Here is a 56,793-nt window from a genome sequence, read left to right on the forward strand (position 1 = left end):
ACCTCGACGCCGGTCTGCTCGGTCCGCCCGATCTCGGCCTGGACGCCCGTACGGAACATCCGGTGGTCGTCGACGAGGACCACGCGCACCCGGCGCCCGGGGTTCTCCGTGCCTTCCGCCGGGCCGTTCGCCTCGGTCGCGTCGCTCATGACGTCTTCTCCGCCCTCTCCATCTCCAGCTCGACCTCTGTGCCGCCGCCCGGTACGGACCGCAGCCGTGCCGTGCCGCCGTGCCGCTCCATGCGGCCGATGATCGATTCTCTGACGCCCATGCGGTCGGCGGGTATCGAGTCGAGGTCGAAGCCGGGACCGCGGTCGCGGACGGACACGAAGACCGTCTTCCCCTCGACCTCGGCGTAGACCTGGACGGCGCCGCCCTCGCCACCGTACTTGGCGGCGTTGACCATCGCCTCGCGCGCGGCCTGCATCTGCGCGGCCGTCCGCTCGTCGAGCGGGCAGTCCCCGACCACCACGACCTCGATGGGGACGCCGTGCTTGTCCTCCACCTCCGCCGCGCTGCGCCGGACCGCGTCGGCGAGGGTGGCGGGCTCGTCGGCCTCGTCCTTGCCGGTGCCCTCGGGTTTGTAGAGCCAGGTGCGCAGATCGCGCTCCTGGGCACGGGCCAGGCGGCGCACCTCGTTCGCGTTCTCCGCGTTGCGCTGGATCAGGGTGAGGGTGTGCAGCACGGAGTCGTGGACATGGGCGGCGACCTCGGCGCGCTCCTGGGCGCGGATGCGCATCAGCCGCTCCTCGGAGAGGTCCTGGGTCATCCGCACCAGGTACGGACCGGCGAGCAGCGTGATGCCGACGACCACGGCGAGGGCGGCCTGCAGGACCGCTCCGATGTGGGCGGCGGAGCCCTGCATGACGAAGACGCCGGAGACGCCCGCGGTGACCAGCAGCACGCCGAAGCCCGCGCGCAGCAGCGAGAGCGTGCGGCGCCTGCTGCCGACCTCGACCCAGCGGGCCCGGCGGGCGTTGTCCGCCTGGCGCCAGACGAGGGCGACACCGGCGGCGACCAGCACCAGGGGCAGGAGATAGGCCTTGGCACCGCTGGTCAGGTTGACGCTGCCCACGAACACCATGGACACGACGACCATGAGGAGCAGCGCGACGATCTGTCCCTTGTCCGGTTTGCGCGCGACCAGTCGGCGCCGGCCGTCCGCCGAGGTCTCGGTGGCGACCAGGGAGGGCGGCTTCTGGCCGCCGACCCCGCCGACGCCGAGCGGCACGAAGAACCAGAACGCGGCGTACAGCAGCGCGCCGAGGCCGTTGGCCATGAACAGGCCGACGAAGGCGAGCCGGACCCAGACCACGGGCAGGCCGAGATGCCCGGCGAGGCCCCGCGCCACTCCGCCGAGCCAGCGGCCGTCGCTGCTGCGGTAGAGCTTGCGCGGCGGCCGCGGGTCGTCGAGAGGCACTGCTGCGGCTTCCGGCATGCCATCGATGTTCACACGCACGAGGTCCCGAGGCATCAGGGTCGGCCCCGGAGACTCCCCTGATCTTCGGATTTCCCCGCGCCAAGCTCCTCGGTTTCCCTCGGGAGACCCCCGCGACCGGCCCCCGGGGCGCCGTTCGAACGCTTCCCGGCGGGGCCTCGGGGCCGATTTCAGGGTTGGGCCAGGGTCATCCCGACTGCCGCCGGGGCGGCCCGGCCGTCACCATGGACTCATGACTGATCACGAGCACGCCGCGACGGGTCCGGGACCCGGCCTCGGCCCGCGGCCCGCACCGGGCACCGGGCCGTCGGATGCCGCGCCCGCCGCGGCGGGGGCCGACGCCACCGGCGTGGACGCGGCCGCGGTCGACGAGGCGTCCCCGCGCTTCCGGCGCGATCGCCGGCACAAGATGATCGCGGGCGTGTGCGCGGGACTCGGACGCCACACCGACCTGGACCCCGTGATCTTCCGCATCACCCTGGCCGTGCTGGCCGCGACCGGCGGCATCGGCCTCCTCTTCTACGGCTTCGCCTGGCTCTTCGTGCCGTACGAGGACGAGGAGGAGAACGAGGTCCGCAAGCTGCTGACCGGCCGGGTCGACGGCCAGGCCCTGGCGGCCGTGCTGTTCGCGCTGGTCGGCTGCGGAGTGCTGCTGACGATGATCAGGAACGGCCAGGTGCTGGCGTTCGCGGTCGTCCTCTCCCTGCTGCTGGCGGGCGCCGGGTACTGGTCGCGGCGGCGCGGTGCCCCCGGCCCCGACCCGCTGGCCGCCCAGGCCGTCGCCGACGCCCCGCCCGAGGCGCAGGCACCGCCGGTCGCGGTCTCGTTCCCCTCCTGGTGGCGGGACCCGATCGTCAAGGACGGCACGCATGTCGGGGGCACCGGTTATCTCTGGGGCCCCGCCGAGGCCCGCGGCCGGACCGCCCCCGGATTCGACTTCCGGCTGAGCACTCCCTGGGTCCACGGCCAGGACGTCCGCGCCCGGAGCAGCGCGCCGCCCAAGCCGCGCGGACCACGCTGGATCGGCGGCTGGATCTTCCTGTTCGCGCTGCTGGCGGGCGGCCTGGGCACCGGCCTGACCTGGGACACGCACCCGCTGGGCACCAGTCTCCAGACGGGTCTGGCCTGCGCGCTGATCGTGTTCGGGCTGGGGACGGCGGTCAGCTCGTTCCTGGGACGCACCGGCGCCGGCTCGCTGTTCCTGGCGCTCGTCACGGCGGCGCTGCTGGCGGGAGCGACGGCGATGCCGTCCGACATCAGCACCCACTGGACGCGCGCGGACTGGACCCCGGCCACGGCGGCGGAGGTGGCTCCGGCGTACGACCTCGGGACGGGCGTGGCAACACTGGACCTGACGCACATACGCCTCGCCCACGGGCAGACGGTGTCGACGTCGGCCGAGGTGGGCGCCGGCCAGCTGAAGATCGTGGTGCCGGCGGACGTGACCGTGCGGATGAGCATCGACGTGGGGGTGGGCGACATCCAGTTGCCCGGTGACGACAAGAAGGACGTGGACGTGCAGCCGGGCAGGCACAAGGACGTGACGCTGTCGCCGACGAGCGGCACGAAGAACGCGGGGACGCTCGACCTGGACCTCCAGGTCGGCGCGGGACAGGTGGAGGTGACCCGTGCTGCGGCATGAGTTCCAGCCCGGACGGCTGATCGTCGGCGTCTTCCTGACGGCGGCGGGCATCGCCTACGCCGGCGACGCGGGCGGCTGGTGGGACACCGAGTGGTTCGCGGTCATCCCGCTGATGGTGGCCGGTCTCTTCCTGGCAGGGATGACCGCGGCCCTGACCCGGGCGATACGCAGGCGCCGCCGCGTACCGGAGAACCAGGGCCGGGGCCAGGAGGGCTAGGGCGGGCTCAGAGGCCCAGCGCGGCCCGTGCGGAGCGGTGTCGGCGCCTGGCGCGGAGCATCGCGTCCAGGGAGAGATAGGGGGCACCCGCGAGGACCAGGGGCAGCCAGGCCATCAGGTAGGCGAGGTCGTTGCCGTAGTAGTAGGGGGAGTTGGCCCAGCTGATGGTCAGCCAGAGGCTGAGCGAGATCAGCGCGCCGCCGAGCGCGGCCAGGCGGGCCAGCAGGCCGAAGAGGGTGCCGAGGCCGACGGCGAGTTCACCGATGGCGATCGCGGTGCCGAAGCCGACGGGGTTCTTCAGGGCCAGGTCGATCATGGCCGGGATCGCGGCGGAGTCACGGACGGCGCGCATGGTGTCGCCGATGGACCCGGAGCCGCCGGACTTCAGGAAGGTGCTGCTGGTCAGTTTGTCCAGACCGGCGTAGATGAAGGTGACGCCCAGGAAGATCCGCAAAGGAAGGAGGGCGTATCGGGTGGCGGTGTCCCGCAGGCCGCGGTCGCCGTCGAGATACGGGGTGTGCGTGTCCGAACGAATGCCGTGAGTCATCGCCAGTAGCCGCCTCTCGCCGCTGTGCCCAGGGCCCCTCAACAGACCATACGTACGACAACGGCGACCCGCTCAACCCTCCTCCGGAAGTTTTTCCGATTTTCTGCCGGTCTTCGTCCCCCGGAACGGCGGAGGCGGGAGGGGGAGCAGCGGCAGGAGGGGCGCCGGCCGACAGCGGTCCGGGAGACCCGAAGAGGTGAGGCCGGACAGGGGCGGTCCTTCACCCTCCCGAGGGTGACCTCACTCCGTGACCTCGACCACGCACCGGTTGGTCGCCACCCCGGCCGCCGTCACCACCTGGACCTCGACCCAGCCGGGTTCCACGTCGGCCGGGACGGGGACCTTGAGGACGGTTTCGGTGGGGTTGCTGAAGCCGCCGCTGACGGGGACCAGGGGGACGTGGACGTTGACGGCGCCGATGCGGACGACCATGCGGGAGAGGCGGTCGGCGGCCTGGGCGCCGGGCGGGACGAAGCCGGTGCCGCGGATCTCGATGTCGTCGCCGGTCCGGATGGGGGCGTCCAGGTCGCCGGCCTCCCGGGCGCGGACGACGGAGAGGATCACCGGGCGGCCGCCGTCGGCGTACTTGCCGGCGAGATAGGTCGCGGCGGAGATCAGGACCACCGTCGCGAGGCCCCAGGGCAGGTCGGGGAGCTGGTCGGGGCGGCGAGCGAGCCGTACCGCGGCGAAGACGAGGGCGACGGCGCCGATGACGACGTACTGGATGTCGGCGAAGGTGCCGCGGCCGGCGTCGTCGGTGAGCAGGTCGGCGGCGCGGGGGCGGTGGGCGCGCACCTTCTGCAGGCGCTGGCCGAGGATGCGCAGGCCGACCACCCGGCGGACCAGGACGGCGATACCGCTGACCACGGCGAGGACGGTCACCACCCCGGCGCCGCGGGCGAGGTCGAGGCCGGAGATGAGGGCGTCGCGTTCGGCGGGAGAGGAGGCGGCGGCCAGACGGCCGGCCAGGACGAGGACGGCGTAGGCGACGAGGAGAACCCAGGAGGCGGCCACGGTGCGGGAGGTGGACATGCGGTTGTCCTCGCCGATGACGGGAGCGAGTACCCCGCCGCGCGAGCGGTGGAACCAGGAGGCGGCGGTGAGCGCGAGGGCCATGATCAGGGCGGCGATCAGGCCGGCGGTGCGGGCGCTGGTCCAGCCGGTGCCGATCGCGGTGAGGGCCTGGGTGAGAAGCATGATCACGACGGCTGCCCACACGGTGCACACGGTGCGCAGCCAGAGGCGGGCGAGCCAGGCGTCACCCTCGGCGCGGCCGCGTTCGGCGACGACCTCTGCGGACTGGGTCAGTTCCTCGGAGACCCACTGGCGGGAGGCGGAGACGGAGTGGGCCACCGCCGCGGGCAGCCCTTGTCCGGCCGCGAACTCGTCCCGTTTGAGGAGGAATTCGGCGACCGCCCGCCGGTGTCCCTCGCGTGCCCCGTGCGGGCAGTCCCCGCACGCGCAGCCGCCGCCGTGGACACCCGAACCGGCGCCCTGCCTCGCCTCCTGCACCGCCACGCCCGACGCCTGCCTTCCCCACGCCCGGGGCACGACGCGCGGGGCCCTCCCCGGGGCCGGACGACGTCATGCAACTCCCTTGTGTCGACAGCGAATTGTGCCCTACGCCACGCCCTTCGCGTTCAGTGGGTTGGTCACGACGGGTGAAGGTACGGCCGACATGTTGACCCGGCTGCGAGAATTTCCCCATGGCCGAGATCATCCAGCGGGACGGGACCTGGGCCTTCGACGGCAGCACGGTCCGGATCACGCCGGGACGCCACCGCTCCGTTCCGCTGTTCCGGCAGACCTACGGGGAGATCGCCGTACCGCTGGAGGCGGTGGCGGGGGTGGTGTACGAGCCGGAGCGCAGGCGGGGGCGGCTGAGGATGCGGCTGCGCGAGGGGGCGGACCCGTTGCTGCAGGCGACGGGCGGGCGGTTGCCGGAGGCGGCGGATCCGTACCGGCTGGCGGTGGACGAGGACCGGTCCGGGGTGGCCGAGTACGTCGCGGAGGAGATCCGGCACGCGCTGCTGCTGGACCAGATCCCCGCCGAGCCGACGAAGGCGTATCTGCTGCCGGGGCCGCCGGTGCCGGTGTCGGTGCGGTCCTCGGACGGCACGGTGTCCTTCGACGGTACGCGGGTGCGGATCGACTGGGCGGACACCTCGGACCGGGTGAAGCGGGCGACCGGGCCGCGGATCATCGGCGTCGGCGAGCTGGTGCAGGTGGAGTGGCTGCCCAACTCCGGCTACGAGGACGGTTTCCTGAGGTTCGCGACCCGGGAGACGGTGTTCTCGAAGCTGCCGGCCGAGCGCGACCCGTACGCCCTCGACCTGTGGGGCAGTGTCCGCCGCGACCTGCTGACGGCGCTGGTCGCGGCGGCGGTCACGGCCCGGCTGCCGCATCCGTCGTCCCGGGCGGAGCCGGAGTACGCCGACCGGGAGCGGCCGCCGGCGTCCGTGCCGCGCCAGCCGGCCGACCACCACGACGTGCTGCTGCGCAGGCTGCGGGAGTTGGGCGAGCTGCACCGGGACGGGGTGCTCACGGACGAGGAGTTCGCACAGACAAAGGCAGCCGTACTGCGCACCTTCTGAACCGGGGCCGGCAGCAGCGCCCCCAAGGGGCGCTGGGGGTACCCCCAGCCGAAGGCTGGAGGAGGAACCGCGCGACCAGCCACGACGGCGCGGCAGACGCCGGACAGCAGATCGCGGCACTTCCAGCGGAGCGCCTAGCTCAGCAGGTCCGGTTCGCTGCGGCTGATGTCCTGCCACAGGGGCTGGTAGTTGATCCAGGCCACCAGGTCGCCGCCGAGCTGCTCTCGGGTGGCGACGGCCAGTTTGTGGTCGATCAGCAGCGGGCGGCCGGCGGCCCTGGCGGTGAGCTGGACCTGCGCGGACTTCTCCATCGACAGGAACCACCAGGCGGCCGCGTCCACCGAGTCGCCGACGGTCAGCAGCCCGTGGTTGCGCAGTACCAGCGCCTTGCGGGAGCCGAGGGCGTTCGCGATGCGGCGGCCCTCCTCGGCGTCGACGGCGACGCCGGTGTAGGCGTCGTAGAGGGCGTGGTCCTCGTAGAAGGCGCAGCTCTCCTGGCTGATCGGGTCGAGCAGGTCACCGAGGGCGGAGAGGGCGCGGCCGTGCACGGAGTGGCAGTGGGCCACGGCGACGACGTCCGGGCGGGCCGCGTGCACCTGGGCGTGCACGGTGAAGGCGGCCTGGTTGACGTGGTAGCGGCCCTCGATCACCTGGCCGTCCTGGTTGGCCAGGACGAGGTCGCTGACGGTGACGTGCTTGAAGGGCATGCCGAAGGGGTTGACCCAGAAGCAGTTCGAGTACTCGGGGTCGCGGGCGGTGATGTGGCCGGACACCCCGTCCTCGAGTCCGGACCGGCCGAAGATCCGCAGCGCGCCCGCGAGCCGCTCCTTGCGATGCCGGCGCTCGTCGTCGAGCGAGTCGTACATCGGCGGCATCGCGAACTGGAGCTGATCGGTGGGCAGCGGCAGGGGCGGAGTCGGCCCGTGCATAGGTCCTCCAGCACTGGGTGTGTGTTACGGGCGGAAGTTACCGCCGGTCAGTGCAGGAAAACAGAGCTGCTCTGTAAAGATGACGCGCGCGAGCAAATCACGACAGAAGATGTCGGGTATCGGCACCAGACTGGCCTGTATGACACGCACAACCCGTACGACCGGAACAGCCGGCGCCGGCTGGGCGGCCTTCGCCGCCGCCGCGCCCGACCTCGCGAAAACCGTGGAGGAGCGCTTCGCCGCCCACCGCCACCATGTCCTGGCCACCCTCCGCAAGGACGGCTCCCCCCGCACCTCCGGCCTGGAGGTGCGCATCGTGCACGGCGAACTCTGGCTCGGCATGATGCCGGACTCGCTGAAGGCGCGGGACCTGCTGCGCGACGCGCGGTTCGCGCTCCAGGCGAATCCCGGGGACGGCACCGGGATGGGCGGCAGCGGGGACGTACGGATCGCCGGACGGGCGCATGAGGTGACGGACCCGGCGGTGCACGGGGCGTACCGGGAAGAGGTGGAGGCACCCGAGGGGCCGTTCCACCTCTTCCGGACCGAGCTGACGGAGGTCGTGAGGACCTACGTCGAGGACGACACGTACCTGGTCGTCGAGGCCTGGCGGCCGGGCGAGCCGGTGCGCTCGGTCAAGCGCACCTGAGCCCGAGAACCCCGGGAAGGGGGCCTACTCCCACTCGATGGTGCCCGGCGGCTTCGAGGTGACGTCGAGGACGACGCGGTTGACGTCGCGGACCTCGTTGGTGATCCGGGTGGAGATCTTCGCGAGGACCTCGTACGGCAGCCGGGACCAGTCGGCCGTCATGGCGTCCTCGGAGGAGACCGGGCGCAGCACGATCGGGTGGCCGTAGGTGCGGCCGTCGCCCTGGACGCCGACGCTGCGGACGTCCGCGAGCAGGACCACCGGGCACTGCCAGATGTCGCGGTCGAGACCGGCCGCGGTCAGCTCCTCGCGGGCGATGGCGTCGGCGTCGCGGAGCAGGTCGAGGCGCTCCTTCGTGACCTCGCCGACGATGCGGATACCGAGGCCGGGACCCGGGAACGGCTGGCGCTGGACGATCTCCTCCGGCAGGCCGAGCTCCTGGCCGACCATCCGGACCTCGTCCTTGAAGAGCTTGCGGAGCGGCTCGATGAGCTTGAACTCCAGGTCCTCGGGGAGGCCGCCGACGTTGTGGTGCGACTTGATGTTCGCGGTGCCGGTGCCGCCGCCGGACTCGACGACGTCCGGGTAGAGGGTGCCCTGGACCAGGAACTCCACGGCCGGGCCCGCGTCCGCGATGATCTCGGCCTGGGCCTGCTCGAAGACCCGGATGAACTCGCGGCCGATGATCTTCCGCTTCTGCTCGGGGTCCGAGACACCGGCCAGCGCGTCGAGGAAGCGGGCCTCCGCGTCGACGACGACCAGCTTGACGCCGGTCGCGGCCACGAAGTCCTTCTCGACCTGCTCGGTCTCGCCCTTGCGCATCAGACCGTGGTCGACGTAGACGCAGGTCAGCTGGGAGCCGATGGCCCGAGCGACGAGGGCCGCGGCCACCGCGGAGTCGACGCCGCCGGACAGGCCGCAGATGGCGCGCCGGTCGCCGACCTGCTCGCGGATCGCGGCGACCTGCTCGTCGATGACGTTGCCGGTGGTCCAGGTCGGCTTGAGGCCCGCGCCCCGGTACAGGAAGTGCTCCAGGACCTGCTGGCCGTGCGTGGAGTGCATGACCTCGGGGTGGTACTGGACGCCGTAGAGCTTCTTCTCGTCGTTCTCGAAGGCGGCGACCGGGACGACGTCCGTGGACGCGCTGACGGTGAAGCCCTCGGGGGCGGCGGAGCAGGCGTCGCCGTGCGACATCCACACGTGCTGCTCGGCGGGGGTGCCCTCGAAGAGGGTGGAGGACGCCTTGGAGACGTGCAGGTCGGTACGGCCGTACTCGCGGGCGCCGGTGTTGTCGACGGTGCCGCCGAGGACCTGCGCCATCAGCTGGAAGCCGTAGCACATGCCGAAGACGGGGACGCCGGCCTCGAAGAGCGCGCGGTCCAGGCGGGGGGCGCCCGCCTCGTACACGGACGAGGGGCCGCCGGAGAGGATGATCGCCGCCGGGTTCTTGGCGAGCATCTCGGCGACCGGCATGGTGCTGGGCACGATCTCGCTGTAGACCCTGGCCTCGCGGACGCGGCGGGCGATGAGCTGGGCGTACTGCGCGCCGAAGTCGACGACCAGGACGGTGTCGGGAGCGGCGGCAGCGGGAGTCGCTGATGACACGGGGTGCCTTCCGGCGGTCTGGGCGGGGGTCTGTGCCACCGATTCTAACGGGGTGGGCGCGGGGCACCTCCGTGACGGGGTGTGGCATACTCGCCCCCATGCTCACGCAGACGACCTTCCTGTTTACCTATGGCGACCGGCCCACCGGCTGCCATGGTCGTGCTGCTTGAGCTACTGACAAGCGACTTCCCCAGGCGCCCCGGGCCGACAAGGTCCGGGGCGCCTGGTGTTTCTCCGGATCCTGCCGCTCCGGGGCACCTCCCTTCAGCTGAGGAGCCCCGACATGACCGCCCTCGATGTGACCGGTGCCCGTACCGCAGAGGCCGCCGATGTGATCTCCGGTGCGCGGGAGCGCATCGACGCGCTCGACGACCGGATCATCGGTCTGATCCAGGAACGGATGGCCGTCTCCGCCGTCGTCCAGGAGGCCCGGATCGCCTCCGGCGGCCGGCGCGTGAACCTCTCCCGGGAGATGGAGATCCTCGGCCACTACAGCGACGCCCTCGGCAAGCCCGGCACCGCCCTCGCCATGACGCTCCTGGAGCTGTGCCGGGGTCGCATCTGAGTCGGGCGGACCTGAGTTCGGTACGGCTCTCACCCGTACGGCGCGTGACCGGCACGCGAACCGCTTCGTTGGTGGGGTGTCCGTGCCAGCCAGGGGCGGGCCCGAAGAACCACGCGTGGCTCGCTGGGGCGATGAGGCGTACGGAACGTGCCGTGCGTCGTGGGACCTCGCTCCAGTCAAGTGACCGGACGGCAGGGGACAGCAGCCCGGTCACCCAAGAGACGGCCGGCTCCGGGGACGCCCGGGGCCGACCGGCGGAAAATTGCAAAAATGCACAAGGGCTGGGTCAAACGGTTGCGGAGGCCGCGGACATCCAGCACGATGCGTAGAAGGCCCGCAAAGCCTTCAGAGCTCCCAAGTCCCAGTTCAGGCAACGGTATTGCCGTGTACCGACCGTCCGCCAAAGGTCGAGACCAGCGGTACGCCCCGAGCGCGCCGGGGCGCCGACCCGGGGTACGGACGGCGGTACAGGGCACAGAGACCAGCGGCGCAACCCCCCGGCGCCGCTTCCAGGCACCGGCGCTGCCCTGACGTCGGTGCTGACGGAAGAAGGGCCCCGCGGCTCCGTCCCGCGGGGCCCTTCGCCTGTCCCGGCGCGGCCCCCACCATCCCCCTGCTGCTAGGTGCGGCTCACCGTGCCGCAGCCCTGCGGCCCCTTGCGGAGGTCGCGGCTGCGGTCGTACGGGTCGATCGCGGGGCCGGTCGGGGAGGCGCTGCTCGTCGCGGCCTCGGACGCGGCTTCGGACGCGAACTCGGGGTGGAAGTAGCCGTCGTTGATGTCGCAGGCGGAGTTGCCGGCGTCCTCGTCGTAGCTCACGAGGGTCAGCCTGCCGGGGGTGACCTGGTAGTGGGCGGGGTCGGGGAGTTCGGTGTCGATGACCCGGCGCACGATGGTGCGGGCGACCTCGGTGGAGCCGTCGTTGCGGACGAGCGGGTAGACGAAGGTGTAGTCCGCGTGCACGGCCACGCCCTCGAACTTGCCCTTCGCGAAGGTGATCCGGCCGCGGAGCTTGATGACCTTGCCCGCCAGCTTCACGTCCTCGGGGTCGAACCGGCTGAAGAGGGACAGCGGATCGTGGGTCTTGCTCGGCTTGCGCAGCCCGGTGTTGAGCTCGTCGAGCAGGCCGGGCTGCTTCGGGTCGAGCACCGCGAGCGCGGCGTCCGGGTGGGCGCCGACCACGACCTCGGGGTCCAGGTTGGCCTCGACCAGCAGCTTCTTGGTCTGCTGGAGGGCCAGCTCCACCCGGTCCTTCGGGATGGCGCCGAGCGCGGTGGCCTTGGGCAGCACGATGCCGGCCGCACCGCCGGCCCAGCGCAGCGCCGGGGAGCCGGCGAACGGGTGGGCCAGGGTGGGGATGTCGGCGGCGACCGCGGAGGGCGGTGCGGTCGGGGCGGCGGTCTCGTCGGGCAGCGGCGAGGTGGCGGCGTCCGTCCGGGAGGACGAGCCGAACGGATCGCCGGGGATCAGCGAGGGCCGCATCGCCACGACGGCCACGGCGACCGCCAGCGGCAGCCCGACCACCGCCCACACCTTGCGGCGCCGGGCCGCCCGCCCCTCCTGCTCCCCCAGGGAGGGCCCGGCCCGCCACCCCGCGGGCTCCCCCTGCTGCCGCTTGAGCCGTTCGGTCACCTCACGGGCCCGGGCGGAGGGCTCCTTGGGGGCGGACTTGCGGATGTCGCGCTCGCTGTCGCGGAGAAACTGCTCCCATACCTCGTCGGATATGGAGGACGACGGGTCGTCCCCCGACGACTGCTCGGACCCTCTGTCAGACATGACACTCTCTCGTTCGGCCGTTCGACGGGCCGAGAATAGCCATGACCATGCCTACTCAGGCAATCCACATAAGCGCCACAGCGCCCTCGAATTCGAGTGACCCACGTCACATGGGAATTCTGTGAATGCGGAGGCAACCATTCACCGGATTCACCGGTCACATCAGCGGAACCAGCGGTTACATCCATTCACCGCGCCTGAGTCACGGGGGTCCTGATGAAGCTTCGTCGCGCCATGGCCGCGGCAGCCGCCACGGCTGTCATCGCGCCACTCGCCCTGCTGTCCGCGCCGGCCGCGTTCGCGGAGGACACGGCGTCGCCGTCCGCGTCCGACAGCGCGCAGAGCGAGATCCCGAGCGACACGGCCTCGGCCTCCCCGTCGGACTCCGCGTCGGCCTCCGACTCCGCCTCGCCCAGCGACAGCAGCTCGGCGTCCGCGTCGGCCTCCGACTCCGCCTCCCCCAGCGACAGCGCGAGCGCGTCCGCCTCGGCGGAGCCGTCCGACTCGGCCGAGCCCAGCGAGGACCCGTCCGACCCGGACGTGCCGTACTGCGAGGACCTCGACGAGGACTTCGGCAACGCCAGGGTGTCCGCCGACATCAAGGGCCTGCCCGGCAAGATCGTCGCGGGCGACGGCTTCCACCGGTTCGAGCTGGTCGTGACGAACGACTCGAAGACCACCGTCGACGGCGTCGCCTTCTACGCCGAGATCGAGAACTACGAACTCGACGAGTCGAAGTACCTCAGCCCGTACGTCGACCTGGAGTTCAAGAACCCCGACACCGGCTCCTGGGACCGGATCGGCAGCGACGACTGGGCCGGCGACTACTTCTTCTACGTGGAGAAGCTGAAGTCCGGCGCGAGCCGCTCCGTCGACCTGCGGGTCTCCCTCGACGCCAAGGCACCCGCCGGGGACGCCTACTCCTTCGGCTCCGGCGCCTACCTCGACAAGGTCGACGGCCAGGACTGCATCGCCGAGGGCTGGGCCCAGTACGACTTCACGGTTCTCAAGGCCGGTTCGTCCAACCCCGACCCGGGCGAGGCCACGCCCAGCGACGACGGCGGCAAGGACTCCGTGAAGAAGCCGCAGGGCGATGTCTCCGACCTGCCGACCGGCAACCTCGCCGACACCGGCTCCAGCTCGGCGCTCCCGGTCATCGGGCTCGTCGGCGGGGTCGCGGTCGTGGCGGGCGCCGGCGCGGTGTTCGTCGTACGCCGCCGGAAGGCGGGCGCGGACTCCTAGACAAGGTCGCGCGGACCGCCGGGACACGGCGGCCGCGCACCGGATGAAGAGGGACCTGGGCTCGGAGGGGGGCTCAGGTCCCTCTTCGATGTGCGGCTACTTCTTGGGCGGTACGGCCGGGATGCCCAGGAACGGCAGCCGCAGCGCGCCGAAGGCGTCCGCCGGGACCGCCGGGCTGTGCGGCTCGACCGGCTCGATCCGCGCGTACGCCTCGCCCTGCCGCGGGCGCGGGTCCGCCTCGCCCTTGTTCGGCCAGTACGACATCGCGCGCTCGGCCTGTGCCGTGATGGTGAGGGACGGGTTCACGCCGAGGTTCGCGGAGACGGCGGCGCCGTCGACCACCGAGATGCCCGGGTGGCCGTAGACCCGGTGGTACGGGTCGATGACCCCGGTCTCGCGGGAGTCGCCGATCGGGCAGCCGCCGAGGAAGTGGGCGGTGAGCGGGGTGCCCATCAGCTCGCCGACGTTGCTGCCGGCGAAGCCGTTGATCTCGGCGGCGAGCACGGTGGCGGCCTCCGAGGCGGCCTTGATCTGCTTGGGGTTGGGGGCGCCGTGCCCCTGCCGGGCGGTGAGCAGGCCCTTGCCGACGCCGTCCGGTTTCAGGTACGTCGTCAGGGAGTTGTCCAGCGACTGCATCACCAGGCCGATGATGGTCCGCTCCGACCAGCGCCGGTTGGAGAGCGAGCGCAGGACCAGGAGGGGGTGGCGGGCGGCGTTCGCCAGCCAGCCGAGGACCCGGGAGGAGCCCTCCGTGTACGGCACCTGGAGGATCGACAGGCCGCCCATCGCGTTGGAGCCCTTGCCGTAGCGGACCGGCTCGATGTGCGTGTTCGCGTCCGGGTGGATGGACGAGGTGATCGCGACGCCCTGGGTGAAGTCGGCCTTCGGGGTGCCGTGCGCCTTGCGGTAGCGCCGGTCGTCGGTCTGGGCGCCGACCAGGGCCTCGGAGTTGGTACGGGTGAGGTCGCCGAGCCGGTCGGAGAGGTACGGCAGCTGGCCGCCCGCCTTCATCCGGTGCAGCAGGGTCTGGGTGCCGTACGTGCCGGCCGCGACGACGACCCGGCGGGCCGTGAAGATCCGGCCCTCCGCCTTCCTCTTGTCGTCCGTGGGGAGGGTCGCGATCGCGTAGCCGCCCCGGGAGTCGTCGGTGACGGAGACGACGGTGGTCATGGGGTGCACCTCCGCGCCCGCCTTCTCGGCGAGGTGGAGGTAGTTCTCGTTGAGGGTGTTCTTCGCGCCGTGCCGGCAGCCGGTCATGCACTCGCCGCACTCGGTGCAGGCGTTGCGGGCGGGGCCCGCGCCGCCGAAGTAGGGGTCCGCCACCGGGTCCCCGGGCGCCGCCTTCGACTCGCCGTCGGCGTCCTTGCCGTCGCCGAAGAAGACGCCGACCGGGGCGAGGTGGAAGGTGTCGCCGACGCCGAGCTTCTCCGCCGCCGCCTTCAGGTGGACGTCGGAGGGGGTCATGGTCGGGTTGAGCCGTACGCCGAGCATGCGCTGCGCCTGGTCGTAGTACGGCTTCAGCTCCTCCTGCCAGTCCGTGATGTCACGCCACTGGGGGTCGTCGAAGAAGGGCTTCGGCGGGATGTAGAGGGTGTTGGCGTAGTTGAGCGAGCCGCCGCCGACGCCCGCGCCGGCCAGGACCATGACGTTGCCGAGGAGGTGGATGCGCTGGATGCCGTAGCAGCCGAGCTGCGGGGCCCAGAGGTAGTTCTTGATGTCCCAGGAGTTCTTGGGGAGGGATGCGCGGGTGAAGCGGCGGCCCGCCTCCAGGACGCCTACGCGGTAGCCCTTCTCCGTGAGGCGAAGGGCGGTGACGGAACCGCCGAAGCCTGAGCCGACGACTATGACGTCGTAGTCGTAGGTGTCCTGGGGCACGGGTGCTCCTCGTTGAGTTTCGCGTGCGGGTGGATCGTGGTTGCTCGCGCAGTTCCCCGCGCCCCTACGGGGCGCTGCTCAGCGCAGCCTCAGTGCCTTCATCACCTTCAGGCTGGTGCTCATGAACTGGGCGTACTTCTCGTCGTCCATGCCCAGGGCGGGGGCCATGGGCAGGAGGCGCTGCTGGGCGACGGTCTGGGCCTCGGTGTACTTGAGGATGCCCTCCGAGCCGTGGCGGCGGCCGAGGCCGGAGTCCTTCATGCCGCCCATCGGGGACTGGACGCTGCCGTAGGCGGGGGCGTAGCCCTCGTTGACGTTCACGGTGCCGGTGCGCAGGCGGGCGGCGACCTCCCGCCCCTTGGCGCCGTTCTTCGTCCAGACCGACGAGTTGAGGCCGTACGGCGTGCCGTTGGCGTGCTCGACTGCCTCGTCCTCGGTCTTGAAGCGGTAGATCGAGACGACCGGGCCGAAGGTCTCCTCGGTGCAGACGGACATCGCGTCCTCGACGCCGTCGAGGATGGTCGGCTCGTAGAAGTAGGGGCCGATGTCGGGGCGGGCGGTGCCGCCGGCGACGACGGTGGCGCCCTTCTCGACGGCCTCGTCGACGTGGCGGGTGACCGTCTCCAGCTGCCGTTCGCCGACCAGGGAGCCCATGTCGGCGCCGTAGGCGAGGGAACGGCCCAGGCGCATGGCCTTGGTGCGGGCGGCGAAGCGCTCGACGAAGGCGTCGGCGATGGACTCGTGGACGTAGAGCCGCTCGATGGAGATGCAGAGCTGGCCGGCCGAGGAGAAGCAGGCGCGGACCGCGCCCGCGGCCGCCTTATCGATGTCGGCGTCCGCCAGGACCAGCATGGCGTTCTTGCCGCCGAGTTCGAGGGAGACGCCGACCAGGCGGGCGGCGGCGCCCTGGGCGACCTCGCGCCCCGTGCGGGTGGAGCCGGTGAAGGAGACGTAGTCGGCGTGCCGGACCACCTCGGGGCCGACCACCGGGCCGTCGCCGATGACGACCTGGAAGACCTCGGCGGGGAGCCCGGCCTCGATGAGGAGGTCGCGGGCCCACAGGGCGGTCAGGCAGGTCTCGGTGTCCGGCTTCATGACGACCGCGTTGCCCGCGACGAAGGCGGGGAGCGCGTCGCCGACGGAGAGTTCGAGGGGATAGTTCCAGGGGGCGATCTGGCCGACGACACCGCGCGGGTGGCGCAGTTCGGTGACCTTGGTGAGGGTGGGCATGGCGCCCGCGTGCCGCTTGGGGCGGAGGTAGGCGGGGGCCTTGCGGCCGTAGTGGCGGGCGGCGACGGCGACGGCCTGCACCTCTTCATGGGCGTGCAGGCGGGCCTTGCCGGTCTCCAGCTGGATGAGGTCGAGGACCTCGGCCTGGCGGGCCAGGATCAGGTCGTGGAAGCGGAGCAGGACGGCGGCGCGCTGCCGTACCGGCACCTTCGCCCACACGGCCTGGGCGGCGCGGGCCGCGTCGAAGGCCTTGGCCACGTCCTCGGGGGTGGACTCGGGCAGGTCGGCCAGCTTCTCGCCGGTGAACGGCGTGTGGTTGGCCGTACGGCCGGAGCCGGCGACGCCCTTGGTGAGCTGGGCGACCAGCTCGGGCGTGACCACGTCGGCGGCGGTTCGGGCCCCTGCGGGTGCGGGGGCGAGGGGGTTCGTGCCGGTCGTGTCCGTACCGGTCTTCTCCGTGGCCTGCGAGTCCGTCATGTGCCGCAGGGTATTCGGGAGCGGAGCCTTTGGGTACCCGTGGGTAACCCGGTTTCACCGAGTGCACACACGGCGCCAGTGATCACTGGCAGGGAATGCGCTGATCAGGGGGTTGGACGGGGACGATCAGCGCCGGTCAGCCGCGTTCCGGTTTTTTGGCGAGAAGCAGGCCGAGGGCGGCGAAGGGGGTCAGGCGGCGGGGTTCGGGGTCCGGTGCGGCCGGGGGGTGGACCGAGTCCGGGTCCGAGTCCGGGGCAGGTACCGGAGCCGGGGCCGGGACCGCCGGGGGTTCGGTCACCCATGCCGGCAGGCTCACCCCGGCGGCCTCGGCGAGCGCCTCGGCGGCTTCCGGGGCCGTCGGCCGGGCCTCCGGTTCGGGGGCGAGGAGTTCATCGAGGAGCGGGCCGAGGGGGCCCTCCGCGCCGCCGGCCGCGGCCCGCAGCAGCGCGCCCAGCGACCACAGGTCGGAGGCGGGCCCGGCACCGTGCCCCGCACCGCACTCGGGCGCCGCGAAGTCACCGTCGCCCTGTCCCTGCGGCCCGGCCCCGATACCGAAGTCGGTGACGACGACCCGCTCGCCGCCGGCCGCCAGGAGGACGTTGGAGGGCTTCAGGTCACGGTGCACGATGCCGACGCCGTGGGCGGCGTGCAGCGCGCCGAGGACGGCGAGCCCGATGCGGGCGGCCTCCGGGGCGGGCAGCGGCCCACGGGCGGCGAGGGCCGCGTCCAGCGCCTCCCCCTCCACCAACTCCATGACGACCCACGGGAGTTCGTCCTCGACACAGACGTCGTGAATGGCGACGGCGGCCGGGTGGTCGACGCGGGCGGCGGCGCGGGCCTCGTGCAGCAGGCGATGTGCGGCGCGCCGGCGTTCCTCGTCGTCCGGCTCGCCGGCCGGGCGCGGCTCCTTGACGGCGACCTGCCGCCCGTCCTGTTCGTCGCGGGCGCGCCACACGGTCCCGGTCGGCCCGGAGCCGATGCGCTCGGTGAGCCGGTAGCGCCCGCCGATCAGACGTCCCTCGACCGGCTGTTCGCCGTCTTCACTCATGCCCCATGAGTACCTTGCGCACCACGGACTTGTCGAAGCGGCGCGGTCAGCGGTGTGCGGGGCGCGCGCCCCTCCCGGGGGAAGGGGCGCGCGCACCTCAGATGTCGACGCCTCCGAGGGAGAGTTGGGCGAGCTGGGTCGGGGTCAGGACGCCCGCGTAGGTGTGCACCTCGTCGATCGCGCCGGCCAGGTGGTCCGTCCCGCCGTCCGGGTGAGGGTGCGGCCGGCCTGGAGGGCGCCGGTGGGCGTCCAGGAGTTCGCACCGGCGACGCCGGCCGTGGCGGCGGGGTAGCTCGACCCCACGTACAGCCGGAGTTCGTCGGCCTGCCCGTCGTAGACCAGCGCGAGGTACTCGTCGCTGGACGCGGCCCAGTCGGCGGGCGCGCCGACCGGCCAACATCGGATCATGAGGAGGATGACCGCAACTCGTCCGCCGGGCAACGCATTTGATCCACGCGAGGCCGGGCAGGACCTCAGCCCGCCGTGAACGTGTCGATGGCGACGTCGAAGTACTCGCGTGCCTCCCGCACCTTCCCGACCGGCGCCGACACCCACACGTCGTACATCCGCCCGCCCTCCTCCCAGCACAGGTCGTAGGTGTGCCGGGGGCCCTCCGTCGCGCTGAAGCCCTTCCAGGTGAACTCCCAGAAGGCGGCCGGGTGTCCGGCGTGCGTGGTGTCGCTGACCAGGCCGTCGTGGTAGCCGGGGTTGGTGCTCGGCCCCTCGGCCGCCGCCCGCCGCATCACCGCGCCCGGTCCGCCGGTCTGCGGGTCGGAGACCTTGACGCCGAGCCGGAAGGTCTGCCCCGGCGACAGGTAGAAGACGCGTTCCCCTTGCGGGTCGCGGGTGAAGTCCTCCGGTACGGCGAGGGAGAAGCCGGCCGGGTCCTGCGCATGCCGGTACCCGGAGGGGACCGTGGGAGAGCGGGTGGGCGAGGCCGACGGCGCGGTGGAGGACACGGTGGGGGAAGGGGCCGCGGAGGATGCCGTGTGCGACGCGGAGACGGCCGTCGTGCTCCCGGGGCCCGGGGCGCCGCCCCCTCCCCCGCCCCCGTTGAACAGGAGCGTCGCCGCCGACACGCCGGCCCCGGCCATCGCCGCGACCAGCAGCGCGGCGACCAGCACACCGCGCGGGGAGTACCGGGCCGGTCCGGCCGGGTCCGGTACCGGTACCGGCGGGCGCGGCACGTCCCGCTGGGTCGGCGTGTACGGCGCGGCGCCGACGCTCTCCGTCGTCGTCACGACCGCCACCGCCCCGGTCTCCAGGAACCCGCGGAGCATCCGCTCGGCCTCCGCCGCGTCCAGCCGCCGCTCGGGATCCCGCTCCAGCAGCCCGCGCACCACGGGCAGCAGCGGCTCCGCCTGGGCGGGTGGCCGGATCTCGTCGGAGACCACGGCGTGCAGGATCCCGCCGAGCGAGTCGCGCCGGAACGGCGACTCGCCGCTGAGCGCCGCGCACAGCAGCGCGCCCAGCGACCACAGGTCGGACGCGGGACCGGCCCGGGTGCCGGACATCCGCTCGGGCGCGGTGTACTCGGGCGAGCCGACGAAGGAACCGGTCTCGGTGAGCGTGGTGGCGCCCGCGACCTGGGCGATACCGAAGTCGGTGAGCACGACACGCCCGGTCGCCGCCTCGACGAGCACGTTCGCCGGCTTGATGTCCCGGTGCAGCACCCCGGCCCGGTGCGCGGTCGCCAACGCGCTCAGCAGGGCGATCCCGATCCGCGCGGCCTCACCGACGTCCACCGGCCCGTTCCGGGAGATCCGGTCGGCGAGCGAACCGCCGTCGATCAACTCCATCACGATGTACGGGCGTTCACCGTCCTCCACCACGTCGTGCACGACGATGATGTGCGGGTGGTGGAGTTGCGCGACGGCCTGTGCCTCACGCAGGGTGCGGTCGCGGCGCAGCCGGGCGTCGTCCTCCGGCAGCGAGTCGTCGACGGTGAGTTCCTTGACGGCGACCTGCCGTCCCAGCAACTGGTCGGTCGCCCGCCATACGACACCCATCCCGCCCCGCCCGAGCCGCGCGTCCAGGCGATAACGCCCCGCGACCAGACGTACGGCTTCCCCGTCGGTCCCCATGGCCCCATGATGCCGCACCGGACGGACCCCTTCCGGCGCGGCGACCGGCCAAGTACGCCGCCCCGCGCCGCCGCCCGCCACCGCCCCGCTTCGGGTGCGGTCGTCCTCGGCGGTGCGGTCGTCCTCGGCGTGCGGGTCAGCCCTCCTGGAAGCCCCGCAGGATCACGTCGAACTGCTTGCTGGTGGTGTCCCAGTCGTCGGCCGGCGAGGCCTCGTAGAGGGCGTACTCGGTGCCGGCGCTGTTCATCCAGCCGACGTCGATCGCGTGGTAGGGCCCCGGGTAGTAGTGGGGCGCGTCCTGGGCCCGCGCGTCCCAGGTGTACTCCCAGCGGACGCCCGGCTGGTCGCGGAAGAGCTCCTCCTTGAGGCTCAGCTCGTTGTAGTCGATCAGCCGCTTCGAGACCTGCCCCTGCAGGTTCTTCATGTGCGCGTACGAGGTGCTGTAGTCCGGCGCGGTGTCGACGGCGACCCGCACGAGGTGCTTGCCCTTGTCGGGCGAGTAGTCGACCTGCTGGAGGCCGTCCTGGTCGATGGAGACGGACCGCTTCCACCCCTTGGGCAGGGAGATGCTGAAGCCCACCGGGTCCTTGCGCCGCTCCCAGCCGGCGGGCACCGTCGCCGTCCCCTGGCCGCCCCCGTCGCTCGGCGAGGCACTGGCGCCGTCGCCGGAACCGGCGGCCGGAGTCGACGAGGAGTCGACGGAGCCGCCGGGGCTGTCCGTGCCGAACTGCTGCAGCGCCACCGCGACGCCCCCGCCGACGACCGCCGCCAGGGCGACGACCAGGGCGAACGTCCGCAGCCTGAACCGCTTCGCCGGTGCGGGCGCGGGCACCGGCGCGGGCCCGATCGTCACCGGCGGATACGGCGTACCGGTGGCCGACTGCACGCGGGTACCGGCGCCGGACCCGATCCCCGTGATGTCGTACCCCGACCGCCCCGTCGGCACGTACGCCTGCGCCGAGCTCGGCCGGCGGCCCTCCGCCGCCTCGGCGAGCATGTGCTCCAGTTCCTCGGGGCCGGGCCGCTCGGCCGGCTCCTTGCGGAGCAGTCCGGTGATGACCGGTGCCAGCGGGCCCGCGTTGAGCGGCTCGCCGACCTCGTCCTCGACGACCGCCTGCATGGTGGTCAGCGGTGAGGTGCGGCGGAACGGCGAGCGCCCCTCCACCGCGGTGTACAGCGTGGCGCCCAGCGCCCACAGGTCGGAGGAGGGGCCCGGATCGTGCCCGCGCACGCGCTCCGGCGCGAGGTAGTCGACGGATCCCACGACCTCCCCGGTACGGGTGATGGTCGTGTCGCCCTCGATCTGCGCGATGCCGAAGTCGGTGAGCAGGACCCGGCCGTCCCGGCCGAGCAGCACGTTGCCCGGCTTGACGTCCCGGTGCAGCACCCCGGCGCTGTGCGCGGCACGCAGCGCGCGCAGCACCCACAGCCCGATCCGCGCGGCCTCCCGCGGGTCGATGCGCCCCTGCTCCTTGACCGCGTCGGCCAGCGAGTGGCCCTCGACCAGCTCCATGACGATCCACGGGCGGCCGTCGTGTTCGAGGACGTCGTGGACCGTGACGACGGCGGAGTGGTTGATGCGCGCGGCGGCGCGCGCCTCGGCCCGGGTACGGGCCAGCAGGACGGACTGCTCGCTCTCGGAGACGTAGAGCGCGGCCGTCAACTCCTTGATGGCGACGGCCCGGTGCAGCACCTCGTCGTGGGCTCGCCACACCCGGCCCATGCCGCCGCTGCCGATGGTGTCGGCGATCCGGTAGCGGCCCGCGATGAGCAGGCCCTGCATCTGATTCACGTTGCCCCGCAATGCTCTTGTCAGGGCCAGACTAAGGACCGGCCCCGGGTCATGGAACGGGTGGGGTCCCACGGAGACAGCACTGTGACGGTTCTCGCGGAACGCGTTACCGCCGCTTACCGCCGCTCAGCCCGTGTACTTGTACGTCGTCGACGCCTGCTCGTACAGCGCGGTGACCTCGTCCCGTTGCGACTCCGGGCCGCGGACCTGCACGATGTGGTACCGCCCGTCGATCAGGAAGACCATGTTCCGTACGAACAGGTCGCCCTCCTGGCCGTCCGTCCAGGTGAACTGGCCCTCGGCGGACACCTGCTGGCCCACCGTGATGGTGCGCAGCCCGCCGGCCGTGGCCCAGCTGGAGTCCCGGTACGGCTGCAGCTCCGGCTCCTTGTCCCGCTGGTACGTCATCGGGTCGTCGCCGTAGGTCGCCGCGCTGTCCCGCCCGGCGACCACGATCAGCTCGAACTTCCCGTGCGAGTAGATCACCTGGCCGCTGCCGTTCTTCGGCGTACGGGTCCAGCCGTCGGCGACGGCGATCCGGAAGCCGTTGGGATCGTCGCGCAGGGTGAACCCGTCGGCGGCCGTGCCACCGGTCGAACCGGCGGTGGTCTGGGTCTCGGTGGACGGGGTCGACGTCGGGGACGGGGTCGGGGTCGGAGTGGGCGTCGGGCTCGGCGCGGTGCTGACCTCGCCCGCCGCGCCCGTCCGGTCGCCGGTCCCCGCGCCGCCGTCGTCCGCGCTGCCCTTCTTCGGCAGGAACAGCATGGCGTACGCGACCGCCCCGGCCAGCAGGAGCAGCACCAGCAACAGCAGCGTACGGCCCAGTTTCCGCGGCGACCTGGTCTGCTCCCGGGCCCGCTTGTGCCGCCCGTGCGGGCTGGTCGCCGGGAGCCCGGCCCGCCGCCAGCGCACCAGCTGCCCGCGCCGCCGGACGATCGGCAGCCGCTTGGGATCGGTGGGCGGGGCGGCGACGACATGCGTGCCGGCGTCCGGCTCGGGCGCGGACCGCACCAGCGAGCGCAGCCAGCCGCGCAGTTCCTCGAAGTCCAGCCGCTCGGTGGGGTCCTGACGCAGCAGCGACTCCACGACCGGCCGCAGCGAGCCGCACTCCTCCGCGAAGGCGGGCGGCTCCGAGCACACCAGCTGCACCAGCTCGGCCGTCGACTCCTCCGGATACGGCGCGTGCCCCTGCACCGACCGGAACAGCAGGGCGCCGAGCGCCCACAGGTCGGTGGCCGGTCCGATGGGCGCCGCCAACTGCCAGTTCTCGTGCACCGGAACGGCCTGCTCCGGCGCCCAGCGCTCGGTCACCGGCCCCACCACGGTCATCCGCACCTGCCGCGCCCGCTCGGCGGCCAGCGCGGTGGCGGGCCCCCGCCGCCCGGGTACGACGGCGGGCTCGCCCCAGCGGGCGGGGGAACCGGCCGCCTGCGCGGGCACGACGGCCTGCGGAGCGTCGGTGCCGGGCCCGGCGGCCGGCAGCGCGGTGCGCTCCTGGCCATCGGCCGGTACGGGCGGCACCCCGGGCTGGGTCCTGGGCACGGCCCCGTGCCAGGGCGAGGGCGCGCCGCGCACCCCGTACGGGTCGGCGATCTGACCGGGCGGCCCGCCGGGGGCGGTGCGCTGATCCCCGCCCGGATCCTGCGCCTGCGTCTGCGCCTGCCCGTTGGCGTACGGCGGCTGTGCCCCTCCGTTGGGGTACGGCGGCTGTGCCCCTCCGTTGGGGTACGGCGGTTGCGCCGCGCCGTTGGCGTGTCCCGGTCCGTACGGCTGCTGCGGGGCGGTCGGCCCGGTGCTGTCCGGCTCGGCCGGACGCCGGGCGCCGGGCAGCGCGGCCCGGCCGTTCTGGGCCTCCTGGACCCGCGCGGCCGCTCTGGCCCCCGCCCGGTACGCGGCGATCGCCCCGGCCCGCGCGGCCCGGATGTCCCCACCGGTTTCCAGCGCCCGCCGCTCCACGGCGCCCGTACCGGCACCGCCCGGACCCTCCTCGGCACCGGCCGCCGGCAGCCCGCCGGCCGCCCGCGCCTGGATGGCGGCACGCCGGGCGGCCTCGGGATCCGCCTCCATGGCTCCGGGCGCCCCCGGCGCGCCGGGTGTACCACCCTGCGCACCACCAACGCTCCCGATGCCCCCGGCGGGAACACGTCCCGGACCCCCCGGACCGCCTTGCCCGCCGGGAACGGCCGAAGGGGCCGAGGTGCCCGCGGCGGCGGAGGAACCTTCCGCCTGCCCGCCCGGCCGCCCTCCGCCGGTCTGCCCGCCGCCCTCGCCCTCCGGCGCAGGCACCGGGTCGTAGCCGCAGAGCGCCTCCTCCGCCGCGCCGACCGCGAGGCCGGTCAGCAGCACCCGGCCGTCGTCGCAGACGAGGACCGTGCGGGCGGTGATGTTGCGGTGCACCCAGCCATGGGCGTGCAGCACCCGGAGCGCCATCAGCACGTCGGAGGCGACCTCGGCGGCGCGGTAGGGGCTCAGCGGCTGTTCGAGGAGGAGCGCGGACAGCGGCCGTGCGGCGACCGACTCGCTGACGATCCACAGCGAACCGCCCTCGGCGAACACGTCGAAGACCTGGTCGAGGCGGGGATGGTCGGGGATCCGCGCGGCGGCCTGCGCGGCCTCGACGGCGCGCCGCACCACGGGATCGCTGGGCCGGCGTGTCGCGGTCCTGGCCGACGGCGGCCGGCGCGCGCCTCCGTCACGGGCTGTGAACCCCTCGGGCAGCCCCTCCGCGTCGAGCACCTCCGCCTCGACGACCTCCGGCAGCGGCACCTGCCGGACGAACACCTCCTGCCCGCTGTAGGTGTCGAAGGCCCGGGTCTCCCGGAGTTCGTACTCGTCGGAGGGGGGCAGCGGCAGGCGGTAGCGGTCGGCGAGTACCCGACCCGCATAGTCGTCCACGTAACCTCCCCCGGCCGCCGGTTGGTCAAATCCGTTCGCTGAGCGGCCCGTTCTGTATGCATACCTGGATGCGTACGGTCCGCAACCACTCACGATACGTGCCGGAGGCAATTCGCATTGTGGGGATGCGAATTTGTCACTTCGGCTCGAAGGACCCCGTCAGCGTCTTCCAGGTGTCCTTGCGCAGCTCACTGCTCCAGTCGGCGGCCTTCGCGGTGTACATCAGCGCGTACCCCTGGGTCGAGCTGACGACGAACCCCCGGTCGATCGTCCGGTACTCGGTGCCGCTCTCCGCGTAGGTGAACTCCCAGTCGGCCGTGTTCCAACCGCGGTAGCTCACCTTGGCTATACGGATCTTCTGGTACTGGGAGCGCGTCATGTACTGCTCCTGGTTCTCCCAGTCCGCCACCGGATCGCCCTTGGGCGAGCTCGTCCACGCCACCAGCAGCTTCTGCCCGTCGGGGCCGACGAAACGGTCACCGGCGGAGCTGCTGGTCTGGAACTTCCAGCCCTTGGGCAGCCCGATCGAGTACCCCTGGTTCCCGCTGTACGTCTTCACCACCGGGGCGCTGCCACCGTCACTGCCGCTGCCACTGGAGTTCGACGTGGAGGCGGCGTCGTCGCCCGAGGCGTCCGAGTCGTCGCCGCTCCCGGAGGCCGCGCTCGCCGAGGAGCCGCCGTCCGCTTTCGTGTCGCCGCTCGTGTCCTCCTTGGTGGTGGCATCGGAGCCGGACCCCGAACCGGCACTGGCGCTCGCGCTCGCCCCCGAGGTCGCCACCGCCTTGGAACCGCCGCTCTTGCCGCTTCCCTTGCTGTCGTCATCGCCGCCGCCGAGCGTGAGGGCGAGCACCGTGCCGAGCACCGCGAGCACCACCACCACAGCGATGATCACCAGGGTCCGCTTCGGCACCACGTCGGTGATCGGCGCCCGGGGCACCGGGCGCGGCGCCAGGTCCAGATCCGGCGGCGGCACCACGGGCCACCCCGAACTCGCCTTCCCGGCCGCGGGCTTGGCCCCCGCCGAGGCGGCGGCAGCGGATCCACCGGCGGCCGGACGCGCACCCGCGACCGACCCCGGGGCCGACGCCGAACCGGCCGGACCGCCCGAACCGGAGGCGACCGGACCCGCGGCACCCTTCGACGGCACGTTCTGCGGCGGCACGTTCTGCGGCGCCGCGCTCTTCGCCTCGGCGCTCTTCGCCTCGGTGCTCTTCAGCTCCGCGCTCTTCGCTTGGGCGTTCTTCGCCTCGGTGCTCTTCGCCTCGGCGTTCTTCGTCCGGGCCACGGCCGCGACACCCGCCGCCGCCGCGGCCTTGCGCACGGACCGCAGCGCGCCCCGCCGCTTCTCCCCGGCCGCCTCGCCCCGCTTGGCCCCCGCGCCCTGCTCCTGCGGCGGAGCGTCCGGCTGCGGCGGCAGCGGTACGACGCGGGTGGCGTCCAGCGGCGCCTCCGCCGGCAGGTCGATGACCGCGTTGAGCATCGCCCGGGCGCCCGCGTCGTCCAGCCGCTGGGCCGGGTCCTTGGTGAGCAGCCCGTAGATGACGTCCTTGAGCGGTCCCGCGTTCTTGGGCTCCTCCAGCTGCTCGGTCATCACCGCGGTGAGCGTGGCGATCGCCGACCCCTTGTCGTACGGCGGGGCACCCTCGACCGCCGCGTACAGCAGGCCGCCGAGCGACCACAGGTCGGCCGCCGGGCCGGGCTTGTGACCGCGGGCCCGCTCCGGGGAGATGTAGGAGGGGGCGCCGACGAGCATGCCGGTGGAGGTGATGGACGGGTCGCCCTCGACCTGGGCGATACCGAAGTCGGTGAGCACGACCCGGCCGTCGCCCTCGGAGATCAGCACGTTGGACGGCTTCACGTCCCGGTGCAGGATGCCCTCGCGGTGGGCCGACCGCAGCACGTCCAGGATCGCGAGCCCGACCTCGGCCGCGCGCTTCGGCTTCAGCAGGCCGTCCTCGCGGATGACCTCGGCCAGCGACTTGCCCTCGACCAGCTCCATCACGATCCAGGGCCGGTCGTCCTCCTCGACCACGTCGAAGACCGTCACCGCGCTGTTGTTGCGGATCCGGGCGATCGCCTTGGCCTCGCGCAGGGTGCGCGTGATCAGGCGCCGCTTCTCCTCCTCGTCGATGTTCGACGGGAACCGCAACTCCTTGACCGCCACCGTCCGGCCGAGGGTCTCGTCCTCGGCCCGCCACACCGTGCCCATGCCGCCGCGGCCGAGTACACCTCCCAGCCGGTACCGCCCGGCGAGAAGACGCTCACTGTTGTCCTGACGAGTCTCCTGACGAGAAGTCCCCGCCCGCTCCGCCTCCGACATGCGTCCCCTCATGCAACCCGCCCTGACAGAGCCTTCATTGTCCCTCACCCGACAAGTGCCCGACGCCCAGGGGGCCCCTGACCGCGCATCGGGGCCGGCCGACCGGAACCCCCGGTGACGAGGGCGTCACGCGAGCCGGGAAGATGGGCGGCGACAAGGGAGGATCCCGGATGCCGTCGCTTCGGACACTGGTGGCCATACCGGTATCTCTCGCGCTGCTGTTCGCCCCGCTGATGGCCGGTTCCGCGTCCTCGGCGGAGTCCACGGACCCGCTTCTGTCACAGTTCGTCGCCAAAGGCGGAGCACCGGCCGCCGCCCTCCTGGACCACGACGGCGACGACATCCGCTACGCGGCCGCCGGCCCGGACATCACCCGCGCCGACCGCTTCCGCGCCGGCAGCGTCACCAAGACCTTCATCGCCACCGTCGTCCTGCAACTGGCCGCGGAGCACCGGCTGTCCCTCTCCGACTCCGTGGAGCGGTATCTGCCGGGACTGCTGCGCGGACACGGCACCGACGGACGCCGGATCACCCTGCGCGCCCTGCTCGACCACACCAGCGGACTGGCCGACTTCACCAGGGTCACCCGGGGCGCCGTCCCCCTGACCCCGCTGCAGGCCGTGCGCGTCTCACTCGCCCTCCCTTCCACCGGCCTGGGCCGGTACGCATACTCCAGCACCGACTACACCGTGCTCGGCATGGTCGTCCGGCGGGTCACCGGCCACTCGTACGCCGCCGAGGCCCGGCGCCGCATCATCACTCCGCTCCGGCTCACCGGCACGTCCTTCCCGGGCGCCCGCACCACGCTGCCCGCCCCGCACGGCCACGCCTACACGGCCGACGGCGCCGACGTCACCGACCTCGACCCGCGCGTGGCCGGCGCCGCGGGCGAGCTGGTGACCACGCTCGACGACCTGGACCGCTTCTACGCGGCGCTGCTGGGCGGCGAGCTGCTGTCCCCGCACCTGCTCCGCGCGATGCTCAACACCCGGGTCACGCACGGCGCGTACGGTCTGGGGATCTTTCCGGCGAAGCTGCCGTGCGGGATCACGGTGTGGGGGCACAACGGCCGGATCGCGGGCAGCTACGTACGCAGCGCCGCCACGCTCGGCGGCCGGCATGTCCTCACGTTCCGCGTGAACACGACGACGATCGCCGACCCGCACCTCGAACCCGCGTTGCTCGCGGCCGAGTTCTGCCCCGGCGACGGGTAGGGCCCGGCCGAGGCGCCCGGCACCCGGCCCGGCCGTCTACAGCGGCACGATGTCCGGCGCCCCCAGCCGTGCCGCGTCCGCCGTCAGGTCGTCCGGCTGGAGCTGGGACTCGCGTTCCGCCTCCACCCGCTTCTCGTAGTGCTCGACCTCCCGCTCGATCTGGTCCTTGTCCCAGCCCAGCACCGGTGCCATCAGTTCGGCGGCCTCGCGGGCGCTGCGGGTGCCGCGGTCGAAGGTCTCGATGGAGATGCGGGTACGGCGGGTGAGGACGTCGTCGAGGTGGCGGGCGCCCTCGTGGGAGGCGGCGTAGACGACCTCGGCGCGCAGGTAGTCGTCGGCGGCCGAGAGCGGCTCGCCCAGGGCCGGGTCGGCGGCGATGAGGTCGAGCACCTCCTCCGCCAGCGAGCCGTACCGGTTGAGCAGGTGCTCGACGCGCACCACGTGCAGGCCGGTGCGGGCGGCGATCCGGGCCCGGGCGTTCCACATCGCCCGGTAGCCCTCCGCGCCGAGCAGCGGGACGTCCTCGGTGACGCACTCCGCCACCCGCATGTCGAGTCCGTGCACCGCCTCGTCGACGGCGTCCTTGGCCATCACCCGGTACGTCGTGTACTTGCCGCCCGCGACGACCACGAGCCCCGGCACCGGATGGGCGACCGTGTGCTCGCGCGACAGCTTGCTGGTGGCGTCGGACTCGCCGGCCAGCAGCGGGCGCAGTCCCGCGTACACACCCTGGACGTCGTCGCGCGAGAGCGGCACCGCGAGCACCGAGTTGACGTGGTTGAGCAGGTAGTCGATGTCGGCACTGGAGGCGGCCGGGTGGGCCTTGTCCAGGTCCCAGTCGGTGTCGGTGGTGCCGATGATCCAGTGCCGGCCCCAGGGGATGACGAACAGGACCGACTTCTCGGTGCGCAGGATCAGCCCGGTCGTGGAGTGGATCCGGTCCCGGGGGACGACCAGGTGGATGCCCTTGGAGGCGCGGACGTGGAACTGGCCGCGCTCGCCGACCAGCGCCTGGGTGTCGTCGGTCCACACCCCGGTCGCGTTGACGACCTGCTGGGCGCGGATCTCGTACTCCCCGCCGCCCTCCACGTCCTGCACCCGGGCCCCGACGACCCGCTCCCCCTCGCGCAGGAACCCGGTCACGCGCGCCCGGTTGGCGGCCTTCGCGCCGTAGGACACCGCGGTGCGCACCAGGGTCGCGACATAGCGGGCGTCGTCCATCTGGGCGTCGTAGTACTGGATGGCGCCGACCAGGGCGTCCTTGCGCAGCGCGGGCGCCACCCGCAGGGCGTGGCCGCGGGTCAGGTGGCGGTGCCGGGGCAGGCCCCGCCCGTGCCCGCGGGCCATGGACATCGCGTCGTAGAGGGCGACGCCCGAACCGGCGTACAGCCGCTCCCAGCCCTGGTGCTGGAGCGGGTAGAGGAACGGGACGGGCTTGACCAGGTGCGGGGCGAGCCGCTCCAGCAGCAGGCCGCGTTCCTTGAGGGCCTCGCGGACCAGGGCGAAGTCGAGCATCTCCAGATAGCGCAGGCCGCCGTGGATCAGTTTGCTGGACCTGCTGGAGGTGCCCGAGGCCCAGTCGCGGGCCTCGACGATGCCGGTGTTCAGGCCCCGGGTGGCCGCGTCCAGCGCGGTGCCCGCGCCGACCACCCCACCGCCCACGACCAGCACGTCCAGCTCACGCTCGGCCATCGCCGCCAGGGACTGGGCACGCTGTTCCGGCCCCAGTGTCGCTGTCCTCACCGCTGCCTCCCGCTCTGCCGCCATCGGTCATCGCTCGTCGTCGGTCGCAGGGGCCGCGCCCGGCAGGCGAGGTCCCTGCCCAAATTCTGACCGGCTTGCCCGAGTTCAGCCACCACTCGCCCCCAGCCTGTGGACAACGGTCACCGAACCCACGGAAGACACATGAACACAATCCCGCATAACGGTCATATTTACTCCTAGTGTGACAGTGCGCTTCACCTGTCCTGTCCACAGGGCTTGCGCACCTGTCCCGCTTCGGTTACTGGGAAGGACGGCCCACTCCATGCCCGCAGACCTCGCCGTCATCGGACTCGGTCCCTACGGCCTGCCCCTCGCCCAGGCCGCGGTGGCCGCCGGCATCTCCACGATCGGCTACGCGACCGGCCCCGAGGCCGGTTCGCTCAGCCCCGCCGAGCGGCGCCGGATGCTCTCGGGGGGCTTCCGGGCGACCGAGGACCCGGCACAGCTGGGACGGGTCCGCACGGCCGTCATCTGCGCCCCCACCCCGCGCGACGCGGACGGCGGACTCGACCTGAGCCAGGTGGAGACGGCCGCCCGCACGCTGGCCGCGCGGCTGCGCCCGCACACGACGGTGATCCTGGAGTCGCCGGTCCACCCGGGCACGACCGAGAACTTCCTGCGCGCGCTGCTGGAGAAGGGCTCCGGCCTCCGCGCGGGCCGCGACTTCCACCTCGCCTACTCCCCCAGCCGGGTGGATCCGGGCAACCGCGCCTTCACCCCGGCCAACACCCCGAAGGTCATCGGCGGTCTCACGCCCGCGTGCACCGAGTCGGCCGCCGCGTTCTACGGCCGGCTCACCGACAAGGTGGTCCGCGCGCGCGGACCGCGCGAGGCCGAGACCGTGCAGCTTCTGGAGACCAACTTCCGGCACGTCAACATCGCCCTGGTCAACGAGATGGCCGCCGTCTGCCACGACCTGGGCGTCGACCTGTGGGACGTGATCCGCTGCGCGGAGACCAAGCCGTTCGGCTTCCAGGCCTTCCGCCCGGGCCCCGGTGTCGGCGGCCACGGCGTCCCTCAGGACCTGTCCGGCCTCGCGGGCCGCGGTCTGCGCATGGTGGAGCTGGCCCAGCAGGTCAACGACCGGATGCCCGGTTACGTCGTCCAGCGTGCCGCCGCCCTCCTCAACGAGCACGGCAAGTCGGCGCGCGGCGCGCGCGTGCTGCTGCTCGGCGTCACCTACAAGCCCGACCTCGCCGACCAGCAGAGCACCCCCGCGCGGGAGATCGCGGTCCGGCTGATGGAGCTGGGCGCCTCGGTCAGCTACCACGACCCGCACATCTCGTCCTGGAACGTCCTGGACCGCCCGGTGCCGCGCGCGGACTCCCTCTACGAGGCGGCCGCCGACGCCGACCTGACGATCCTGGTCCAGCAGCACCGGACGTACGACCTCCAGGGCCTGTCGGTGAAGGCGCAGCTGCTGCTGGACACGCGCGGCGCGACGCCCACGGGGGCGGCGCACCGGCTCTGAGCGGGCGGAGCGGGCCCCGGCCGCGCGAAATCCCCGGGGGCGTTGTCACAGGCGGCTGTTAGTCTCCCCTCACCTGCCGCACAGATGTGCGCGCGTCTCTTCACTTCACTGATCTTTCAGTGCTTTTCCCAGGGGGGATTTCTGTCATGAGCCAGTCAGCTCCGCCACCACCGCCGCAGCCCCAGCCGCTGCCGGCCGACGGCAACCCGTTCGCCCAGCAGCAGGCGCCCGGCACCGTGCCCCCGCCGCCGGCGCCGCCCGCGCCGCCGCCGCAGGGCAACATAGCCCTCGGTCTGGGCGCCGCGTTCGTCGCGGCCGTGGCCGCCGCCGCGCTCTACGGCGTGGTCATCGGCCTCACCAAGCACGAGATCGGCTGGGCGGCCGTCGGCGTCGGCTTCGTCATCGGTCTCGCGGCCGGAAAGCTCGGCGGCCGCAACCCGGCGCTCGCGATCACCGCGGCCGTCCTCGCGCTCGGCTCGGTCTACCTGGGCCAGCTCGTCGGCGAGGCGATGATCGGCGCCGACCAGCTCGACGTGGCGTTCTCCGAGGTCTTCTTCCAGCACTTCGGCGTCGTCCAGGACGCCTGGAAGGAGGAGGCCGACCCGCTGACCTTCGTCTTCTTCGCGATCGCGGCGTGGGCGGCGTTCTCGGGGGCCCAGAAGGCGGCTCGCTGACGGACCTGCGAGAGGGCCGGTGACCCCGCCCGGGGTGACCGGCCCTCCATGCGTCCCAGGACGCGGGTTACCGCTTGTGCTGCGAGTCCGCCACCGTCACCTCGACGCGCTGGAACTCCTTCAGCTCGCTGTAGCCGGTGGTGGCCATCGCGCGGCGCAGGGCGCCGAAGAGGTTCATCGAGCCGTCCGGGGTGTGGGACGGGCCGGTGAGGATCTCCTCGATGGTGCCGACCGTGCCCAGGTCGACCTTCTTGCCGCGCGGAAGCTCCTCGTTGACCGCCTCCATGCCCCAGTGGTGGCCCTTGCCCGGGCCGTCGGTCGCACGGGCCAGCGGGGAGCCCATCATCACCGAGTCGGCGCCGCAGGCGATCGCCTTGGGCAGGTCGCCGGACCAGCCGACACCGCCGTCGGCGATCACATGCACGTAGCGGCCGCCGGACTCGTCCATGTAGTCGCGGCGGGCGGCGGCCACGTCGGCGACGGCCGTGGCCATCGGGACCTGGATGCCGAGCACGTTGCGCGTGGTGTGCGCGGCGCCGCCGCCGAAGCCGACGAGCACGCCCGCCGCGCCGGTGCGCATCAGGTGCAGGGCCGCCGTGTAGGTGGCGCAGCCGCCGACGATCACCGGGACGTCGAGCTCGTAGATGAACTGCTTCAGGTTCAGCGGCTCGTGCGAGGACGAGACGTGCTCCGCGGAGACCGTCGTACCGCGGATGACGAAGATGTCGACGCCCGCGTCCACGACCGCCTTGGAGAACTGCGCGGTGCGCTGCGGGGAGAGCGCGGCCGCCGTGACCACGCCGGAGTCGCGCACCTCCTTGATGCGCGCGCCGATCAGCTCCTCCTTGATGGGGGCGGAGTAGATCTCCTGGAGGCGGCGGGTGGCGGTCTCGGCGTCCAGCCCGGTGATCTCGTCGAGCAGCGGCTGCGGGTCCTCGTACCGCGTCCAGAGGCCTTCGAGGTTGAGCACGCCGAGGCCGCCGAGCTCGCCGATGCGGATCGCGGTGGCCGGCGAGACGACCGAGTCCATGGGTGCGGCCAGGAACGGCAGCTCGAAGCGGTAGGCGTCGATCTGCCAGGCGATCGAGACCTCCTTCGGGTCCCGCGTACGGCGGCTGGGGACGACGGCGATGTCGTCGAAGGCGTACGCCCGGCGGCCGCGCTTGCCGCGCCCGATCTCGATCTCAGTCACGTCTGTGGCCTTTCCCTCTGCGTTTCAGCGTCTACCAGTATCGCCGACGGGTACGGCGAGGGCGGCCCCGGTGGGTCCGGGACCGCCCTCGGGAAAGACGGGTGACTACTTGCGGCTGTAGTTCGGCGCCTCGACCGTCATCTGGATGTCGTGCGGGTGGCTCTCCTTGAGGCCCGCCGCGGTGATCCGCACGAAGCGGCCCTTGGACTCCATCTCGTCCACGGTGGCCGCGCCCACATAGCCCATGGTCTGGCGCAGACCGCCGACCAGCTGGTGCAGCACGTTGGCCAGCGGGCCCCGGTAGGGCACCTGGCCCTCGATGCCCTCGGGGACGAGCTTGTCGTCGGAGGAGACCTCGGCCTGGAAGTAGCGGTCCTTCGAGTACGACCGGCCCTGGCCGCGCGACTGCATGGCGCCCAGCGAGCCCATGCCGCGGTACGACTTGAACTGCTTGCCGTTGATGAAGAGCAGCTCGCCCGGGGACTCCTCGCAGCCCGCGAGGAGGGAGCCCAGCATCACCGTGTCGGCGCCGGCCGCGAGGGCCTTGCCGATGTCGCCGGAGTACTGCAGGCCGCCGTCGCCGATCAGCGGGATACCGGCCGGGCCGGCGGCGAGGGACGCCTCGTAGATGGCGGTGACCTGCGGGACGCCGATACCGGCGACCACGCGGGTGGTACAGATCGAGCCGGGGCCCACGCCGACCTTGATGCCGTCGACACCGGCGTCGATCAGGGCCTGCGCGCCGTCGCGGGTGGCGACGTTGCCGCCGATCACGTCGACGTTCACGCTCGACTTGATCTTCGCCATCCAGCTGAGGGCGTTGCTGTTGTGCCCGTGCGAGGTGTCGACGACCAGGAAGTCCACCCCGGCGTCGGCGAGCGCCTGGGCCCGCTCCAGCGCCTCGGGGCTGGCGCCCACGGCGGCGCCGACCAGCAGCCGGCCCTCGGAGTCCTTCGCGGCGTTCGGGTACTTCTCGGCCTTGACGAAGTCCTTGACGGTGATCAGGCCCTTGAGGACGCCCGCGTCGTCGACCAGCGGAAGCTTCTCGATCTTGTGCTTGCGCAGCAGCTCCATGGCCTCGACACCGGTGGTGCCGACCTTGCCGGTGATCAGCGGCATCGGGGTCATGACCTCGCGCACCTGGCGGCCGCGGTCGGACTCGAAGGCCATGTCGCGGTTGGTGACGATGCCGAGCAGCTTGCCGGCCGGGTCGGTGACCGGCACACCGCTGATGCGGAACTTGGCGCACAGCGCGTCGGCCTCGGCGAGGGTCGCCTCCGGGTGCACCGTGATGGGGTCGGTGACCATGCCGGACTCGGACCGCTTGACCAGGTCGACCTGGTTGACCTGGTCCTCGACGGACAGGTTGCGGTGCAGCACGCCGACGCCGCCGAGCCGGGCCATCGCGATCGCCATGCGGGACTCGGTCACCTTGTCCATCGCCGCGGAGAGCAGCGGGATGTTGACCCGCACGTTGCGGGAGATGCGGGACGAGGTGTCGACCGCGTTGGGGAGCACCTCGGATGCGCCCGGCAGCAGCAGCACGTCGTCGTAGGTCAGCCCGAGTGTCGCGAATTTTCCGGGCACTCCGTCGACGTTGGCAGTCATGACACCTTCCCCAAATGGCCTTGAACGGTGCGGATGCCCATGCTAACGGGAAGCACGGGTCCCAAATTCCACGGTACGACTCAGCTCCGGGCTTCGTATGTTCGTACGGAATTGGGCGTGCGCCTGTTCATCGGGGGTGATGCAACCCGTTCGGCCACTGCCGTCCGCTGCTCCGCCACTGCCCTCTACTGCTCGGCCAGCGCCCGCAGCCGGCTCAGCGCCCGGTGCTGGGCCACCCGCACCGCGCCCGGTGACATTCCCAACATCTGGCCGGTCTCCTCGGCCGTGAGGCCCACGGCGATCCTCAGGAGCAGCAGCTCGCGCTGGTTCTCCGGGAGGTTGGCCAGCAGTTTCTTGGCCCATTCGGCGTCGCTGCTGAGCAGCGCCCGCTCCTCGGGGCCGAGGGAGTCGTCGGGGCGTTCCGGCATCTCGTCCGAGGGGACGACCGTGGAGCCCGGGTGGCGCATCGCGGCCCGCTGCAGGTCGGCGACCTTGTGGGAGGCGATGGCGAAGACGAAGGCCTCGAAGGGGCGGCCCGTGTCGCGATAGCGGGGCAACGCGAGGAGAACCGCCACGCAGACCTCCTGCGCGAGGTCCTCGACGAAGTGCCGGGCGTCGCCCGGCAGCCGGGACAGACGCGTGCGGCAGTAGCGCAGCGCGAGTGGGTGGACATGGGCGAGCAGGTCGTGCGTGGCCTGCTCGTCCCCGTCTACGGCGCGATGGACAAGGGAACCGATCGTCCCTATGGCAGTGACCGCCTCGTCCTCGCGCATCGGTCCATGGTGCCCTGCCGCCGTCGGCTGCGTGGCACCGCGTCCGTCGTTGTGCACCGAAGCGTTATGAGCAGGTGCGCCGGAACTCATCTCCTGCGCCCTCCCCTTCCGCTCGAACGACTCGTCCCCGAGAGACTCCACACCTCAAGGATGCGGCATCGGCGCCGAAACGAGCAGCGGGCCTGCGCCGGCCGGCCTTGCGGACCCCGCCCACCGTGGGGTAGGCGGGGGCGTCCGGTCGGTCCGCTTCCCCGCTGCGGCGCAGCTCACCGCCGTATCAGCGAACCAGTCCCCAGCGGAAGCCGAGGGCCACCGCGTGCGCGCGGTCGGAGGCGCCGAGCTTCTTGAACAGGCGCCGGGCGTGCGTCTTGACGGTGTCCTCGGAGAGGAACAGCTCGCGGCCGATCTCGGCGTTGGAGCGGCCGTGGCTCATGCCTTCGAGCACCTGGATCTCACGCGCGGTGAGGGTGGGCGCGGCGCCCATCTCGGCCGAGCGCAGGCGGCGGGGCGCCAGTCGCCAGGTCGGGTCGGCGAGCGCCTGGGTGACGGTCGCGCGCAGCTCCGCGCGCGAGGCGTCCTTGTGCAGGTAGCCGCGGGCACCGGCGGCGACGGCCAGGGCCACCCCGTCCAGGTCCTCGGCGACCGTGAGCATGATGATGCGCGCGCCGGGGTCGGCGGACAGCAGCCGGCGCACGGTCTCGACGCCGCCCAGTCCGGGCATGCGCACGTCCATCAGGATCAGGTCGGAGCGGTCGGCACCCCAGCGGCGGAGGACTTCCTCGCCGTTGGCAGCCGTCGTCACGCGCTCGACGCCGGGCACGGTCGCGACCGCGCGGCGCAGCGCCTCTCGGGCAAGCGGGGAGTCGTCGCAGACGAGGACGGATGTCATGACCGCCCTCCGCAGCTGATGCGCGTCACCTTGAGCCTCCAGGCTGGTACGGAATCGTCACCTGTGCGGTCGACCGTCTCGGACGCCTGCCCGAGCGCTTGTTGTTTCAACCGCCTCCGCACTCTCAACGACGGTCACTCGAAAGAGTTACGGGGCTGCGTGCCGTCTTCGGCACTCTACGTGAGGGCGCGGACACGGTGCAGACATGGACGTCAGACCCTCAACTTTTCATCACATCCAATGCCCCATTTAGACCTTTTTCTTCCCGTTTCACGGTGTCTGGGGCTAGATTGCCAATGAGTCATATTTTCATCTCTCTAGACCGGAGATGTACGGTCGTTGGCACCGTATCCGCCCAGAACGGCTACAAGGGGTCACGTAATGGCAGATTTCTCCCGCCTTCCCGGACCGAACGCGGACCTGTGGGACTGGCAGCTCCTCGCCGCCTGCCGCGGGGTCGACAGCTCGCTCTTCTTCCATCCCGAGGGCGAGCGCGGGGCGGCTCGGAGTGCCCGTGAGAACTCGGCCAAGGAGGTCTGCATGAGGTGCCCGGTCCGCGCGGAGTGCGCGGCGCACGCGCTGGCGGTCCGTGAGCCGTACGGCGTGTGGGGCGGCCTGACCGAGGACGAGCGCGAAGAGCTCATGGGGCGGGCGCGCAACAGGCTGGTGTCGGCATCGACGACCAGCGGCGGCTCCGCCTCCGACACCTGAAAGAACGTTTCTGCATATCGTTGACAATCCCCCGACGATCGGGCACGCGCGCGTGCCCGGCCACTCTCCTACGCCCGCCGGGCGGCCCGGCCCAGCTGCTCCAGCGTCGCCGCCACGGCCGGCACCTGTGCCAGGTCGGGCAGCGTGAGGGCGACGATCTCCCGGCGCACCGCGGGTTCCAGAACCACCGCGCGGGCCCCCCTCGGGCGTACCGACTCGATCGCGAGCCGGGGCAGCACGGCCACCCCCAGACCGGCGCCGACCAGGCCGACCACCGCCGGATAGTCGTCGGTGGCGAAGTCGATACGGGGCGTGAAGCCGGCGCTCTCGCACGCCTGGACGAGCTGTCCCCGGCAGCGCGGACAGCCCGCGATCCAGGGCTCGTCGGCGAGTTCGCCGAGGGCGACGGACTCCGCGCGGGCGAGCCGGTGCCGTTCCGGTACCAGGCCGACCAGACGGTCCGTCAGCAGCGGCCGTACCACCAGGTCGTCCCACTCCCCCGCGTCCGCCGCGCCCTCGTACCGGAAGGCCAGGGCGATGTCGCAGTCGCCCGCGCGCAGCAGGTCCACGGAGTTCGGCGGCTCGGCCTCCTCCAGGGAGACCCGGGTGCCGGGGTGGGCCGCGCGCAGGGCGGCGAGGGCGGTCGGGACCAGGGTGGAGCTGCCGCTCGGGAAGGAGACCAGCCGGACCCGGCCCGCGCGCAGCCCGGCGATCGCGGCGACCTCCTCCTCGGCGGCGGTGAGTCCGGCGAGGATCCCGGAGGCGTGCCGGACCAGGGCCTCGCCGGCCTGGGTCAGGCGCATCTCGCGGCCGTTGCGGACCAGCAGCGGGGTGCCCACGGAGCCCTCCAGGGCCTTCATCTGCTGGCTGACGGCGGGCTGGGTGCAGCCCAGTTCGCGCCCCGCCGCCGAGAAGGAACCGGTGGTGGCGACGGCACGCAGGACGCGGAGATGACGGGCCTCGATCATGTTTCGAGCATAAGGCGGACTTGGACAGGGTGCCCAATATCGCGTCGACGCTTTGAGCGCGCTCCCGTACCGTCGGAGCATGGAGCTTCTCTCGCTGAACCTCGGCCGTCCGACACCGTCACCGCACACGGACCAGGCCGACGGCGTGACCGGTATCGACAAGCGCCCGGTGGACGGGCCGGTGCGGGTGGCGGCGCCCGGGCCGAAGGGGACCGCGGGCAGCGGGCTGGCCGGGGACACGGTGTGCGAGCTGCGCCACCACGGCGGCCACGACCAGGCGGTGTACGCCTACGCGCGCGAGGACCTCGACGACTGGGAGAAGGAGCTCGGCCGGCCGCTGCCGAACGGCTGTTTCGGTGAGAACCTCACGACAAACGGGCTGAACGTGTCGGATGCGCTGATCGGCGAGCGCTGGCGGATCGGTTCCGAGGTCGTACTGGAGGTCACCTCCGGGCGCATCCCGTGCCGCACTTTCCAGGGCCATCTGGGCGAACGGGGATGGGTGAAGAGGTTCACGCGGAAGGGTGCGACCGGTGCCTACCTCCGGGTGATCGAACCGGGTGAGATCCGGGCCGGCGACCCGATCGAGATCGTGCGCCGTCCGGAGCACGGGGTGACCGCGGCGATGCAGTTCCGCGCCGTCACCACCGAGCGGGAGCTGCTGCCGCGGGTGCTCGCGGCGGGCGAGGCGCTGCACCCGGAGACGCTGGCGCAGGCCCGGAAGTACGTGGCGGCGCAGTCGGCAACCGCAGAGGACTGAACGGCCGTCACGCGCACGCCGTTCACCCGTGCTTCACCCATCGGGAGAGCCGGTGCGCACAGCGGACGCCGTCAGTCCGGGTAACTACCCTTGGGCCATGACAACGGCTCTGATTACGGGATCGACCGCGGGGATCGGTGCCGCGTTCGCGCGGCGGCTGGCGGCCGACGGGCACAACCTCGTCCTGGTCGCACGGGACACCAAGCGGCTGCGCGAACAGGCGACCGAACTGCACGACCGGCACGGCATCGAGGCGGAGGTGCTCACCGCCGACCTCGCCGAGGACACCGGCATCGAGGCGGTCGCCACCCGCCTCGGCGACCGCAGGAACCCGGTCGACCTGCTGATCAACAACGCGGGCTTCGGCAACAAGGGCCGGTTCCTCGACGTGCCGATGGCCGACGAGCTGCGCATGCTCAAGGTGCACTGCGAGGCGGTGCTGCGGCTGACGGCCGCGGCGACGGAGGCGATGCGGGAGCGCGGGCGCGGCGGGGTCGTCAACGTGGCCTCGGTGGCGGCCTTCGTGCCGCGCGGTACGTACGGCGCCTCCAAGGCGTGGGTCGTGCAGTTCACCCAGGGCGCGGCGCGCGATCTCGCGGACAGCGGGGTCCGGCTGATGGCGCTGGCGCCGGGGTTCGTCCGTACGGAGTTCCACGAGCGGGCCGGGATGGGCACCGACAACATCCCGGGCTGGATGTGGCTGGACGCCGACAAGCTGGTGGCGGCGGCGCTGGCCGACCTCGCGCGCGGCAAGACGCTGTCGATCCCGGATCCGCGTTACAAGGTGCTGACGGGCCTGGCGAAGATGGCGCCGCACGGGCTGGTGGGCGGCATCAGCTCGAAGACGGGGCGCAAGTACGGGCCGCAGTAGGCCCGACAGCAGGAGCCGCGGCCGGTCCGGTGGGAAAATGGGCGGGCGGGACCGGACCCAGGGGGGCCGGAGGCGGTGTCATGACGTTCGTGCAGCTCATCGAGTGCAGGACCAGCCGGCTGACCGAGATGGAGCGGCTGCTGGACAGCTGGGTCGAGCAGACCAAGGGGAAGCGGACGGCGACGCACGCGGTGGTCGGCCGGGACCGCTCCGACGCGTCGCACGTCGTGGAGATCGTGGAGTTCCCGTCGTACGAGGAGGCGATGCGGAACTCGACCCTCCCGGAGACCGACAAGGTCTTCCACGACCTGCTCGCGCTCTGCGACGGAACGCCGACGTTCACCGACCTGGACGTGGTGCGGGACGAGCGGCTGTACACCGGTGCCGCGCGGCGGTTCTTCGAGACGATCGCCGCGGCCGGCCCGCTGGCTCCGCTGGACGGTCTGCTCGCGGAGGACTACCACGGCCACGACCCGGGCAACGGGCAGGACACCATCGGCATGGACGCGGTACGGCGCGAGATCGAGATGTGGCGGGGCGCCTTCGACTTCACGTTCCATGTCGAGGACCAGTTCACCCAGGACGACCGGGTCTGCACCCGGTGGATCTGGAAGGGGCGGCAGAAGGCGGAGTTCCTGGGGCTGCCGAACACCCGGGGACTGGTCAGGATGACCGGGACGACGATCCACCGCTTCGACTCCGGCGGGAGGATCGCCGAGGGCTGGTGGGAGTACGACCGGCTCGGCCTGATGGGTCAGCTCGGCGCACTGGACGAGCTGGAGAACTGAGACCACAGTGAAAGCCCGCGAGGGGCGAAGCCCCCGTACCCGGCGGACGACCGGGGACGGGGGCTTCCTCGATTCACCGGAGTGTCGGCTCCAGCGCGCCACGTTCATGATTCATGGAATCCGATGAAACCAGCCCATCCCTCGGAGCTGATGTCGAGGAGTCTGCCCGGTCGGCCGCTGACATCAGTTGGCCACCCTTGGCACACCACCCTTGCGGCCCACATTGAAAGCGATGCGGTACACGTCGGGCAGGTCGATGCGGCCATCACGGCGGCGGCGCATCACTCCCAGCGAGATGAGCTCTTCGATCAGCAGGGCCGGGTCTCCGGGATGCCGCGGGCCCGTGCGCACCAGCGTGTCTTCCTGGGAGTCGCTGGGCACGTATCTCTCGGCTTCCTTACGAAGGGCGTCCACGAGCCGGGACTCCTCCCACAGCCCCTCGACCTTCTCCTGCTCTATGGGCACCTGGCGACCTGCGAGCGCCTCGATCGCCAGCCTCACCCACGGCATGTCTTCGCCGACCTCTGCAACCCGGGTCTCCGACGCCGTCTGCACGCCACGTCGAATCCCTTCGTGATGGAGGGCGAACTCGTGACCCGCGTACTGGTCCCGCGTCTCTGCCAGTGCCTTCTGCAGCGCACTCAGGAAACTGCGCGGGCTGACCTGCTCCACTCCGTCCATCAGATGGTTCGGCAGCCAGGTGAAGGTGTGGCCCTTACGGAAGTTGGATCCCATGTAAGGGCCGGCGATCAGAGTGAACTGCTCGGTCTGAAACTGCTCGTCGCCGCTGAGGAGCGCGGGCGGAACATGGCGCTGGCCGTCAGCCTCAGGCTGCCAGCCTCCCGTGAGATGCCGGAACCGAGCGGCAACGTCGCCGTCGTGGTTGCCCAACGTATGAAAGAGCAGCCCATAGAGGTTGGCTCGGGACCACGTCAGAGCAGCTGCGTTCGACGACAGCTTGGAGGCGTCGGGGAAATGCAGCAACGCGCCGTCGTACATGTCGGGACGGATGAACACCTTGAACCGAATGTTGCGGGTGCCCAGGCGCATAGCAAGCGCCAGCTCCAAGATTCCGCTGACGAGTCGGTCTGCCTGCGAGCGGACCCGGTGCAGGTGCTCCAGAGCGTCGAAGAGAATCAGGTGCGTGACGCGCTTGTCCTGCGCCTCCTTGTCGACGCGCTGCACTGTTCGCTCGGCTGCACCGGGATTACTGCGCACCCAGGCCGCCTTGTCCCGCCACTCGGAAAGCTCCCGCAACTCCGGCTGGTCGAACGCAGTGAGGAGCACGGCGTACCAAAGGTCATAGGGAGGTACGCCCTCCTCGACCAGTTGCCGCAGGTTGCCCGGCCCGGGGTACAGGTTGGGCTTCCAAGCCGCACCATAGCCGGTCGACACCGTGACCCGGCGCAAGCGGTCGATACCGTATTCCTGAGCAGCGATTTCGCGCAGAGTCCTGTCTTGCAGCGAGCGATACCAGAAGGTCTTGCCGACGCCTCGGCCTCCTCGGACCACGGTTGTGTCCACGTACAGTGCCGCGCGGTGAGTGTCCGGAGTGAAGAGACTCTGAACGCTCGGCTCGGCAGTATCGGCGTCATGAGCCTCGGGTAGACCGGCAGCCAGAAGCTCACGGTACTCCTGGACGCCCAGCGCGGCGCTGTTCATCGCGGTCCTTCACTGCTCTGCGGATCTGCTGTGATCAGGAGCGTAGCGGTGGGCAGGAAATCCCGGTATGCCGCCTGGACGAAGGCCCGATCCTGCCAACCCGGTGCCGCGATGGCATCCAGACCGACCAGCCCCGGCTCGAAGAGGATGGGAATGGGGTAGTGCGGAGCCGACTCGTCCTCCAGGAACGGCGAGAATGTGCCGAGATCCAGTTCGTTGGTCTCCGGATCGACGTCGTCGTCATCGTAAAGCAGGGAGAAGCAGTCCCAAGCGTGCTCGCGGAACGACTGAAGATACGAGGACTGAGGCCGCAGCGGGGAATCCGGCACCATCGACGCCACCATACGGAGCTTCTCCCGGATCGCCGGTGCCTGCCCCGAGGAGAGCCAGGCCTCGAAGAGGTCGGTGTAGCCCTCCCAGGTCTGAGCGTTGTCCGTGCCGAACAACAGGGCCAGGTCACAAAGACGGGAAATCGTCACAGCGGCGATGTCGTGGATACCGGCCCGGCTGTCGAGCAGGACGACGTCAGGCCGTCGACCGCTGTCGCTCTCTTGGGCCACCGCTTCCTCACAAGCACGCACTGCCTGTTCCAACCGGTCAGCGAAACCTGCACCGGGGACGTCCGCGTACGCGCGATTCAACTTGTCGACATAAGCGTAAGGAACGCCCGGCACGCCCTTGCCACGAGCGGGCGCCACCCAGAGCTCCCCCCGGCCGCCGCGGGGGGTGTAGCCCGTACGGATAACGTGGTCGAGCCCTTCCGCATTGCCCACGGCAGATTCGACGAGTTGGTCGATGATGCCGTGGGTGGGCAGGTCCGCGCCTTCGGCAACCAACGGGCCGACACCTGGTGACTCCAGGTCCAGGTCGACTACGAGCACGATATGCCCCTGGTCGGCCAAGTGGCGGGCGAGAACGGCGGTCGCGGTGGTCCGTCCTACACCACCTTTGAAGCCGTAGAGCGCAGTGCGATGAGTACGACTGCCATCCGGTTCACGGGCGGGTGTGGACACCTGCGCCCAGTCCTCGCCGACGACTGTGTTGTCCAGGATCCAAACCCGTCTTCCAGGGCGTTCAGGATCCCTGACAGTCCGCTCGGAGTCGAGCAGGCCGTTGGCCGAGAAAAGACTGGACGCCAACATGAGCGGGCGGTCTGCGGCGTACGGACCAAGGTCCTGGCGGAGACGCGGACCATAAGAGGCCTCGAGGTTCTCCAGCGCAGGCGAGACCGGCCGTGTGCGGTCATCGACGATCAGGGTGAAGCGCCCCAGAACATCCCGTACAGCCAGGACGTCCAGCTCCGCAGCCGCGATCTCGTGTGCGAGGGCCAGCGCACGAAGACGCGCCTCTGCGAAGCGGACCGGCCGGTCAACCGGTTCGGGGGCGAGAGTCACGGCAGCCTTCCAGTGATCAGTGCCTGCTCATGCAGGCTGAGTATGTTCTGGGCCACGCTACGCCGCTGTTGCACGTCGGCCTCGACAACGTTGCTGCCGTCGAGGTAGCGATCGTCGACCGACCAGGCATCGAAAGCGTTCAGCCCGCCGAGCGCAGCGGCCAGCCGAGTCGCCGATCTGCCATGCGTCAGAAGAGCCACGTCGGTGGCTACCCAAGGCAGGTGGCTATAGCTGTGGGCTGCCTTACCAGTCACCGGATCCTTGATCCAGGGAGATTTGGACGGCGGCCCTCCAAGCTTCTTGGGGTCAACCGTCGCGACGGTGAAGCGGAGCAGCAGACTCTTGAGGGCGCACTCGACCGCAAAGCCGTAGTGATGGTCGGCGTTGGACAACCGCGCTCCGTCTTGGAGGAAAATGCCGTCCTCGTAGTGCCGCACGGCGGCGTGAGCGTAGTGGTGCTCTGCTGAATTCCCCGACACTCGACGGATCATAGAGGGTTGATGACTCAAATGGCGTAGCCCGTAACGGGCGTAAGCGGCATGCGCACTTCACGCCCAGTCCCTCTCTGCGTTCGCAGACGCACCACATGACGAGTGACAGTGCGATGGGTGACAAGGAGGCCTCGGCCTCCAGGCTCAGCGGGCATCACAGCCGCCCTCACGAACGTGCGGTGCACTGAGGCCCGCCACCACTCGGGTGACGGGCCTCAGTTCAGCCGTCTGCCGTACTGCCGTACGTCAGTGGGCGTGGCCGTGGGAGTGGCCGGCCGCGGCGGGCTCTTCCTCTTCCTTCTTCTCGACGACCAGGGTCTCGGTCGTCAGGAGGAGGGAGGCGATGGAGGCGGCGTTCTCCAGGGCGGAGCGGGTGACCTTGACCGGGTCGATGACGCCGGCCTTGACCAGGTCGCCGTACTCGCCGGTGGCGGCGTTGAAGCCCTGGCCCTTGTCGAGCTCGGCGACCTTGGAGGTGATGACGTAGCCCTCCAGGCCGGCGTTCTCGGCGATCCAGCGCAGCGGCTCGACGACGGCGCGGCGGACGACGGCGACACCGGTCGCCTCGTCGCCGGTCTTGCCGAGGCCGTCCTCCAGCACCTTCGCGGCGTGGACCAGCGCGGAGCCACCACCGGAGACGATGCCCTCCTCGACCGCGGCGCGGGTCGCGGAGATGGCGTCCTCCAGACGGTGCTTCTTCTCCTTCAGCTCCACCTCGGTGGCGGCGCCGACCTTGATCACGCACACGCCGCCGGCCAGCTTCGCGAGGCGCTCCTGGAGCTTCTCGCGGTCCCAGTCGGAGTCGGTGTTCTCGATCTCGGCCTTGATCTGGGCGACGCGGCCGGTGACCGCGCCGGAGTCACCGGCACCGTCGACGACCGTGGTGTCGTCCTTGGTGACCGTGACACGGCGGGCGGAGCCCAGCACGTCCAGGCCGACCTGGTCGAGCTTGAGGCCGACCTCCTCGGAGATGACCGTGGCGCCGGTGAGGATCGCCAGGTCCTCCAGCATCGCCTTGCGGCGGTCGCCGAAGCCGGGGGCCTTGACCGCGACCGCGTTGAAGGTGCCGCGGATCTTGTTGACCACGAGGGTGGAGAGCGCCTCGCCGTCCACGTCCTCGGCGATGATCAGCAGCGGCTTCGAGGCGTTGCCCTGGATGATCTTCTCCAGCAGCGGCAGCAGGTCCGCGATGGAGGAGATCTTGCCCTGGTTGATGAGGATGTAGGGGTCCTCCAGGACCGCCTCCATGCGCTCCTGGTCCGTCACGAAGTACGGCGACAGGTAGCCCTTGTCGAAGGCCATGCCCTCGGTGAAGTCCAGCTCCAGACCGAAGGTGTTGGACTCCTCGACGGTGATGACACCGTCCTTGCCGACCTTGTCCATCGCCTCGGCGATGAGCTCGCCGACCTGCGTGTCCTGGGCGGACAGCGCGGCGACGGCGGCGATGTCGGACTTCTCCTCGATCGGGCGGGCCGTGGCGAGCAGGTCCTCGGAGATGGCGGCGACGGCGGCGTCGATGCCCTTCTTCAGGGCGGCCGGGGAGGCACCCGCGGCGACGTTCTTCAGGCCCTCGCGGACCAGCGCCTGGGCCAGCACGGTGGCGGTGGTCGTACCGTCACCCGCGATGTCGTTGGTCTTGGTCGCCACCTCCTTCACCAGCTGCGCGCCGAGGTTCTCGTACGGGTCCTCGATCTCGACCTCGCGGGCGATCGTGACACCGTCGTTGGTGATGGTGGGGGCGCCGAACTTCTTGTCGATGACGACGTTGCGGCCCTTGGGGCCGATCGTCACCTTCACCGTGTCGGCAAGCTTGTTGACGCCGCGCTCAAGGGCGCGACGGGCGTCCTCGTCGAACTTCAGGATCTTCGCCATGGGAGCGGTTCAGCCCTCTCGGAAAACGTGAGTGAAACGAGCCGCGCCCCCGACGCCCGGCTTCATGAGATCGCGGGGGCCAGGGGCGCAGTTCACAGCAGGATGTGCTTCGAGTGAACTACTTCTCGATGATCGCGAGCACGTCGCGGGCCGAGAGGACGAGGTACTCGTCGCCGTTGTACTTCACCTCGGTGCCGCCGTACTTGCTGTAGAGCACGATGTCGCCGACCTTGACGTCGAGCGGCAGGCGCTCGCCGTTCTCGAAACGGCCCGGGCCCACGGCGAGGACGGCGCCCTCCTGGGGCTTCTCCTTCGCGGTGTCCGGGATGACCAGGCCGGAGGCCGTGGTCTGCTCGGCGTCGAGCGGCTGGACCACGATGCGGTCCTCAAGCGGCTTGATGGCAACCTTGGAGCTGGTGGTCGTCACGATCCGACCTCCCCCTTCGGAGATCTCACGGGGTTAACTGTCTGAGGTGGCGACCAGGTGGATCCGTCGTCGCGGGTGCCGGACCTGCCCGTCGCGTTGTTGGCACTCTCATCTGCCGAGTGCCAGAGCCGAGACTATGACCGCGATTAGCACTCGGTCAAGCGGAGTGCCAGTTGCCCGTGGCGCGGCGCCGAAAAAACCGGGTCGCCGGACCGGAGAACCCGCCGGTGACCTGCCTACAGGTAGTCCTCGAGGCGCCCCACCGTCAGCCCGCTCGCCTGTACCCGGCGCAGCAGCCGGGCCGTGCGTTCGCGCAGGGCCGGGCCCATGGCCTCGTCGGGGCCGACCAGGACGATGTCGCCGGGGCGGAGCTGCTTCTCGCCGTTCCTGAAGGCGAGCGTGTCGGCCGTCATCGCCGCCCGCCAGAGCACCACCGCCGTCACCCCGCAGTCGGCCGCCGCGCGGAGTGTGGTCGTGTCGTAGGTGCCGTAGGGCGGGCGGAAGAGGTACGGGCGGATGCCGAAGCGGGACTTCAGCTTCTCCTGCTGTCCGCAGATCTCGGCACGCTGGCCCGCGTAGGGCAGCCCGGGCATGGCCGGGTGGTCGAGGGTGTGGTTCTGGACGCTCGCGCCGACCGCCTGGAGCCGGGCGAAGTGGCCGTAGCCGGGGCCGACCACGCTGTCCGTGAGGAACATCGTCACGGGCAGGCGCAGCTCGCGGACCATGTCCACGAAGCGGGGGTCCTTCTCGGCGCCGTCGTCGTAGGTCAGGAAGACCACCCGGTCGGCGGTGGGGACGTGGTCGACGACCGGGGGGAGGGCCGAGCGGAAGGAGAGCGGGTGGGACGGCGGGCGCGGGGCGGCCGGCAGGGGCGCGCTCAGGCCCCAGTGCCGGTAGGCCTGTTCGCCGGCCGGGCCGTGCGGCCGTACCCCGTCGGCCGCCTTCCTGCCGAGCCGTTCGATGGGGTCCACGGACTGGGCGCAGCCCGCGAGCAGGAGGGCGACGGCGGCCAGGAACGCCACCGTCGCCCTCGCGCGGCTCACAGGTAGTCCTCCAGGCGCGCCACCGCGTAGCCCTCGCGCGTGACCTTGTTCAGAAAGCGGCGCATGTCGTCGACCATCGTGCCGTCCCAGTCGCTGCGGCCCCGGAAGTGCGTGAGCACGATGTCACCGGGGTGCAGACCGCGGTCCCACTCGCGGTACTCCCAGTGGTCGACGAACACCTCCTCGTCCCAGATCGGCGCGTACTTGATGCCGCAGGTCCTGGCGGCGCGCAGGGTGTCGCCGTTGTAGTTGCCGTAGGGCGGGCGGAAGACGGTCGGGGCCTTGCCGAACTCCCGCTTCATGATCTCCTGCATGCCGCAGATCTCGTGCTTCTGCTCCTCGTAGGTCAGGCCCGGCAGGTAGGGGTGGGTCAGGGTGTGGTTGTTGAGGGTGTGGCCCTCGGCCTGCATCTTCCGGAAGTAGCCGTAGTCGTCCTTGACCAGGTAGTTGCTGAGGAACGCGGTGTAGGGGATCCGCAGGTCGCTCATCATGCGGAGGAACGCCGGGTCCTTCTCCGAGCCGTCGTCGATGGTCAGGAAGACGACCTTCTGCTTCGTCGGGACCGTGGTGAAGACCGGCGGCAGCTCGTCCTCCACCTGCCCGTCCACCTCGAACCCGTCGCGAGCGGTGATCCTCGGCTTCTGCGTCGGCGGGGCCGGGGGCCGCAGCGGGACCGCGTTCAGCCCCCAGCGCTTGGCGGCGGCCACCAGGGCGGCGTGGGCTTCGGCGGCGGCGTTCCGGTGCGGCTGCTGACCGGCGGCGGGGCGGGCGGCGGAACCGTCGGGCCCCGCGCAGCCGGACACCAGGGCGGCGACGGCCAGCAGGCCCGCCACACCCACTCTGAACCCATTTTTGTCATTTTGTACGACTGCTCGCATGGCGTCGGATCCTTCCAGGCCCCTCCCCGGAACCGGGGCAGACACCTCGGCCGGAGGCGAACCATCCACCGACTGGCCGACAATGACCCGGTGAACGACCACCTCGCCCCCCTGCTCACCCCCGAAGGCCACGCCCTCCTCGCCGAGGTGCGCGGCACCGCGCCCGCCGACGAACTCGCCGTGGCCACCCGGCTGCGCCGCACCCACCCCGCCGAGCTGGTGTCGGCGGCGCTCGCCCAGGCCCGGCTGCGGCAGCGGGCGGCGGCGAAGTTCGGCGAGGCGGACGCGGACCGCATGTTCTTCACGCCGAACGGGGTCGAGCAGTCGACGCGGGCGAGTGTCGCCACGTACCGGGCCGAGCGGCTGAAGACGCTGGGGGTCTCCTCCGTCGCCGACCTGTGCTGCGGGATCGGGGGCGACGCGATCGCCCTCGCGCGGGCCGGGATCCGGGTGCTGGCCGTGGACCGGGACCCGGTGACGGCGCGGACCGCGCGGGCGAACGCCGACGCGCTGGGCCTGGCCGACCTGATCGAGGTCCGGGAGGCGGACGTCACGGAGGTGGACACGGCGGGCTGGGACGCCGTCTTCGTCGACCCGGCCCGGCGCGGCGGCCGTGGCCGCGTCTTCGATCCGGAGGCCTACTCACCGCCGCTGTCCTGGGCGGTCGGAGCCGCGTCGACGGCCAGGGTCGCCGCACTGAAGATCGCCCCCGGCATCCCGCACGAAACGGTCCCGGCGGACGCCGAGGCGGAGTGGATCTCGGACGCGGGGGACGTGAAGGAGGCGGTCCTCTGGTTCGGGACGGAACCGGGGGCGGTCCGCGCCACCCTCCTGCCCGGCCCGCGCACCCTGCTCGGCCGGGGCCTGCCCGACCCCGAGGTCCGGCCCGTGGGGCGGTACCTGTACGAACCCGACGGCGCCGTCATCCGCGCCCACCTGGTCGCCGAGGTGGCCGAGGAACTGGACGGAGGCCTGATCGACCCGACGATCGCCTACATCACGGCCGACGCGCTCCACGCCACCGCCTACGCGACGCCGTACGAGATCACCGACCAGCTCCCGTTCAACGTCAAGAAGCTGAAGGCGCTGCTGCGGGAGCGCGAGGTCGGGATCCTGACCGTGAAGAAGCGGGGCTCGGCCGTCGAGCCGGAGGAGCTGCGCCGCAAGGTCAAGCCGCAGGGTCCGAACTCGGCGACCGTGTTCCTGACCCGGGTGGCGGGGGCACCGACGATGCTGGTGGGCCACCCGGCCCGGCCCTAGCCACCGGTCAGCGGGCTCGGCGGGCGAACTTCTCGACGGCCGCCGGGGTGACGGGGGTGAAGAAGTTGACGAGGTTGCCGTCGGGGTCGCGGAAGAGCAGTGAACGGTTGCCCCAGGGCATCGTGGTGGGCCCGGCGACGAAGTCGGTGACGAAGTCGGCGAGGTTGCGGTGGACGCGGTCCACGTCGTCGACGAGGAACTCCGTGATCACGCTCTGGTTGGCCGCCGGGCGGGCCGAGTCCGGGGCGAAGAGCGGGACCGTGCGGGTGCCGGCGATCGCGAGGGTGGCGCCGGCGGTCCTGAGCTCGGCGAAGTCCTCGGTGGCCCACGCCGCCCGCACCCCCGTGGCGCGCTCGTAGAACCCGACGAGGCGTGCCACGTCGCCGGTGATGATGCGGATCGAGACGAAGTCCATGCGATCTCCCTGGCTGTGCCGTGCTGATGCGGTGCGGTGCGGAAAGGCGTGCACCGCGCAGGCTAGGAGAAATAGGGGACAGAATCGGTCCTCTATTCGCGTTAGGCTGCGGACATGCCCCGACCCACCGGCCGCGTGCTGACCCTCCTGGAGCTGCTGCAGTCGGGCGGCACCCGGACGGTGGCCGAACTCGCCGACCGGCTCGGCGTCGAAGGCCGCACCGTGCGGCGGTACGTGGACCAGCTGATCGAGCTGGACGTGCCCGTGGAGTCGGTGCGCGGCCGCTACGGCGGCTACCGGCTCGCCCCCGGGCACCGCCTGCCGCCGCTCATGCTCAGCGACGAAGAGGCGCTGGCCGTGCTCCTCGGCCTGGTCGCCGGCCGCCGGACCGGACTGACGACGGCGCAGCGCACGGCGGGCGAGACGGCGGCGGCGAAGATCCGGCGGGTGCTGCCCCGGCACCTCGCGGGCCGCCTCGACACGCTCCTGGACGCCCTCGACTTCACGGACCGGCCCGGCGAGTTCGACACCCCGGACGCCGAGGTGCTGCTCACCGTCGCCGACGCGGTCCGCCACCGCCGGCCGCTCTCGGTCCACTACACCGACCGCGACGGCCGGCGCGGCGAACGCACCCTGCACGCCTACGGGATCGTCGCCCACGCGGGCCGCTGGTACGTCACGGGCGAGGACGCCCGGCTCGGCGAGGACCGAACCCTCCGGCTCGACCGCATCGCGGCCGCGCGGATCCTGCCCGGCTCGTTCGAGGTGCCCGAGGGCCCCGGTCCGGCGGAACGGGTGCTGGCGGGGTTCGCCACCGCCGAGTACCGGCACCGGGTGACCCTGCGGATCCACGGGACGGTCGGGCAGATCCGCGCCCGCCTGCCCGCGAGCGTCGCGAGCATCGCCGAGGAACCGACCGGGCCGGGCGGGCCGACCGGGCCGGACGGGGACCCGGCGGCCGAGTGCTGGCGGCGCGTCGAACTGCGGGCGGAACGGCTCGACTGGCTGCCCCCGGTCCTCGCCTCGCTCGACCGGCCGTTCGCCGTCGAGGGCCCCGCCGAACTGCGCGACCTCGTCACCGCGTTCGCCGACCGCCTCACGTCGTACGCCCGCCGGAGCTGACCGCACGAGAAGCCGACCGCAGGAGAGGCTGACCGCACGAGAAGCCGACCGCAGGAGAGACTGACCGCGCGAGAAGCCGACCGCAGGAGAGACTGACCGCGCGAGAAGCCGACACCACGAGAAGCTCACGGCACGCGGTACCGACGGCGGGGCCTAGGCCTCCTCCGCCCGCCGCCGCAGCAGTTCCCGCTCCCGTTCGTTGCGCGCCAGCGCCGCCGCCCGCTCGAACTCCGCGCGGGCCTCGGCGCCGCGCCCGAGGCGGGCCAGCAGGTCGCCGCGGACGCTGGGCAGCAGGTGGTAGTCGCGCAGGGCGGGTTCGGCGGTCAGCGCGTCCACGATCGGCAGGGCCGCCGCCGGCCCCCGGTCCATCGACACCGCCACCGCCCGGTTCAGCTCGACGACGGGGGACGGGGCCCGGACCGCCAGCAGGCCGTACAGCGTGGCGATGGCCGTCCAGTCGGTCTCCTCGTAGGTGTAGGCGTGCGCGTGGCAGGCGGCGATGGCCGCCTGGAGGGCGTACGGGCCCGGGGCGCCCGTCGCGGTGGCGTCCGCGCGGGCGAGGGCCCTGATGCCGCGGGCGACGAGCATGCGGTTCCAGCGGCGCCGGTTCTGGTCCTTGAGCAGGACCGGTTCGCCGCCGGGGCCGGTGCGGGCCGCGGTCCGGGAGGACTGGAACTCCAGCAGCGAGGTGAGGGCGTGCACCTCCGGCTCCTTCGGCATCAGCCCGGAGAGCACCCGGGCCAGCCGCAGGGCGTCCTCGCACAGCGCCGGGCGCAGCCAGTCGTCGCCCGTCGTGGCCGCGTACCCCTCGTTGTGGATCAGGTAGATGACGTCGAGCACGGAGCCGAGCCGGGCCTCGCGGTCCGGGCCGTACGGCACCTCGAAGGCGATGTTCCTGGCGGCGAGGGTGCGCTTGGCGCGGACGATGCGCTGGGCGATCGTCGGTTCCGGGACCAGGAAGGCGCGGGCGATCTCGGCGGTGCTCAGGCCGCCGAGGAGGCGCAGGGTGAGGGCGATGCGGGCCTCGGGCGACAGCACCGGATGGCAGGCGGTGAAGACGAGCCGGAGCAGGTCGTCGTCGATGTCGTCCGGGTCGGCGGGCTCCTCGGGCGGGGCGGTGGTCTCCGTGTCGCGGCCGATCTCCGCGAGCTTGCGGGCGTAGTTCTCCCGGCGCCTGATCAGGTCGACGGCGCGATGGCGGGCGGTGGCCATGAGCCAGGCGCCCGGGTTGTCGGGCACCCCGTCGCGGGGCCACTGCTCCAGGGCGGCGACCAGGGCGTCCTGCGCCAGCTCCTCCGCGATGCCGACGTCCCGGACGATCCGGGCGACGCCGGCGATCACGCGGGGCGACTCCAGACGGAAGACGGTCTCGATGGCGTGGCGGGCGCCTGCCTCGGCGGGGGGCTGTGTGCTCACAGCCCCCCATGCAACACCCACCGTCGGACGTGCGCCAGGAAGACAGGAAGGCAGGAAGGCAGGAAGGTCAGCCCTCCGCGATCTCCCGCAGCTCGCAGGTCACCGTCCAGAACTCCTCGTGCACCTTGAGGAACCGCTTGGTCCACTCCAGGGCCTCGGCCTTGTCCTTGCACTGCATGATCGCGTAGCCGCCGATGACCTCCTTGGACTCGGTGAACGGCCCGTCGGTGACGGAGATCTTGCCGCCCTCCCAGTGCACCCGGGTGCCGTCGGCGGACGGCGTCAGCCCGGCGGTGTCCAGCATCACGCCGGCCTTGGTGACCTCCTCGATCAGCTCGCCCATCCGCTGCATCAGCGCCTCGCTGGGGCCCTCGGCGGGAGCGGAGGCCTCTTCGATGCGCACGAGCGACAGGTAACGCGGCATGGTGACTCCTTCGGTAGGACGGCGGGCTCTTCTCCCGCCTCTCACCCTTGCGTCGAACGGGGTCCGCCGGGATCGACACGCCTGCCGGAATTCCCCGAAGTTTTTTTCCGGCCCGCTCCCAGCCCGCTCCCGGCGCCCGCCCGTGCGCTACCGCAGCGACTTCCACAGCTTGCTCGCCGCCGGTTCCTCGGCGACCACCCGGTTGGGGTCGGAGGGCGCGGTGACCACGGGCATCATCACGGTCTTGAGGTGGTCGGAGGTGAGGCCCTTCAGGCTCTGGCCGAGGCGCATCAGCTCGCTGAGGGAGTCCAGGCCGGTGTCGGTGGTGAGGCTGGAGGTGACCGCGTCGGCGACCTCGTAGAGCTTGGCCGGGTTGCTGAGCAGGCTGATGGAGGCCATCTGGTCGAGGAGGGCCTTGACCAGTTTCTGCTGGAGGCCTATCCGGCCGAGGTCGCTGCCGTCGCCTATGCCGTGCCGGGTGCGGGCGAGCGCCAGGGCCGTCTTGCCGTCGAGCCGGTGGGTGCCCTTCTTCAGGTGCAGATGGCTGTCGTCGTCGTCGATGTCCTGGTCGGTCGTCACGGTCACCCCGCCGAGCGCGTTCACCAGCTTCGCGAAGCCCGAGAAGTCGATCTCCAGGTAGTGGTCCATCCGTACGCCGGTGATCGACTCGACCGTCTTCACCGCGCACACCGCCCCGCCCACCGAGTAGGCGCTGTTGAACATGGAGTTGTAGGCCACCGCCGTCGAGCCGCCCGAGGACAGCGGGCAGGAGGGGCGGGTGACCAGGGTGTCGCGCGGGATGCTGACGACGGTGGCCGAGGTGCGGCCCGCGTCGATGTGCACGACCATCGCCGTGTCGGAGCGGGCGCCCCCGCTGTGCCCGCCGCCGAGCGCCTGGTTCGCCTTGCCGCTGCGCGAGTCCGAGCCCAGCACCAGGATGTTCACCGAGCCGGTGGGCAGCGGGGACGCGGAGGCGGACGCGGACGCCGTCGGCGTCGTCACCGCCTTCGCCGGCCGGTCGTCCCCGAGCGCGCTGTTGATGTCGACGCTCTTGATGTTGTCGTTGAGGTGCACATAGGCCCACCCCGCTGCCGCGATGCCGAGCGTCATGACCCCCGCCAGGGTGAGGCCGACGATCTTCAGCGCCCGCGACCGCCGGCCCACCCGTCTGCCCGCTTCGCCTTGCTCCTCGTGTCCCGTCACGGGCAGGAACGTAAATCCGAATTATTAGGAGACTGTTAGTGGAAGCCGCGTGAAGAAGTTTTCTTCGAAAACTCTCACGCTTCTCAGCCCCCGCTTACCCGAGAGTGACGGTCGGCACCGGATTGCTGCCGGTCCAGGAGGCGTTGAAGCCGAAGGACACCGAACCCCCGTCCGGGACCGTCCCGTTGTAGGAGGCGTTCGCGCAGGAGACGGCGGCGGCGGACTGGGTGCAGGTGGCGTTCCAGGCCTGGGTGATCTGCTGTCCGGCGCCGTAGGTCCAGGTCGCCTTCCAGGAGGAGAGGGAGGCGCCGGAGCAGGAGATGGTCACCTGGCCGGTGAAGCCGGTGTTCCACTGGCTGCTCACGCTGTAGGCGGCGGTGCAGGCGCCGGTGGGCGGCGTGGTGGTGGTCCCGCCGAGCGCCTCGGAGATGCCGTAGTACGCCGGTTTCGGGGCGTAGTTCGCGTCGTACGGGGTCGCCGCCCCGTAGCCCGGGAAGGTGCTGTCCACCCAGGAGTCGGAGTCGGTGAAGCCCCACACGGTGACGTTGACGCAGCGGCTCACGGCCACGCAGGCGGCCACCACCGACTTGAAGTCGGCCTTCTGCTGGGCGAGTTCGGTGCTGTCGGCGGGCAGCGCCATCCGGACGTCCAGCTCGGTGATCGCCACGTCGACGCCGAGGTCGGCGAAGCGCTGGATGTTCTGCTGGAGGGTGGCGGGGACCTGGCCGAGGACGAGGTGGGCCTGGAGGCCGACGCCGTCGATCGGGACGCCCGCCGCCTTCAGGGACTTGACCAGGTTGTACAGGGCGGTGCTCTTGGCGTTGACGCCCTCGACGTTGTAGTCGTTGATGTACAGCTTGGCGGCCGGGTCGGCCGCGTGCGCCCAGGTCAGGGCGTTGGCGATGTAGTCGGAGCCGAGGCCGTCGTACCAGAGCGTCGAGCGGTAGCTGCCGTCCTCGTTGAAGGGCTCGTTGACGACGTCCCAGGCGGCGATCTCGCCCTTGTAGCGGCCGACCTCGGTGCTGATGTGGTTCTGCAGCAGGCTGCTGAGCTGGGCGGAGGTCCAGGTGCCGTTCGTCAGCCAGCTGGGGTTCTGGCTGTGCCAGACCAGGGTGTGGCCGCGCACCTGCTGGTTGTGGGCCTGGGCGAAGGCGACGATCTGGTCGGCCTCGGTCCAGTTGAACGTGGACCGGGTGGGCTCGACGGTCCCCCACTTCATGGCGTTGCCCGGGGTGAGCGAGCTGAACTGGCTTCCGGCGAGGTCGCCGTAGGTCCCGGTGAGCTTGGAGCCGGTGACCGCGGTGCCGATGACCTTGCCCTGGGCGGCGGCGAGGTCGCGCAGCGGGATGTCGGCGGCGTGCGCGGCGGGTGCCGTGAAGAGCAGGGCGGCGCCGGTGACCAGGGCCGCCAGTGACAAGCCGGTTCTCAGAGATCTCATTGCGGGTGCCTCCGAAAGTTTCGGTTGTGCAACCGATTGGCTTCGGAGGAGTGTGGGGACGCCCGCACCACCCGTCAATACGTCAACATCCGGCCACTCCCGCCCGGGGCCTCACGGCGCCGGGGGCGCCGCCGTGCTCGACCGCACCACCAGGCTGGTCGCCAGCTCCACCCGGGTGGCGGTCGTCGCCTCCTGCGCCCGCCCCATCTCCAGCACCAGCCGCGCCGCCGCCTCGGCCATCTCGGTGAGCGGCTGCCGTACGGTCGTCAGCGGCGGCCCCACCCACCGGGCCACCGGCAGATCGTCGAACCCGACGATGCTCACGTCCTCCGGGATCCGCAGCCCCAGCTCGCGCGCGGCCTCGTACAGCCCGAGCGCCTGGAGGTCGTTGCCGGTGAAGATCGCGGTGGGCCGGTCGGGCATCCGCAGCAGCTCCAGGCCGAGCCGGTAGCCGGCGTCGTGGTGGAAGTCGCCGGCCTTGACCAGGCCCGGGTCGACGGGGAGCCCGGCGGTCTCCAGCGCGGCCCGGTAGCCGTCCACCCGGGCCCGGCTGCACATCATCCGGGACGGCCCGCTGATCGCCCCGATCCGCCGGTGCCCCAGCTCGACCAGGTGCCGGGTGGCGGCGAGCCCGCCCTGCCAGTTGGTCGCCCCGATCGACGGCACGTCCGGCCCCGGATCGCCCGCCGGGTCCATCACCACGAACGGGATCGACCGGCTCAGCAGCAGCGCCCGCTGCGACTCGTCGAGCCCCGAGAGCACCAGCACCACCCCGTGCGGCCGGCGCGCCGCCACCTGGTCGGCCCAGGTCCGCCCCGGGGTCAGCCGCCCCGCGGACTCGCTCAGCACCACGCTCAGCCCGGCGTCCCGGGCCACGTTCTCGACTCCCCTGATGACCTCCATCGCCCAGGCGCTCTCCAGCTCGTGGAAGACCAGGTCGATCAGCGGCGACCGGGAGGCCTCGGCGCGGCGCCGCCGGTAGCCGTAGGCGCGCAGCAGCTCCTCGACCCGGGTGCGGGTGGCCGGGGCGACGTCCGCACGCCCGTTCAGGACCTTCGAAACAGTCGGAGCGGACACACCGGCCTCACGGGCGATTTCGGCGAGCGTCGCCGTCTGCGTTTCTGTGGGCTTCGGAGGCGTCA

49 protein-coding genes (2 of these 49 only partly in view) are annotated in these 56,793 nt (G+C 71.7%); 15 read left to right on the plus strand and 34 right to left on the minus strand.

The genetic code is table 11. The features are described 5' to 3' along the window. A protein-coding gene (locus tag ACGFZS_RS13425; RefSeq protein ID WP_359215235.1) for a response regulator transcription factor crosses the window boundary here: on the minus strand, positions 1-149 show its 5' end (the start). 565 nt of this gene lie to the left of the window's left edge; 149 of the gene's 714 nt are visible here — the first part of the coding sequence; its start codon is at positions 147-149; its stop codon lies beyond the left edge, outside the window. Further along, entirely contained in the window at positions 146-1,474 is a 1,329-nt protein-coding gene (locus tag ACGFZS_RS13430) for a PspC domain-containing protein (protein ID WP_393795194.1), read from the minus strand. The genes ACGFZS_RS13425 and ACGFZS_RS13430 overlap by 4 nt, the downstream gene beginning before the upstream one ends. A 196-nt stretch (positions 1,475-1,670) precedes the next feature. Here ACGFZS_RS13430 and ACGFZS_RS13435 point away from each other — a divergent pair, with 196 nt between their 5' ends. Both ACGFZS_RS13435 and ACGFZS_RS13440 read left to right on the plus strand, forming a co-directional pair. Continuing rightward, positions 1,671-3,080, plus strand: coding sequence for a PspC domain-containing protein (locus tag ACGFZS_RS13435; RefSeq protein WP_393795195.1), 1,410 nt, complete (start codon positions 1,671-1,673; stop codon positions 3,078-3,080). Next, positions 3,067-3,297, plus strand: a complete 231-nt coding sequence (locus ACGFZS_RS13440) for a hypothetical protein (protein WP_393795196.1) — start codon at positions 3,067-3,069, stop codon at positions 3,295-3,297. Before ACGFZS_RS13435 ends, ACGFZS_RS13440 begins: the two co-directional genes overlap by 14 nt. A gap of 7 nt (positions 3,298-3,304) precedes the next feature. Here the strand turns inward: ACGFZS_RS13440 and ACGFZS_RS13445 are convergent, their stop codons facing one another. Then, positions 3,305-3,844, minus strand: a complete 540-nt coding sequence (locus ACGFZS_RS13445; RefSeq protein ID WP_393795197.1) for a DoxX family protein — start codon at positions 3,842-3,844, stop codon at positions 3,305-3,307. A gap of 240 nt (positions 3,845-4,084) precedes the next feature. Then, entirely contained in the window at positions 4,085-5,362 is a 1,278-nt protein-coding gene (locus tag ACGFZS_RS13450; protein WP_393795198.1) for a hypothetical protein, read from the minus strand. A 188-nt stretch (positions 5,363-5,550) separates the two neighbouring features. Between ACGFZS_RS13450 and ACGFZS_RS13455 the strand changes: the two genes are divergently transcribed. Further along, positions 5,551-6,438 carry a DUF4429 domain-containing protein gene (locus tag ACGFZS_RS13455; protein ID WP_393795199.1) on the plus strand — a complete coding sequence of 296 codons (888 nt, stop codon included), beginning with the start codon at positions 5,551-5,553 and terminating at the stop codon, positions 6,436-6,438. 134 nt (positions 6,439-6,572) lie between these two features. Here ACGFZS_RS13455 and ACGFZS_RS13460 read toward each other — a convergent pair whose 3' ends face one another. Then, complete coding sequence (locus ACGFZS_RS13460; RefSeq protein WP_355711211.1) at positions 6,573-7,367, minus strand: class II aldolase/adducin family protein; 795 nt, start codon at positions 7,365-7,367, stop codon at positions 6,573-6,575. Positions 7,368-7,506: 139 nt separating this feature from the next. On the opposite strand from ACGFZS_RS13460, the gene ACGFZS_RS13465 reads away from it, so the two are divergent. Beyond that, a complete protein-coding gene (locus tag ACGFZS_RS13465; protein WP_393664496.1) occupies positions 7,507-8,016 on the plus strand; it encodes a pyridoxamine 5'-phosphate oxidase family protein in 510 nt (169 codons plus the stop codon). 24 nt (positions 8,017-8,040) lie between these two features. On the opposite strand, the gene guaA is transcribed toward ACGFZS_RS13465, so the two are convergent. Further along, the gene (guaA, locus tag ACGFZS_RS13470; RefSeq protein ID WP_393795200.1) at positions 8,041-9,621 is read right to left on the minus strand and encodes a glutamine-hydrolyzing GMP synthase; all 1,581 of its coding nucleotides are present in this window, start codon (positions 9,619-9,621) and stop codon (positions 8,041-8,043) included. Between the two features lie 283 nt (positions 9,622-9,904). On the opposite strand from guaA, the gene ACGFZS_RS13475 reads away from it, so the two are divergent. Further along, positions 9,905-10,186 carry a chorismate mutase gene (locus tag ACGFZS_RS13475; RefSeq protein WP_365694276.1) on the plus strand — a complete coding sequence of 94 codons (282 nt, stop codon included), beginning with the start codon at positions 9,905-9,907 and terminating at the stop codon, positions 10,184-10,186. A gap of 619 nt (positions 10,187-10,805) precedes the next feature. Here the strand turns inward: ACGFZS_RS13475 and ACGFZS_RS13480 are convergent. Next, a complete protein-coding gene (locus tag ACGFZS_RS13480) occupies positions 10,806-11,960 on the minus strand; it encodes a hypothetical protein (protein WP_393795201.1) in 1,155 nt (384 codons plus the stop codon). A gap of 216 nt (positions 11,961-12,176) precedes the next feature. Here ACGFZS_RS13480 and ACGFZS_RS13485 point away from each other — a divergent pair, with 216 nt between their 5' ends. Further along, positions 12,177-13,202, plus strand: coding sequence for an LAETG motif-containing sortase-dependent surface protein (locus ACGFZS_RS13485; RefSeq protein WP_393795202.1), 1,026 nt, complete (start codon positions 12,177-12,179; stop codon positions 13,200-13,202). A 96-nt stretch (positions 13,203-13,298) separates the two neighbouring features. On the opposite strand, the gene ACGFZS_RS13490 is transcribed toward ACGFZS_RS13485, so the two are convergent. The 8 genes from ACGFZS_RS13490 to ACGFZS_RS13525 form a co-directional block, all read right to left on the minus strand. Then, the gene (locus tag ACGFZS_RS13490) at positions 13,299-15,077 is read right to left on the minus strand and encodes a GMC family oxidoreductase N-terminal domain-containing protein (RefSeq protein ID WP_393795203.1); all 1,779 of its coding nucleotides are present in this window, start codon (positions 15,075-15,077) and stop codon (positions 13,299-13,301) included. A gap of 78 nt (positions 15,078-15,155) precedes the next feature. Further along, positions 15,156-16,784, minus strand: a complete 1,629-nt coding sequence (locus tag ACGFZS_RS13495) for a succinic semialdehyde dehydrogenase (protein ID WP_393795204.1) — start codon at positions 16,782-16,784, stop codon at positions 15,156-15,158. A 136-nt stretch (positions 16,785-16,920) separates the two neighbouring features. After that, positions 16,921-17,832 carry a serine/threonine-protein kinase gene (locus tag ACGFZS_RS13500; RefSeq protein ID WP_393795205.1) on the minus strand — a complete coding sequence of 304 codons (912 nt, stop codon included), beginning with the start codon at positions 17,830-17,832 and terminating at the stop codon, positions 16,921-16,923. Between the two features lie 144 nt (positions 17,833-17,976). After that, the gene (locus ACGFZS_RS13505; RefSeq protein ID WP_393795206.1) at positions 17,977-18,240 is read right to left on the minus strand and encodes a hypothetical protein; all 264 of its coding nucleotides are present in this window, start codon (positions 18,238-18,240) and stop codon (positions 17,977-17,979) included. Between the two features lie 65 nt (positions 18,241-18,305). After that, positions 18,306-19,916, minus strand: coding sequence for a serine/threonine-protein kinase (locus tag ACGFZS_RS13510; protein ID WP_393795207.1), 1,611 nt, complete (start codon positions 19,914-19,916; stop codon positions 18,306-18,308). A 136-nt stretch (positions 19,917-20,052) separates the two neighbouring features. Continuing rightward, the gene (locus ACGFZS_RS13515) at positions 20,053-21,699 is read right to left on the minus strand and encodes a serine/threonine-protein kinase (RefSeq protein WP_393795208.1); all 1,647 of its coding nucleotides are present in this window, start codon (positions 21,697-21,699) and stop codon (positions 20,053-20,055) included. A 135-nt stretch (positions 21,700-21,834) separates the two neighbouring features. After that, positions 21,835-24,603: a protein kinase gene (locus ACGFZS_RS13520; protein ID WP_393795209.1), complete on the minus strand. Its 2,769-nt coding sequence runs from the start codon at positions 24,601-24,603 to the stop codon at positions 21,835-21,837. 136 nt (positions 24,604-24,739) lie between these two features. Beyond that, the gene (locus ACGFZS_RS13525) at positions 24,740-26,923 is read right to left on the minus strand and encodes a serine/threonine-protein kinase (protein WP_393795210.1); all 2,184 of its coding nucleotides are present in this window, start codon (positions 26,921-26,923) and stop codon (positions 24,740-24,742) included. Positions 26,924-27,093: 170 nt separating this feature from the next. Here ACGFZS_RS13525 and ACGFZS_RS13530 point away from each other — a divergent pair, with 170 nt between their 5' ends. Beyond that, a complete protein-coding gene (locus ACGFZS_RS13530; protein ID WP_393795211.1) occupies positions 27,094-28,137 on the plus strand; it encodes a serine hydrolase domain-containing protein in 1,044 nt (347 codons plus the stop codon). Positions 28,138-28,173: 36 nt separating this feature from the next. Here ACGFZS_RS13530 and ACGFZS_RS13535 read toward each other — a convergent pair whose 3' ends face one another. Beyond that, entirely contained in the window at positions 28,174-29,880 is a 1,707-nt protein-coding gene (locus ACGFZS_RS13535) for a glycerol-3-phosphate dehydrogenase/oxidase (RefSeq protein WP_393664468.1), read from the minus strand. 283 nt (positions 29,881-30,163) lie between these two features. Between ACGFZS_RS13535 and ACGFZS_RS13540 the strand changes: the two genes are divergently transcribed. Continuing rightward, on the plus strand, positions 30,164-31,372 hold the full coding sequence (locus ACGFZS_RS13540) for a nucleotide sugar dehydrogenase (protein ID WP_359215171.1): 1,209 nt from the start codon (positions 30,164-30,166) through the stop codon (positions 31,370-31,372). A gap of 146 nt (positions 31,373-31,518) precedes the next feature. Then, positions 31,519-32,046, plus strand: coding sequence for a hypothetical protein (locus ACGFZS_RS13545; RefSeq protein WP_393795212.1), 528 nt, complete (start codon positions 31,519-31,521; stop codon positions 32,044-32,046). A gap of 67 nt (positions 32,047-32,113) precedes the next feature. Here the strand turns inward: ACGFZS_RS13545 and ACGFZS_RS13550 are convergent, their stop codons facing one another. The 4 genes from ACGFZS_RS13550 to ACGFZS_RS13565 form a co-directional block, all read right to left on the minus strand. Beyond that, positions 32,114-33,238, minus strand: a complete 1,125-nt coding sequence (locus tag ACGFZS_RS13550) for a GuaB3 family IMP dehydrogenase-related protein (RefSeq protein ID WP_359215165.1) — start codon at positions 33,236-33,238, stop codon at positions 32,114-32,116. A 105-nt stretch (positions 33,239-33,343) separates the two neighbouring features. Then, positions 33,344-34,846: an IMP dehydrogenase gene (guaB, locus tag ACGFZS_RS13555; RefSeq protein WP_365694255.1), complete on the minus strand. Its 1,503-nt coding sequence runs from the start codon at positions 34,844-34,846 to the stop codon at positions 33,344-33,346. A gap of 185 nt (positions 34,847-35,031) precedes the next feature. Next, entirely contained in the window at positions 35,032-35,619 is a 588-nt protein-coding gene (locus ACGFZS_RS13560; RefSeq protein WP_355711232.1) for a sigma-70 family RNA polymerase sigma factor, read from the minus strand. A 277-nt stretch (positions 35,620-35,896) separates the two neighbouring features. Beyond that, positions 35,897-36,508 (minus strand): response regulator transcription factor, encoded by a 612-nt coding sequence (locus tag ACGFZS_RS13565; RefSeq protein ID WP_003948568.1) that lies wholly within the window; start codon positions 36,506-36,508, stop codon positions 35,897-35,899. Positions 36,509-36,889: 381 nt separating this feature from the next. Between ACGFZS_RS13565 and ACGFZS_RS13570 the strand changes: the two genes are divergently transcribed. Next, positions 36,890-37,219, plus strand: coding sequence for a WhiB family transcriptional regulator (locus tag ACGFZS_RS13570; RefSeq protein WP_123974752.1), 330 nt, complete (start codon positions 36,890-36,892; stop codon positions 37,217-37,219). Positions 37,220-37,287: 68 nt separating this feature from the next. Here the strand turns inward: ACGFZS_RS13570 and ACGFZS_RS13575 are convergent, their stop codons facing one another. Beyond that, entirely contained in the window at positions 37,288-38,187 is a 900-nt protein-coding gene (locus ACGFZS_RS13575; RefSeq protein ID WP_393795213.1) for a LysR family transcriptional regulator, read from the minus strand. A gap of 79 nt (positions 38,188-38,266) precedes the next feature. Between ACGFZS_RS13575 and ACGFZS_RS13580 the strand changes: the two genes are divergently transcribed. The 3 genes from ACGFZS_RS13580 (at position 38,267) to ACGFZS_RS13590 (ending at position 40,606) form a co-directional block, all read left to right on the plus strand. Further along, positions 38,267-38,947 carry an MOSC domain-containing protein gene (locus ACGFZS_RS13580; protein ID WP_393795214.1) on the plus strand — a complete coding sequence of 227 codons (681 nt, stop codon included), beginning with the start codon at positions 38,267-38,269 and terminating at the stop codon, positions 38,945-38,947. A 97-nt stretch (positions 38,948-39,044) separates the two neighbouring features. After that, the gene (locus ACGFZS_RS13585) at positions 39,045-39,818 is read left to right on the plus strand and encodes an SDR family oxidoreductase (protein WP_359215151.1); all 774 of its coding nucleotides are present in this window, start codon (positions 39,045-39,047) and stop codon (positions 39,816-39,818) included. Positions 39,819-39,898: 80 nt separating this feature from the next. Further along, a complete protein-coding gene (locus ACGFZS_RS13590; RefSeq protein ID WP_393795215.1) occupies positions 39,899-40,606 on the plus strand; it encodes an ester cyclase in 708 nt (235 codons plus the stop codon). A 183-nt stretch (positions 40,607-40,789) separates the two neighbouring features. Here ACGFZS_RS13590 and ACGFZS_RS13595 read toward each other — a convergent pair whose 3' ends face one another. The 7 genes from ACGFZS_RS13595 to ACGFZS_RS13625 form a co-directional block, all read right to left on the minus strand. Continuing rightward, on the minus strand, positions 40,790-42,268 hold the full coding sequence (locus ACGFZS_RS13595; protein WP_393795216.1) for a hypothetical protein: 1,479 nt from the start codon (positions 42,266-42,268) through the stop codon (positions 40,790-40,792). Next, positions 42,265-43,662 carry a KGGVGR-motif variant AAA ATPase gene (locus ACGFZS_RS13600; protein WP_393795217.1) on the minus strand — a complete coding sequence of 466 codons (1,398 nt, stop codon included), beginning with the start codon at positions 43,660-43,662 and terminating at the stop codon, positions 42,265-42,267. The genes ACGFZS_RS13595 and ACGFZS_RS13600 overlap by 4 nt, the downstream gene beginning before the upstream one ends. Continuing rightward, positions 43,659-44,099, minus strand: coding sequence for a hypothetical protein (locus ACGFZS_RS13605; protein WP_393795218.1), 441 nt, complete (start codon positions 44,097-44,099; stop codon positions 43,659-43,661). Before ACGFZS_RS13605 ends, ACGFZS_RS13600 begins: the two co-directional genes overlap by 4 nt. 300 nt (positions 44,100-44,399) lie before the next feature. Then, positions 44,400-46,025, minus strand: coding sequence for a chaperonin GroEL (groL, locus tag ACGFZS_RS13610; protein WP_355711237.1), 1,626 nt, complete (start codon positions 46,023-46,025; stop codon positions 44,400-44,402). 118 nt (positions 46,026-46,143) lie between these two features. After that, positions 46,144-46,452, minus strand: a complete 309-nt coding sequence (groES, locus tag ACGFZS_RS13615) for a co-chaperone GroES (protein ID WP_330459340.1) — start codon at positions 46,450-46,452, stop codon at positions 46,144-46,146. Positions 46,453-46,688: 236 nt separating this feature from the next. Beyond that, positions 46,689-47,495, minus strand: a complete 807-nt coding sequence (locus ACGFZS_RS13620; protein ID WP_393795219.1) for a polysaccharide deacetylase family protein — start codon at positions 47,493-47,495, stop codon at positions 46,689-46,691. Continuing rightward, a complete protein-coding gene (locus ACGFZS_RS13625) occupies positions 47,492-48,373 on the minus strand; it encodes a polysaccharide deacetylase family protein (protein ID WP_393795220.1) in 882 nt (293 codons plus the stop codon). Before ACGFZS_RS13625 ends, ACGFZS_RS13620 begins: the two co-directional genes overlap by 4 nt. A 90-nt stretch (positions 48,374-48,463) precedes the next feature. On the opposite strand from ACGFZS_RS13625, the gene ACGFZS_RS13630 reads away from it, so the two are divergent. Next, a complete protein-coding gene (locus ACGFZS_RS13630) occupies positions 48,464-49,633 on the plus strand; it encodes a methyltransferase domain-containing protein (protein ID WP_393795221.1) in 1,170 nt (389 codons plus the stop codon). Between the two features lie 7 nt (positions 49,634-49,640). Here ACGFZS_RS13630 and ACGFZS_RS13635 read toward each other — a convergent pair whose 3' ends face one another. Then, a complete protein-coding gene (locus tag ACGFZS_RS13635) occupies positions 49,641-50,048 on the minus strand; it encodes a VOC family protein (protein ID WP_393795222.1) in 408 nt (135 codons plus the stop codon). 114 nt (positions 50,049-50,162) lie between these two features. Here ACGFZS_RS13635 and ACGFZS_RS13640 point away from each other — a divergent pair, with 114 nt between their 5' ends. Beyond that, positions 50,163-51,170, plus strand: coding sequence for a helix-turn-helix transcriptional regulator (locus tag ACGFZS_RS13640; protein ID WP_393795223.1), 1,008 nt, complete (start codon positions 50,163-50,165; stop codon positions 51,168-51,170). Positions 51,171-51,323: 153 nt separating this feature from the next. On the opposite strand, the gene ACGFZS_RS13645 is transcribed toward ACGFZS_RS13640, so the two are convergent. The 5 genes from ACGFZS_RS13645 to ACGFZS_RS13665 all read right to left on the minus strand — a co-directional run. Continuing rightward, entirely contained in the window at positions 51,324-52,586 is a 1,263-nt protein-coding gene (locus ACGFZS_RS13645; RefSeq protein ID WP_393538067.1) for an RNA polymerase sigma factor, read from the minus strand. A 67-nt stretch (positions 52,587-52,653) separates the two neighbouring features. Further along, complete coding sequence (locus tag ACGFZS_RS13650; protein ID WP_393795224.1) at positions 52,654-53,010, minus strand: YciI family protein; 357 nt, start codon at positions 53,008-53,010, stop codon at positions 52,654-52,656. Positions 53,011-53,157: 147 nt separating this feature from the next. Continuing rightward, positions 53,158-54,120, minus strand: coding sequence for an LCP family protein (locus ACGFZS_RS13655; RefSeq protein WP_359215414.1), 963 nt, complete (start codon positions 54,118-54,120; stop codon positions 53,158-53,160). 187 nt (positions 54,121-54,307) lie between these two features. After that, entirely contained in the window at positions 54,308-55,651 is a 1,344-nt protein-coding gene (locus ACGFZS_RS13660; RefSeq protein ID WP_393795225.1) for an endo-1,4-beta-xylanase, read from the minus strand. A gap of 111 nt (positions 55,652-55,762) precedes the next feature. Then, positions 55,763-56,793, minus strand: the 3' portion of a protein-coding gene (locus ACGFZS_RS13665; protein ID WP_393795226.1) for a LacI family DNA-binding transcriptional regulator. Its footprint extends 1 nt past the window's final position; the window shows 1,031 of its 1,032 coding nt (coding positions 2-1,032); only part of the start codon is in view: it crosses the right edge, with 2 bases visible at positions 56,792-56,793; it ends in the stop codon at positions 55,763-55,765.

It is taken from the genome of Streptomyces sp. NPDC048288 (assembly GCF_043201555.1).
Classification (GTDB): Bacteria; Actinomycetota; Actinomycetes; order Streptomycetales; family Streptomycetaceae; genus Streptomyces.

Excerpts from the sequence above, each read along its gene's own strand:
- ACGFZS_RS13590 (WP_393795215.1), top strand. The coding sequence starts at position 39,899 with ATGACGTTCGTGCAGCTCATCGAGTGCAGGACCAGCCGGCTGACCGAG.
- ACGFZS_RS13595 (WP_393795216.1), bottom strand. The coding sequence starts at position 42,268 with ATGAACAGCGCCGCGCTGGGCGTCCAGGAGTACCGTGAGCTTCTGGCT.
- ACGFZS_RS13495 (WP_393795204.1), bottom strand. The coding sequence starts at position 16,784 with ATGACGGACTCGCAGGCCACGGAGAAGACCGGTACGGACACGACCGGC.
- ACGFZS_RS13475 (WP_365694276.1), top strand. The coding sequence starts at position 9,905 with ATGACCGCCCTCGATGTGACCGGTGCCCGTACCGCAGAGGCCGCCGAT.
- ACGFZS_RS13510 (WP_393795207.1), bottom strand. The coding sequence starts at position 19,916 with ATGGGGACCGACGGGGAAGCCGTACGTCTGGTCGCGGGGCGTTATCGC.
- ACGFZS_RS13460 (WP_355711211.1), bottom strand. The coding sequence starts at position 7,367 with ATGCACGGGCCGACTCCGCCCCTGCCGCTGCCCACCGATCAGCTCCAG.
- ACGFZS_RS13655 (WP_359215414.1), bottom strand. The coding sequence starts at position 54,120 with ATGACGCTCGGCATCGCGGCAGCGGGGTGGGCCTATGTGCACCTCAAC.
- ACGFZS_RS13465 (WP_393664496.1), top strand. The coding sequence starts at position 7,507 with ATGACACGCACAACCCGTACGACCGGAACAGCCGGCGCCGGCTGGGCG.
- ACGFZS_RS13480 (WP_393795201.1), bottom strand. The coding sequence starts at position 11,960 with ATGTCTGACAGAGGGTCCGAGCAGTCGTCGGGGGACGACCCGTCGTCC.
- ACGFZS_RS13580 (WP_393795214.1), top strand. The coding sequence starts at position 38,267 with ATGGAGCTTCTCTCGCTGAACCTCGGCCGTCCGACACCGTCACCGCAC.
- ACGFZS_RS13445 (WP_393795197.1), bottom strand. The coding sequence starts at position 3,844 with ATGACTCACGGCATTCGTTCGGACACGCACACCCCGTATCTCGACGGC.
- ACGFZS_RS13585 (WP_359215151.1), top strand. The coding sequence starts at position 39,045 with ATGACAACGGCTCTGATTACGGGATCGACCGCGGGGATCGGTGCCGCG.
- ACGFZS_RS13635 (WP_393795222.1), bottom strand. The coding sequence starts at position 50,048 with ATGGACTTCGTCTCGATCCGCATCATCACCGGCGACGTGGCACGCCTC.
- ACGFZS_RS13455 (WP_393795199.1), top strand. The coding sequence starts at position 5,551 with ATGGCCGAGATCATCCAGCGGGACGGGACCTGGGCCTTCGACGGCAGC.
- ACGFZS_RS13650 (WP_393795224.1), bottom strand. The coding sequence starts at position 53,010 with ATGCCGCGTTACCTGTCGCTCGTGCGCATCGAAGAGGCCTCCGCTCCC.
- ACGFZS_RS13565 (WP_003948568.1), bottom strand. The coding sequence starts at position 36,508 with ATGACATCCGTCCTCGTCTGCGACGACTCCCCGCTTGCCCGAGAGGCG.
- ACGFZS_RS13640 (WP_393795223.1), top strand. The coding sequence starts at position 50,163 with ATGCCCCGACCCACCGGCCGCGTGCTGACCCTCCTGGAGCTGCTGCAG.
- ACGFZS_RS13660 (WP_393795225.1), bottom strand. The coding sequence starts at position 55,651 with ATGAGATCTCTGAGAACCGGCTTGTCACTGGCGGCCCTGGTCACCGGC.
- ACGFZS_RS13540 (WP_359215171.1), top strand. The coding sequence starts at position 30,164 with ATGCCCGCAGACCTCGCCGTCATCGGACTCGGTCCCTACGGCCTGCCC.
- ACGFZS_RS13435 (WP_393795195.1), top strand. The coding sequence starts at position 1,671 with ATGACTGATCACGAGCACGCCGCGACGGGTCCGGGACCCGGCCTCGGC.
- ACGFZS_RS13625 (WP_393795220.1), bottom strand. The coding sequence starts at position 48,373 with ATGCGAGCAGTCGTACAAAATGACAAAAATGGGTTCAGAGTGGGTGTG.
- ACGFZS_RS13500 (WP_393795205.1), bottom strand. The coding sequence starts at position 17,832 with ATGAGTGAAGACGGCGAACAGCCGGTCGAGGGACGTCTGATCGGCGGG.
- guaB (WP_365694255.1), bottom strand. The coding sequence starts at position 34,846 with ATGACTGCCAACGTCGACGGAGTGCCCGGAAAATTCGCGACACTCGGG.
- ACGFZS_RS13560 (WP_355711232.1), bottom strand. The coding sequence starts at position 35,619 with ATGCGCGAGGACGAGGCGGTCACTGCCATAGGGACGATCGGTTCCCTT.
- ACGFZS_RS13530 (WP_393795211.1), top strand. The coding sequence starts at position 27,094 with ATGCCGTCGCTTCGGACACTGGTGGCCATACCGGTATCTCTCGCGCTG.
- ACGFZS_RS13515 (WP_393795208.1), bottom strand. The coding sequence starts at position 21,699 with ATGCAGGGCCTGCTCATCGCGGGCCGCTACCGGATCGCCGACACCATC.
- ACGFZS_RS13430 (WP_393795194.1), bottom strand. The coding sequence starts at position 1,474 with ATGCCTCGGGACCTCGTGCGTGTGAACATCGATGGCATGCCGGAAGCC.
- groL (WP_355711237.1), bottom strand. The coding sequence starts at position 46,025 with ATGGCGAAGATCCTGAAGTTCGACGAGGACGCCCGTCGCGCCCTTGAG.
- ACGFZS_RS13575 (WP_393795213.1), bottom strand. The coding sequence starts at position 38,187 with ATGATCGAGGCCCGTCATCTCCGCGTCCTGCGTGCCGTCGCCACCACC.
- ACGFZS_RS13525 (WP_393795210.1), bottom strand. The coding sequence starts at position 26,923 with ATGTCGGAGGCGGAGCGGGCGGGGACTTCTCGTCAGGAGACTCGTCAG.
- ACGFZS_RS13505 (WP_393795206.1), bottom strand. The coding sequence starts at position 18,240 with ATGATCCGATGTTGGCCGGTCGGCGCGCCCGCCGACTGGGCCGCGTCC.
- ACGFZS_RS13545 (WP_393795212.1), top strand. The coding sequence starts at position 31,519 with ATGAGCCAGTCAGCTCCGCCACCACCGCCGCAGCCCCAGCCGCTGCCG.
- ACGFZS_RS13485 (WP_393795202.1), top strand. The coding sequence starts at position 12,177 with ATGAAGCTTCGTCGCGCCATGGCCGCGGCAGCCGCCACGGCTGTCATC.
- ACGFZS_RS13570 (WP_123974752.1), top strand. The coding sequence starts at position 36,890 with ATGGCAGATTTCTCCCGCCTTCCCGGACCGAACGCGGACCTGTGGGAC.